Annotated in this window: 50 protein-coding genes and 1 riboswitch (2 of these 51 cut by a window edge); of the genes, 31 read left to right on the forward strand and 19 right to left on the reverse strand. The window is 74.5% G+C overall.

What is annotated here, in order from left to right:
• Positions 1 to 120 carry the final stretch of a GuaB3 family IMP dehydrogenase-related protein gene (locus tag CELGI_RS04515; protein WP_013882925.1) on the forward strand. Its footprint begins 1005 nt before the window's first position, so 120 of the gene's 1125 nt are visible here — the last part of the coding sequence; the start codon falls outside the window, past its left edge; it ends in the stop codon at positions 118 to 120.
• Positions 121 to 123: 3 nt separating this feature from the next.
• Here CELGI_RS04515 and CELGI_RS04520 read toward each other — a convergent pair whose 3' ends face one another.
• From CELGI_RS04520 to CELGI_RS04540, 5 genes are all read right to left on the reverse strand, one after another.
• A complete protein-coding gene (locus tag CELGI_RS04520; RefSeq protein ID WP_013882926.1) occupies positions 124 to 639 on the reverse strand; it encodes a PH domain-containing protein in 516 nt (171 codons plus the stop codon).
• Positions 640 to 716: 77 nt separating this feature from the next.
• Positions 717 to 1571, reverse strand: coding sequence for an ABC transporter ATP-binding protein (locus tag CELGI_RS04525; protein WP_013882927.1), 855 nt, complete (start codon positions 1569 to 1571; stop codon positions 717 to 719).
• Positions 1568 to 2617, reverse strand: a complete 1050-nt coding sequence (locus tag CELGI_RS04530) for a FecCD family ABC transporter permease (RefSeq protein ID WP_013882928.1) — start codon at positions 2615 to 2617, stop codon at positions 1568 to 1570. The genes CELGI_RS04525 and CELGI_RS04530 overlap by 4 nt, the downstream gene beginning before the upstream one ends.
• Positions 2614 to 3666: a FecCD family ABC transporter permease gene (locus tag CELGI_RS04535; RefSeq protein ID WP_013882929.1), complete on the reverse strand. Its 1053-nt coding sequence runs from the start codon at positions 3664 to 3666 to the stop codon at positions 2614 to 2616. Before CELGI_RS04535 ends, CELGI_RS04530 begins: the two co-directional genes overlap by 4 nt.
• Complete coding sequence (locus tag CELGI_RS04540; protein ID WP_013882930.1) at positions 3663 to 4757, reverse strand: iron-siderophore ABC transporter substrate-binding protein; 1095 nt, start codon at positions 4755 to 4757, stop codon at positions 3663 to 3665. The genes CELGI_RS04535 and CELGI_RS04540 overlap by 4 nt, the downstream gene beginning before the upstream one ends.
• 267 nt (positions 4758 to 5024) lie before the next feature.
• Here CELGI_RS04540 and CELGI_RS04545 point away from each other — a divergent pair, with 267 nt between their 5' ends.
• From CELGI_RS04545 to CELGI_RS04575, 7 genes are all read left to right on the forward strand, one after another.
• Positions 5025 to 5786, forward strand: a complete 762-nt coding sequence (locus CELGI_RS04545; protein ID WP_013882931.1) for a DeoR/GlpR family DNA-binding transcription regulator — start codon at positions 5025 to 5027, stop codon at positions 5784 to 5786.
• A complete protein-coding gene (gene pfkB / locus CELGI_RS04550) occupies positions 5783 to 6754 on the forward strand; it encodes a 1-phosphofructokinase (RefSeq protein ID WP_013882932.1) in 972 nt (323 codons plus the stop codon). The genes CELGI_RS04545 and pfkB overlap by 4 nt, the downstream gene beginning before the upstream one ends.
• Positions 6751 to 7206, forward strand: coding sequence for a PTS sugar transporter subunit IIA (locus CELGI_RS04555; RefSeq protein WP_013882933.1), 456 nt, complete (start codon positions 6751 to 6753; stop codon positions 7204 to 7206). The genes pfkB and CELGI_RS04555 overlap by 4 nt, the downstream gene beginning before the upstream one ends.
• A complete protein-coding gene (locus CELGI_RS04560; RefSeq protein WP_013882934.1) occupies positions 7203 to 8714 on the forward strand; it encodes a PTS fructose transporter subunit IIC in 1512 nt (503 codons plus the stop codon). Before CELGI_RS04555 ends, CELGI_RS04560 begins: the two co-directional genes overlap by 4 nt.
• Positions 8715 to 8742: 28 nt before the next feature.
• Positions 8743 to 9021, forward strand: coding sequence for an HPr family phosphocarrier protein (locus CELGI_RS04565; protein ID WP_013882935.1), 279 nt, complete (start codon positions 8743 to 8745; stop codon positions 9019 to 9021).
• Positions 9018 to 10751: a phosphoenolpyruvate--protein phosphotransferase gene (gene ptsP, locus CELGI_RS04570; RefSeq protein WP_013882936.1), complete on the forward strand. Its 1734-nt coding sequence runs from the start codon at positions 9018 to 9020 to the stop codon at positions 10749 to 10751. The genes CELGI_RS04565 and ptsP overlap by 4 nt, the downstream gene beginning before the upstream one ends.
• An 83-nt stretch (positions 10752 to 10834) precedes the next feature.
• Positions 10835 to 12469, forward strand: coding sequence for a succinic semialdehyde dehydrogenase (locus CELGI_RS04575; protein ID WP_013882937.1), 1635 nt, complete (start codon positions 10835 to 10837; stop codon positions 12467 to 12469).
• A 53-nt stretch (positions 12470 to 12522) separates the two neighbouring features.
• On the opposite strand, the gene CELGI_RS04580 is transcribed toward CELGI_RS04575, so the two are convergent.
• The 3 genes from CELGI_RS04580 to CELGI_RS04590 all read right to left on the reverse strand — a co-directional run bounded on the left by CELGI_RS04580 (position 12523) and on the right by CELGI_RS04590 (position 18396).
• Positions 12523 to 13734, reverse strand: coding sequence for an acetate/propionate family kinase (locus CELGI_RS04580; RefSeq protein WP_013882938.1), 1212 nt, complete (start codon positions 13732 to 13734; stop codon positions 12523 to 12525).
• A complete protein-coding gene (gene pta / locus CELGI_RS04585) occupies positions 13731 to 15815 on the reverse strand; it encodes a phosphate acetyltransferase (protein ID WP_013882939.1) in 2085 nt (694 codons plus the stop codon). The genes CELGI_RS04580 and pta overlap by 4 nt, the downstream gene beginning before the upstream one ends.
• A 103-nt stretch (positions 15816 to 15918) precedes the next feature.
• Positions 15919 to 18396, reverse strand: a complete 2478-nt coding sequence (locus tag CELGI_RS04590) for a phosphoketolase family protein (protein WP_013882940.1) — start codon at positions 18394 to 18396, stop codon at positions 15919 to 15921.
• A 311-nt stretch (positions 18397 to 18707) separates the two neighbouring features.
• On the opposite strand from CELGI_RS04590, the gene CELGI_RS04595 reads away from it, so the two are divergent.
• Positions 18708 to 19601, forward strand: a complete 894-nt coding sequence (locus tag CELGI_RS04595; RefSeq protein WP_245528172.1) for an SURF1 family protein — start codon at positions 18708 to 18710, stop codon at positions 19599 to 19601.
• A gap of 2 nt (positions 19602 to 19603) precedes the next feature.
• Positions 19604 to 20077 carry a hypothetical protein gene (locus CELGI_RS16305; protein ID WP_049785516.1) on the forward strand — a complete coding sequence of 158 codons (474 nt, stop codon included), beginning with the start codon at positions 19604 to 19606 and terminating at the stop codon, positions 20075 to 20077.
• Positions 20078 to 20119: 42 nt separating this feature from the next.
• Here the strand turns inward: CELGI_RS16305 and CELGI_RS04605 are convergent, their stop codons facing one another.
• Together CELGI_RS04605 and CELGI_RS04610 are read right to left on the reverse strand one after the other, a co-directional pair.
• The gene (locus CELGI_RS04605) at positions 20120 to 21856 is read right to left on the reverse strand and encodes an ABC transporter ATP-binding protein (RefSeq protein WP_013882943.1); all 1737 of its coding nucleotides are present in this window, start codon (positions 21854 to 21856) and stop codon (positions 20120 to 20122) included.
• Positions 21853 to 23700, reverse strand: coding sequence for an ABC transporter transmembrane domain-containing protein (locus CELGI_RS04610; protein ID WP_013882944.1), 1848 nt, complete (start codon positions 23698 to 23700; stop codon positions 21853 to 21855). The genes CELGI_RS04605 and CELGI_RS04610 overlap by 4 nt, the downstream gene beginning before the upstream one ends.
• A gap of 103 nt (positions 23701 to 23803) precedes the next feature.
• Between CELGI_RS04610 and guaA the strand changes: the two genes are divergently transcribed.
• The 3 genes from guaA (at position 23804) to CELGI_RS04625 (ending at position 26597) form a co-directional block, all read left to right on the forward strand.
• Positions 23804 to 25390: a glutamine-hydrolyzing GMP synthase gene (guaA, locus tag CELGI_RS04615; RefSeq protein ID WP_013882945.1), complete on the forward strand. Its 1587-nt coding sequence runs from the start codon at positions 23804 to 23806 to the stop codon at positions 25388 to 25390.
• Between the two features lie 7 nt (positions 25391 to 25397).
• Positions 25398 to 25802 (forward strand): DUF3817 domain-containing protein, encoded by a 405-nt coding sequence (locus tag CELGI_RS04620; protein ID WP_013882946.1) that lies wholly within the window; start codon positions 25398 to 25400, stop codon positions 25800 to 25802.
• Positions 25803 to 25985: 183 nt separating this feature from the next.
• Entirely contained in the window at positions 25986 to 26597 is a 612-nt protein-coding gene (locus CELGI_RS04625) for a hypothetical protein (protein ID WP_013882947.1), read from the forward strand.
• Between the two features lie 68 nt (positions 26598 to 26665).
• Here the strand turns inward: CELGI_RS04625 and CELGI_RS16310 are convergent, their stop codons facing one another.
• Together CELGI_RS16310 and CELGI_RS04635 are read right to left on the reverse strand one after the other, a co-directional pair.
• Positions 26666 to 27250, reverse strand: a complete 585-nt coding sequence (locus CELGI_RS16310) for a hypothetical protein (protein ID WP_013882948.1) — start codon at positions 27248 to 27250, stop codon at positions 26666 to 26668.
• Positions 27247 to 28944 carry a PspC domain-containing protein gene (locus CELGI_RS04635; protein ID WP_013882949.1) on the reverse strand — a complete coding sequence of 566 codons (1698 nt, stop codon included), beginning with the start codon at positions 28942 to 28944 and terminating at the stop codon, positions 27247 to 27249. Before CELGI_RS04635 ends, CELGI_RS16310 begins: the two co-directional genes overlap by 4 nt.
• A 179-nt stretch (positions 28945 to 29123) precedes the next feature.
• Between CELGI_RS04635 and CELGI_RS04640 the strand changes: the two genes are divergently transcribed.
• From CELGI_RS04640 to CELGI_RS04670, 7 genes are all read left to right on the forward strand, one after another.
• Positions 29124 to 30455 (forward strand): ATP-binding protein, encoded by a 1332-nt coding sequence (locus CELGI_RS04640; RefSeq protein WP_013882950.1) that lies wholly within the window; start codon positions 29124 to 29126, stop codon positions 30453 to 30455.
• Positions 30452 to 31132, forward strand: coding sequence for a LuxR C-terminal-related transcriptional regulator (locus tag CELGI_RS04645; protein WP_013882951.1), 681 nt, complete (start codon positions 30452 to 30454; stop codon positions 31130 to 31132). Before CELGI_RS04640 ends, CELGI_RS04645 begins: the two co-directional genes overlap by 4 nt.
• A 56-nt stretch (positions 31133 to 31188) precedes the next feature.
• Positions 31189 to 31536, forward strand: coding sequence for a hypothetical protein (locus tag CELGI_RS04650; RefSeq protein ID WP_013882952.1), 348 nt, complete (start codon positions 31189 to 31191; stop codon positions 31534 to 31536).
• A 96-nt stretch (positions 31537 to 31632) separates the two neighbouring features.
• On the forward strand, positions 31633 to 33210 hold the full coding sequence (locus CELGI_RS04655; RefSeq protein ID WP_013882953.1) for a methyl-accepting chemotaxis protein: 1578 nt from the start codon (positions 31633 to 31635) through the stop codon (positions 33208 to 33210).
• A gap of 34 nt (positions 33211 to 33244) precedes the next feature.
• Positions 33245 to 33727 (forward strand): DUF456 domain-containing protein, encoded by a 483-nt coding sequence (locus CELGI_RS04660; protein WP_013882954.1) that lies wholly within the window; start codon positions 33245 to 33247, stop codon positions 33725 to 33727.
• Positions 33728 to 33787: 60 nt separating this feature from the next.
• Positions 33788 to 36298, forward strand: coding sequence for a DNA helicase PcrA (gene pcrA, locus CELGI_RS04665; RefSeq protein ID WP_013882955.1), 2511 nt, complete (start codon positions 33788 to 33790; stop codon positions 36296 to 36298).
• A 121-nt stretch (positions 36299 to 36419) separates the two neighbouring features.
• Positions 36420 to 38423 (forward strand): acyltransferase family protein, encoded by a 2004-nt coding sequence (locus CELGI_RS04670; RefSeq protein WP_245528173.1) that lies wholly within the window; start codon positions 36420 to 36422, stop codon positions 38421 to 38423.
• Positions 38424 to 38444: 21 nt separating this feature from the next.
• Here the strand turns inward: CELGI_RS04670 and CELGI_RS04675 are convergent, their stop codons facing one another.
• The 4 genes from CELGI_RS04675 to CELGI_RS17295 are packed head-to-tail and all read right to left on the reverse strand — an operon-like array spanning position 38445 to position 40658.
• Complete coding sequence (locus CELGI_RS04675) at positions 38445 to 38843, reverse strand: hypothetical protein (RefSeq protein WP_013882957.1); 399 nt, start codon at positions 38841 to 38843, stop codon at positions 38445 to 38447.
• Positions 38840 to 39580 carry a hypothetical protein gene (locus CELGI_RS04680; protein ID WP_013882958.1) on the reverse strand — a complete coding sequence of 247 codons (741 nt, stop codon included), beginning with the start codon at positions 39578 to 39580 and terminating at the stop codon, positions 38840 to 38842. Before CELGI_RS04680 ends, CELGI_RS04675 begins: the two co-directional genes overlap by 4 nt.
• Positions 39581 to 39609: 29 nt before the next feature.
• Positions 39610 to 39909, reverse strand: coding sequence for a type VII secretion target (locus tag CELGI_RS17290; protein WP_013882959.1), 300 nt, complete (start codon positions 39907 to 39909; stop codon positions 39610 to 39612).
• Positions 39906 to 40658 carry a hypothetical protein gene (locus tag CELGI_RS17295; RefSeq protein WP_013882960.1) on the reverse strand — a complete coding sequence of 251 codons (753 nt, stop codon included), beginning with the start codon at positions 40656 to 40658 and terminating at the stop codon, positions 39906 to 39908. Before CELGI_RS17295 ends, CELGI_RS17290 begins: the two co-directional genes overlap by 4 nt.
• A gap of 213 nt (positions 40659 to 40871) precedes the next feature.
• Between CELGI_RS17295 and sucC the strand changes: the two genes are divergently transcribed.
• From sucC to CELGI_RS04705, 3 genes are all read left to right on the forward strand, one after another.
• Positions 40872 to 42047 (forward strand): ADP-forming succinate--CoA ligase subunit beta, encoded by a 1176-nt coding sequence (sucC, locus tag CELGI_RS04695; RefSeq protein WP_013882961.1) that lies wholly within the window; start codon positions 40872 to 40874, stop codon positions 42045 to 42047.
• Positions 42048 to 42068: 21 nt separating this feature from the next.
• A complete protein-coding gene (gene sucD, locus CELGI_RS04700) occupies positions 42069 to 42953 on the forward strand; it encodes a succinate--CoA ligase subunit alpha (RefSeq protein WP_013882962.1) in 885 nt (294 codons plus the stop codon).
• 80 nt (positions 42954 to 43033) lie between these two features.
• Positions 43034 to 44290 carry a cell division protein PerM gene (locus CELGI_RS04705; protein WP_150104662.1) on the forward strand — a complete coding sequence of 419 codons (1257 nt, stop codon included), beginning with the start codon at positions 43034 to 43036 and terminating at the stop codon, positions 44288 to 44290.
• Positions 44291 to 44303: 13 nt separating this feature from the next.
• Here the strand turns inward: CELGI_RS04705 and CELGI_RS04710 are convergent, their stop codons facing one another.
• On the reverse strand, positions 44304 to 44870 hold the full coding sequence (locus tag CELGI_RS04710; protein WP_041574102.1) for a hypothetical protein: 567 nt from the start codon (positions 44868 to 44870) through the stop codon (positions 44304 to 44306).
• Positions 44871 to 44958: 88 nt separating this feature from the next.
• Between CELGI_RS04710 and purN the strand changes: the two genes are divergently transcribed.
• Both purN and purH read left to right on the forward strand, forming a co-directional pair.
• Positions 44959 to 45627, forward strand: coding sequence for a phosphoribosylglycinamide formyltransferase (gene purN / locus CELGI_RS04715; protein WP_013882965.1), 669 nt, complete (start codon positions 44959 to 44961; stop codon positions 45625 to 45627).
• A 3-nt stretch (positions 45628 to 45630) separates the two neighbouring features.
• Positions 45631 to 45718: riboswitch (ZMP/ZTP riboswitch) on the forward strand.
• A 29-nt stretch (positions 45719 to 45747) separates the two neighbouring features.
• Positions 45748 to 47382 (forward strand): bifunctional phosphoribosylaminoimidazolecarboxamide formyltransferase/IMP cyclohydrolase, encoded by a 1635-nt coding sequence (gene purH / locus CELGI_RS04720; protein ID WP_013882966.1) that lies wholly within the window; start codon positions 45748 to 45750, stop codon positions 47380 to 47382.
• A gap of 41 nt (positions 47383 to 47423) precedes the next feature.
• Here the strand turns inward: purH and CELGI_RS04725 are convergent, their stop codons facing one another.
• The gene (locus CELGI_RS04725) at positions 47424 to 48650 is read right to left on the reverse strand and encodes an NAD(P)/FAD-dependent oxidoreductase (protein ID WP_013882967.1); all 1227 of its coding nucleotides are present in this window, start codon (positions 48648 to 48650) and stop codon (positions 47424 to 47426) included.
• A 51-nt stretch (positions 48651 to 48701) separates the two neighbouring features.
• Here CELGI_RS04725 and CELGI_RS04730 point away from each other — a divergent pair, with 51 nt between their 5' ends.
• The gene (locus CELGI_RS04730) at positions 48702 to 49136 is read left to right on the forward strand and encodes a DUF3017 domain-containing protein (RefSeq protein WP_013882968.1); all 435 of its coding nucleotides are present in this window, start codon (positions 48702 to 48704) and stop codon (positions 49134 to 49136) included.
• Between the two features lie 64 nt (positions 49137 to 49200).
• On the opposite strand, the gene CELGI_RS04735 is transcribed toward CELGI_RS04730, so the two are convergent.
• A complete protein-coding gene (locus CELGI_RS04735; protein ID WP_013882969.1) occupies positions 49201 to 50253 on the reverse strand; it encodes an aquaporin in 1053 nt (350 codons plus the stop codon).
• 210 nt (positions 50254 to 50463) lie between these two features.
• On the opposite strand from CELGI_RS04735, the gene CELGI_RS04740 reads away from it, so the two are divergent.
• From CELGI_RS04740 to pulA, 5 genes are all read left to right on the forward strand, one after another.
• A complete protein-coding gene (locus tag CELGI_RS04740) occupies positions 50464 to 51681 on the forward strand; it encodes an NADP-dependent isocitrate dehydrogenase (RefSeq protein ID WP_013882970.1) in 1218 nt (405 codons plus the stop codon).
• Between the two features lie 154 nt (positions 51682 to 51835).
• The gene (locus tag CELGI_RS04745) at positions 51836 to 52516 is read left to right on the forward strand and encodes a GNAT family N-acetyltransferase (RefSeq protein WP_013882971.1); all 681 of its coding nucleotides are present in this window, start codon (positions 51836 to 51838) and stop codon (positions 52514 to 52516) included.
• Between the two features lie 185 nt (positions 52517 to 52701).
• Positions 52702 to 53748, forward strand: coding sequence for a malate dehydrogenase (locus tag CELGI_RS04750; RefSeq protein WP_013882972.1), 1047 nt, complete (start codon positions 52702 to 52704; stop codon positions 53746 to 53748).
• A gap of 3 nt (positions 53749 to 53751) precedes the next feature.
• Positions 53752 to 54021, forward strand: a complete 270-nt coding sequence (locus CELGI_RS04755) for a DUF167 domain-containing protein (protein WP_013882973.1) — start codon at positions 53752 to 53754, stop codon at positions 54019 to 54021.
• Between the two features lie 159 nt (positions 54022 to 54180).
• Positions 54181 to 57671 carry the 5' portion of a pullulanase-type alpha-1,6-glucosidase gene (pulA, locus tag CELGI_RS04760; RefSeq protein ID WP_013882974.1) on the forward strand. The gene runs 2281 nt beyond the window's last position, so 3491 of the gene's 5772 nt are visible here — the first part of the coding sequence; it begins with the start codon at positions 54181 to 54183; its stop codon lies off the right edge, out of view.

Consider the following 57671-nt stretch of genomic DNA (forward strand, 5'->3'; position numbering starts at 1 on the left):
GCCGACGGGACGCTGAACCTCATCGGCGCGGTGCGTCGCGCGATGGCGACGACGGGCTACTCGGACCTCAAGGAGTTCCAGCGGGTCGAGGTCGTCGTCTCGCCGTACCAGCCGCGCTGAGCCTCAGGCGCGCGCCTCGTCGTCGCCGTCCAGGCTGTCGTCGAGGCGCGCGTACAGCAGCGCGTGCACCTTCTCCACGCCCGGGATGTCGTCGAACTCGAGCGGGTCGTCCGATGCGGACTCGATGATGAGCGTGCCCGTGCGCAGGATCCGGTCGACGAACCCGTGCCGGAACTGCACCGAGTTCACGCGCAGCAGCGGGATGTCGATCCCCGAGCGCGTGAACACGCCCTTGCGGAACATCACGCGGCGGTCGGTGATGACGAAGTGCGTGGTGCGCCACCTCACGAGCCGCGCGAGGAACCACACGAGAACCAGCAGCCACACGACGCCGGCGGCGACCGCGACGACGGGGCCCTCGGCACCGCGTGCGCCGTCCGTGCCCCACACGGCGGCCCACGCGCCCAGCGCGGTCACGACGAGCAGCAGCAGACCGGGCCCGATGAGCGCCTTGAGGTGCGGGTGGCGGTGCAGCACGACCTGCTCACCCGCGGTGAGCATCTCCTTGGGGTAGCCCACGACTTCTCCTCCTGCAGGTCAGCGACGCGTCATCGCGCAGCATCCCACGTCGCGACGCCACGCGGCACCGGGCGGGCTCACGCGAGCGTGCGGCTCGCGAGCTCGCGGCGGCGGCCGGTCACACCGTCACCCGCGTGGTGCCGGCCGATGGGCACGACGAGCGGCGCACCCGAGACCGGGTCGGGCACGACCTCGGCGCTCATCCCGAACACCTCGGCGACGAGCGCGGGCGTCACCACCTGGGCCGGGGCGCCCTGCGCCACGAGCCGCCCCTCGCGCAGCGCCACGAGGTGGTCGGTGTAGCGCGCCGCGAGGTTGAGGTCGTGCAGGACCATGACGATCGTCGTGCCCTGCGCGCGGTTGAGGTCCGTGAGCAGGTCGAGCACCTCGACCTGGTGCGCGACGTCGAGGAACGTCGTCGGCTCGTCCAGCAGGAGCACGTCGGTCTCCTGCGCGAGCGCCATCGCGATCCAGACGCGCTGCCGCTGCCCGCCCGAGAGCTCGTCGACCGGGCGGTCCGCCAGGTCGAGCGTGTCGGTCGCGCGCAGCGCGGACTCGACCGCGGCGTCGTCCTGCGGGGTCCAGCGCCGGAACCAGCCCTGGTGCGGGTAGCGGCCCCGGCCGACCAGGTCGGCGACCGCGATGCCCTCGGGGCTCACGGGCGTCTGGGGGAGCAGGCCCAGCACGGTGGCGACGTCGCGTGACGGGATCGAGTCGATGGGTGCGCCGTCGAGGAGCACCCGGCCGGCCTTGACCTTGAGCAGGCGGGCCATGGCCCGCAGCAGCGTCGACTTGCCGCACGCGTTGGCGCCGACGATCGTCGTGATCTTGCCGGCGGGGACCTCGAGCGTCATGTCGTGCACCACGACGCGGTCGTCGTAGCCGATCGTGGCCGCCTCGACCGCGAGCGTGTGCACCGCGTGCGTCGTCACAGACTTCCTCCGGAGCGGTTGGTCCTGGCCAGCAGCCAGAGCAGGTAGGGGGCGCCGAGCACGCCGGTGACGACGCCCACGGGGAAGCGGGCGGTCAGCAGGTGCTGGCCGACGAGGTCGCCCACCAGCACGAGCAGCGCACCGACCAGGCCGGCCGGCACCAGGAGCAGACCCGTGCCGCGCACCAGGCGGTGCGCGATGGGGCCGGCGAGGAACGCGACGAACGCGATCGGCCCGGTGACGGCCGTCGCCACGGCGATGAGCGCGACCGCGACCACGAGCAGCGTGAGGCGTGCGCGGTCCGGCCGCACGCCGAGCGCGGCCGCGGCGTCGTCGCCCAGCTGCAGCGCGGACAGTCGCCGCGAGAGCACCAGCAGGAGCGGGACGAGCACGGCCATCGCCGCGGCCAGCGGGCCGACGCCCGGCCAGAACGCCGAGTTGAGGCTCCCGGTCAGCCAGCGCAGGGCCTCGTTGGCGTCGTACACGCCCGCGCGCGTCATGGCGTAGCTGATCACCGAGTCGAGCATCGCACCCACGGCGATGCCGATGAGCACCAGCCGGGCGCCGTGCACGCCGCGTCGCCAGGACAGCGCGTAGATCGCGGCCGCGACGCCGATGCCGCACACCACCGCGAGCACCGACAGCGCGGGACCGGTGACGCCGAGCAGCGTGATGGCCAGGACGGCCGCCGCGCTCGAGCCCGCGCTGATGCCGATGATGTCCGGGCTCGCGAGCGGGTTGCGCAGCATCGTCTGGAACACCACGCCGCCCATGCCGAACGCGACGCCCACGAGCAGCCCCGTGAGCATGCGCGGCAGGCGCAGCGTCTCGACGGTGAACGTCGCGCCGGGGACCTGCTCGCCGAGCAGCACGCGCAGCACCTCGAGCGGGCTGTACGAGCGCTCGCCGACGCACAGGGTCACGACGACCACGACGAGCAGCAGCAGCGCGAGCCCGGTGAGCACGGCCCGGCGGCGGCGCAGCCGTGCGCGCCGGCCGGCGGCGACCGTGCCGACCGGTGCGGGACGATCGAGCGTCCTGGTCACAGCTCACGCACCTTCTGCCGGCGGATGATGGCGACGAAGACGGGTGCACCGATGATCGCGGTGACGATGCCGACCTCGATCTCCTGCGGCCGTGCGACCACGCGCCCCACGACGTCGGCGACCAGCAGGAGCGCCGCGCCGAGCGCCGCGGAGTACGGCAGCAGCCAGCGATGGCTCGGTCCCGTGAACGCGCGCGCCAGGTGCGGCATGACCAGGCCGACGAACGCGATGGGGCCCGCGACGGCCACGGCCGCGCCGCACAGCAGCACCGCGGCGAGCCCGCCGACCGCGCGCACGGTGCCGATCCGCTGCCCGAGCCCGGTGGCGACGTCGTCGCCGAGCGCGATGGCGTCCATGCCCCGTGCGCACCCGACCGCGAGCACGGCGCCGACCAGGAGGAACGGCAGCACCTGACCGATCGCGGGGAACGTCGCACGGCCGATCGACCCGACCTGCCAGAACCGGAACGTGTCGAGCACGTCGGTCCGCGTGAGCAGCACCATCGAGACCATCGAGACCAGCGCGGCGCTCGTCGCGGCCCCCGCGAGCGCGAGCTTGAGCGGCGTCGCACCCTCACGCCCCATCGAGCCGATGCCGTAGACCAGGAGCGACGCGACAGCGGCACCCAGGAACGCGACCCAGACGTACTGGGAGAGCGTCGAGAGCCCGAACCACGCGATGCCGAGCACGACGAACAGCGACGCACCCGAGCTCACGCCCAGCAGGCCCGGGTCGGCCAACGGGTTGCGCGTGAGGCCCTGCATGATCGCGCCGGCGAGCCCGAGCGCCGCGCCGACCAGCAGGCCGAGGACGGTGCGGGGCACGCGGGACTGCACCGCGGCCTGCGCGATGTCGTCGGTGTCGGGGTGCAGCACGCCCGCCACGACGTCGGCCCAGCCGACGACGCGCGAGCCGAACGCGAGGGACAGCACCACCGCGGCCGCCACGGCGGCGACGCACAGCAGCAGGCCGAGCGTGCGTCGGCGGCGCAGCGACGCCGGCCGCCCCAGGGTGGGGGCGGCCGGCGCGGCGGGAGAGGTGAGGGTCACCCGACCTTCTTGGCGGCGGCCTCGAACAGGTCGAGGTAGTCCTCGAGGACCCACGGCACCGACAGGACCGTGGGACCCGACGTCGCGGACGCGATCGGCGTGGCGTCCGGGACGACCACGACCGAGCCGCGCGCGACCGCGGGGATCTTGTTCAGCAGCGGGTCGGCCTGCAGCGTCGCGAGCGTCGTGTCGTCGCCGTAGGTGACCAGGATGTCGACGTCGGCGAGCGTGTCGGCCTGCTCGGCGGACAGGTTGACGAAGAACTGGTCGGTGTCGCCCGCGAGCTTCACCACCGAGGGCGCGTCCACCAGGCCGAGGTCGCCCGTGAGCTGCACGCGCGCGTCGAGCGGCGTGTAGATGCCGATCGTGCTCGGGTCCGCGGGGTCGATCCACGTGTACGCGATGGTCTTGCCCGCCACGTCCGGACGCTCGGCGAGCGCGGCCTCGATCTGGTCCTCCACGTCGGCGACGAGCGCCTTCGCCTCGGCCTCGAGGCCCAGCGCCGTACCGTCGATGACCGCCATGTCGCGCCAGTTCGTGCCCCACGCGAACTCGGGGTAGGACACGGTCGGAGCGATGCCCGACAGCGTCGTCCACTGCTCCTCGTCCAGGCCCGAGTAGGCCGCGAGGATCACGTCGGGCTCGGTGTTGGCGACGGCCTCGAACGGGATGCCGTCGGTCTCGTCGAACAGCACCGGCAGCGCGTCTCCCGTGGCGCCGAGCGCGGTGAGCGCCTCCGACGTCCAGGGCAGGATCCCGTCGGTGTCGTCGTCGCCGTACGTGGACTTCTGGATGCCGACGGGCACCACGCCGAGCGCGATCGGCACGTCGTGGTTGCCCCAGTTGACGGTCGCGACGTTCGTCGGCTTCTCGGGGACCGTGGTCTCGCCGAACGTGTTCTCGAGCGTGATCGGGAACTGCGCCGCGCTCTGGTCGGCCGTCGACGACGTGCCGTCGGACGGCGTGGCGCCGGGCTCGTCGGTGCCGCCAGAGCCGCAGGCGGTCAGGGCGAGCGCGGCGAGCGCGGCCACGGCGGCGAGTCGGGCGGGGCGCGCGGCGCGGCGGCGGGCGTGCGGGAGTGCGGAGCGCATGAGGGTCCTCACGACGGGGACGACGGGGAGACGACGGCAGCAGCCGTGCCGATCGGGCAGGCCCGATGAGGCAAGGCTCACCTTACCCACGAGCCACGGGTGCGCCAATGTCGTCCGGCTCACAGTCCGAACAGATGCCCATATTGCTTTGCTTGTGTCCGTATGGGTTGACATTGGTCCGACCTGATGTCACGCTCGTCACATGGGCCGGACCGCCGGCCGCGCGGCCCGCACCGGCGCCGCGGACGTCACGACACCGGAGTCGACGTGTACGCACCCGAGCGACACCAGCGCATCCTCGACATCGCCCGCGAGGCCGGGCGGGTCGACGTGGTCACGCTGGCCGCGCAGCTCGACGTCACGCCCGAGACCATCCGGCGGGACCTGACCGCGCTCGAGCGGCACGGCCTGGTCCGCCGGGTGCACGGCGGCGCGATCCCCGTGGAGCGGCTGGGCTTCGAGCCGGGCATCGCGCAGCGTGAGGGCGTCCTGGCGGGGGAGAAGGAGCGCATCGCGAAGGCCGCGCTCGACGAGCTGCCCGACGGCGGCTCGGTGATCCTGGACGCCGGGACGACGACCGTGCGCCTGGCCGAGATGCTCCCGCACGACCGCGACCTCACGGTCGTCACGCATGCGCTCCCGGTCGCCACGCTGCTCGCGGCCCGCAGCAACGTCACGCTGCACCTGGTGGGCGGCAACGTGCGCGGCCGGACGCTCGCCGCGGTCGGCCCGTGGGCGCTGCGCGAGCTCGCCGACATCCATGCGGACGTCGCGTTCGTCGGGACGAACGGGCTCAGCGTCGAGCGCGGGCTGTCCACGCCGGACGTCGCCGAGGCCGCGGTCAAGCGCGCGCTGGTCGAGGCCGCGCAGCGCACGGTCGTGCTCGCGGACCACTCCAAGCTCGGGCGCACCGACTTCGCGCACGTGGTCCCCGTGACCGCGCTCGACACGCTGATCACCGACACGGGCGCCGCCGACGAGCTGGTCGACGAGATCGAGGCGGCCGGGCTGCGGGTGGTGCGCGCATGATCGTCACGCTGACCCCCAGCCCGAGCCTCGACCGCACGCTCGAGCTCGACCACCTGGTCCGCGGCGAGGTGCTGCGCGCGAGCGCGGCCTACGTCCACGCGGGCGGCAAGGGCATCAACGTCACGCGTGCGCTGGTGCACCACGGCGTCGCGTCGTGCGCCGTCGTCCCGGTGGGCGGCGCCGAGGGAGCGCGTCTCGTCGCGCTGCTCGACGAGCGCGGCGTGCCCGTGCGGGCGGTGCCCGTGACCGGTGCGACGCGCACCAACATCACGCTCGCGGAGACCGACGGCACCACGACCAAGGTCAACGCGCCCGGCCCCGCGCTCTCGGCCGACGAGGTCGACGCGCTGCTCGCGGCGCTCGAGGCGACGCTCGGCGAGGCCGTCGCGGCGGCCCCGGACGCGCCCCACGCGCTCGTGGCGGCCGGCAGCCTGCCGCGCGGCGCGGGTGACGACCTGTTCGTCCACGTCGCCGCGATCGCCCGGCTGCACGGCGTGCCGTTCTCGCTCGACACGTCGGGAGAGCCGCTGCGCCGCGCGGTCGCCGCGGGCGGGCTGGACCTCGCCAAGCCCAACGACGACGAGCTCGCCGAGCTCGTGGGACGCGCGCTGCCCACGGTCGGCGACCTGATGGCCGCCGCACGCGAGGTGGTCGCGGCCGGCACGCGTCAGGTCCTGGTCTCGCTCGGCGCGCACGGTGCCCTGCTGGTCACCGCGCACGAGTCCTGGTGGGCCGGCGGTCCGCCGCTGGTCCCGCTGTCCACCGTCGGTGCGGGCGACACGACCCTCGCCGGCTTCCTGTCCGCTCCCGGTCCCGCACCGGAGCGCCTCCGCACGGCCGTCGCGTGGGGGCGCGCGGCCGTCCGCACCCCCGGCACCGCGGTGCCGGACCCGTCCGACATCGACACCGGCGCCGTCCGCGTCGTCGCGGAACCCGACCCCCACCTGTCCCCGAAGGAGCTGACGTGAGCACCCCGCTGATCACCCCCGGGCTCGTCGCCCTCGACCTGGTCGCCGCCGACCGGGACGAGGTCACGCGCCACCTTGCCGACCTCCTCGTGGCCGAGGGCCGCGTGACCGACGCGGCCGGCTTCCTGGACGACGTCCGGGCGCGCGAGGCCCAGATGCCGACCGGCATGCCCGGCGGCGTCGGCCTGCCGCATGCGCGCTCGGCGCACGTCACCGCCCCCAGCCTCGTCGTGGGCCGCCTCGCGCAGGGCGTCGACTGGGGTGCGCCCGACGGCCCCGCGACGCTCGTCTTCCTCATCGCGGCGCCCGCCACCGGCGACGCCGACCACCTGCAGATCCTCGCCGCGCTCGCGCGGCGCCTCGTCCACCAGTCCTTCCGCGACTCGCTCCGCGAGGCACCCGACGCGCAGACCGTCGCGGACGTCGTCACCCGAGAGGTCGTGCCCTCGTGAAGTTCGTCGCCGTCTCGTCGTGCCCCACGGGCATCGCGCACACGTACATGGCCGCCGAGGCCCTCGAGCAGGCCGGTGCGGCCGCGGGGCACCAGGTGGTCGTCGAGACCCAGGGTGCCGCGGGCTCGACCCCGATCGACCCCGCGGTCATCGCCGACGCCGACGGCGTCATCTACGCCGCCGACCTCGAGGTCAAGGACAAGGACCGGTTCGCCGGCAAGCCGTTCGTCGACGTGGGCGTCAAGAAGGCCGTGCACGACCCGAACGCCGTGGTCGCGGCGGCCGTCGCGGCCGTCGAGAGCGCGCGCGCCGCGGGCGTGCCCACCGGGCCCGTGGCGCCCGCGGCCCCCGTCACGAAGGTGGACACCAACGCCGGGGCCGGCACGCGCATCCGGCAGTGGCTCATGACGGGCGTGTCCTACATGATCCCGTTCGTCGCCGCCGGCGGCATCCTCATCGCGCTCGGATTCATGCTCGCGGGCGTCGCGTGGCCCGGTGGCGAGGGCGCCGTCGAGGTCACCAAGATCCCGCTCGCGGACCTGGTCGCGGGCTTCGACCCGCTCTCGCTGCAGCACTGGTCGGCGGTCCTGTTCCAGACCGGCGCGCTCGCATTCGGCTTCCTGGTGCCCGTGCTGTCCGGCTTCATCGCGTACGCGATCGCCGACCGACCCGGTCTGGTGCCGGGCTTCGTCGGCGGTGCGGCGTCCGTCGCCGTGGGCGCCGGGTTCCTGGGCGGCCTGGTGACGGGCTTCCTGGCCGGTGGTGTCGCGCTGTGGATCAGCCGCTGGAAGGTCGCCAAGGGAGTGCGCGGCGTGATGCCGGTCGTCGTGGTGCCGCTGCTGTCCTCGCTGGTGGTCGGCGTCGTGATGCTGGTGCTCATCGGCAAGCCGATCGCGAGCGCGATGACGTCGCTCACCGACTGGCTCACGGGCCTGTCGGGTGCCAACGCGATCCTGCTGGGCGCGCTGCTCGGCGCGATGATGGGCTTCGACCTGGGCGGTCCCGTCAACAAGGTCGCGTACACGTTCGCGGTCACCGGGCTGTCCGTGCAGGGCCTGGCGGACGACGCGACGCAGTTCAAGATCATGGCCGCGGTCATGGCCGCCGGCATGGTCGCGCCGCTCGCGATGGCGCTCGCCACCGTGGTCCGCAAGAACCTGTTCACGCACTCCGAGCAGGAGAACGGCAAGGCGGCGTGGCTGCTCGGCGCATCCTTCATCTCCGAGGGCGCCATCCCGTTCGCGGCCGCCGACCCGTGGCGCGTCATCGTGTCCTCGGTCGTGGGCTCGAGCGCCGCCGGTGCCGTCTCCATGGCGCTGGGTGCGGGCGTCCGTGCACCGCACGGCGGCATCTGGGTGCTGCCGCTCATGTCCACCTTCTGGGCGTTCGTCGTCGCGATCGTCGTCGGCACGGTCATCACGGCCGGCCTGGTGATCGCCCTCAAGAGCATGCGTCCGAGCCCCGTCGTCGCCGCCGAGCAGCGCGCCGACGCCGCGCTCGCGGCCTGATCCCACCCCGTCGAGGAGAGAGACCCTCATGGCTCAGCGCACCGTCACCATCGCCTCCCGCGTCGGCCTGCACGCGCGTCCCGCGATGCTGTTCACGCAGGCCGTCGCCGCGAGCGGCGTGCCCGTCACGATCGCCCGTCCGGGCGACGAGCCGGTGGACGCCGGCAGCATCCTGTACGTCATGGGCCTCGGTGTGGCCTCGGGCGAGCAGGTGGTGCTCGAGGCCGACGGCCCCGACGCCGAGACCGTCCTGGACGAGCTCGTCGGGCTGCTGTCGACCGACCTGGACGCGCCGGAGGCGTCGTGACCACCCCCACACCGGCCCGGCCGGGCACGGCCCGCGCGGGCGACGTCCTGCACGGGGTGGGCGTCGGGCGGCGCGGAGCCGTCGGGCCGGTGGCCCGCGTGCACGCGCTGCCGACGCTCGACCCCGAGGCGCCGCTGCTGGTCGACGGCCGGCCCGCGACGCCCGAGCAGGCGCACGCGGCGCTCGAGCGGGCGTTCGACGAGGTCGCGGCGGCCCTCACCGAGCAGGCGGAGCGGGCCACCGACACGGTGCGTGAGGTGCTCGCGGCGACGGCCCAGATGGCCGCCGACCGGGCGCTGCGCACGCAGACGCTCGCCCGCGTCGACGCGGGGGAGCCCGTGGTCCGCGCGCTCGACGCGGTCGTGGGGCAGTTCGCGACGATGTTCGTGGCCGCGGGTGGCTACCTCGCCGAACGTGTCACCGACCTGCGCTCGGTGCGGGACCGCGTGGTCGCACGCGCGCTCGGGCTGCCCGCACCGGGCGTGCCCGAGCTGCGCGAGCCGTCCGTGGTGGTCGCGGTCGACCTGGCGCCCGCGGACACCGCGGCGCTCGACCTCGACCACGTGCTGGCGATCGTCACCGAGCAGGGCGGCCCCACGGGTCACACCGCGATCATCGCGGGCCAGCTGGGGCTGCCGTGCCTGGTCCGGGTCGCGGGTGTCACGGAGCTGGCGGACGGCACCGTCGTCGCGGTGGACGCCGCGTCCGGGACGGTGGTCGTGGACCCCGACGACGACGTGCGCTCCGAGCTCGAGGCGCGCTCGCGGGCCGAGCACGCGCTCGCGGCCGACACCGCACCGGGTGCCACGCGGGACGGCCACCCCGTCGCGCTGCTCGCGAACATCGGCACCGCGGCGGACGCCGAGCGTGTCGCGCCGGGCGCCGCGCAGGGCGTCGGGCTGTTCCGCACCGAGGTGCTGTTCCTCGAGCGGTCCACCGAGCCGACCGTGGCCGAGCAGGCCCAGACGTACGGCCGGGCGCTCACCGCGCTGGGCGGCCGCAAGGTCGTCGTCCGGACGCTCGACGCGGGCGCCGACAAGCCCCTGGCGTTCGCGACCCAGCCCGACGAGGAGAACCCCGCGCTGGGCGTGCGCGGGTTCCGCCTGGTGCGCAGCAACCCCGATCTGGTCGAGCACCAGCTCGAGGCGCTGGCCCGTGCGCAGGCGGAGACCGGGGTCGAGCCGTGGGTCATGGCGCCGATGGTCGCCACGCCCGACGAGGCGCGCGACTTCGCGTCGCGCGCGCGTGCGCACGGCCTGACGACCGTGGGCGTCATGGTCGAGGTCCCCGCGGCCGCGCTGCGGGCCCGCGAGATCCTCGCGGAGGTCGACTTCGTCTCGCTCGGCACCAACGACCTCGCGCAGTACACGATGGCCACCGACCGGCTCCGCGGCGAGCTCGCGGACCTGCTGGACCCGTGGCAGCCCGCGGTGCTCGAGCTGGTCGCGGCCACCGCACGCGCGGGCACCGCGCTCGGCAAGCCCGTGGGTGTGTGCGGCGAGTCGGCGTCCGACCCGCTCATGGCGCTCGTGCTGGTCGGCCTCGGCGTCACGAGCCTGTCGATGGCGCCCTCGGCGATCCCGGCCGTGCGGTACGCCGTGCGCGCGCACACGGCCGACCAGTGCGCGGCGATCGCCGCGGCCGCGCTCGGCGCCGGCTCGGCGCAGTCCGCGCGCGCCACGGTGCTCGCGCAGCTCGACCCGGGTGTGCGCGTGACCCTGGGCGTCTGACCCCCGCGGGGCGCACCGGGCCGAGCTCCCCCCGGCTCGGTGCGCCCCGCGGGTGCGACAGGCCGTCCGCGTACGCTGACCGCATGGCGAACGACCACGGCCCGCACGCCGAGCTCTTCGACCCCGAGACCGACCCCCTGGCCACGTACGTCCTGGAACCCGAGGACGTCGCCACGCTGCTGGCGCGGGTCGTGAGCTCACCGGGCGCGGCGACGACGACCTCGCACGCCCCGTTCACGGGCGCCCCGATCGCGGCCGTGCCGCAGTCGACCGTGCAGGACGTGGCGCGCGCCGCGCGCCAGGCCCGCGCGGCGCAGCGGCTGTGGTCCGCGCAGCCCGTGCGTGAGCGCGCCGCGGTGCTCTCGCGCCTGCACGACCTGCTGCTGGAGCGGCAGTCCGACGTGCTGGACCTCATCCAGCTCGAGACCGGCAAGGCCCGCGTCTCGGCGTTCGAGGAGGTCGCGGACATCGCGCAGGTCGCGCGGCACTACGCCGTGCGTGCGCGGCGCTACCTCGCGCCGCGGCGCGTCGCGGGCCTCGTGCCCGGGCTCACGGACGTGCGCGTGCTGCGGCACCCGGTCGGCGTCGTGGGGATCGTCGCGCCCTGGAACTTCCCGCTCACGCTCACGCTGGGCGACGTGCTGCCCGCGCTCGTCGCGGGCAACGCGGTGCTGCTGCGCCCCGACCCCCAGACCGCGCTGACGTCGCTGTGGGCCGCCGAGCTGCTCGAGGACGCGGGGCTGCCCGCGGGTGTGCTGCAGGTCGTCGTGGGCGACGGTCCGACCGTCGGCGGTGCCGTGATCGAGCACAGCGACCACGTGAGCTTCACCGGGTCGACCCGGACGGGCCGTGCCGTCGCCGCAGCGGCGGGGGAGCGGCTCGTGCCCGCGACGCTCGAGCTCGGCGGCAAGAACGCGATGTACGTCGCGCCCGACGTCGACGTCGAGACCGCGGCCGAGGGCGCCGTCCGCGCGTGCTTCGTGGGCGCGGGGCAGGTGTGCGTGAGCATCGAGCGCATCTACGTGCACCGCGACGTGCTGGACGACTTCACCGAGGCGTTCGCGCGGCGCACGCGCGCGCTGCGGCTCGGCGCGGGCCTGGACTACCGGGCCGACGTCGGTTCGCTCACGTCCGCGGCCCAGCTCGCGACGGTCGTCGAGCACGTCGAGGACGCGATCGGGCACGGCGCCCGCGTCCTGGCCGGCGGCGTGCACCGCAGCGACCTGGGTCCGTGGTTCTACGAGCCGACCATCCTGCTCGACGTGCCGCCCCAGGCGCGCCTGTTCCGCGAGGAGACGTTCGGGCCCGTCGTCTCGCTGTACCCCGTGGCGTCCGACGACGAGGCCGTGGCCGCGATGAACGACACCGAGTTCGGGCTCAACGCGAGCATCTGGACCGCCGACGCGCGCCGGGGTGCCGCGCTCGCGCGCCGCGTGCACGCGGGCTCGGTCAACGTCAACGAGGGCTACGTGGCCACGTGGGCGTCCGTGGGCGCGCCGCAGGGCGGCTGGGGGTCGTCCGGCATCGGCGTCCGGCACGGACGCGAGGGTCTCTGGGAGACCACCCGCCTGCAGACCGTCGCCGTGCAGCACGGCACGCACGGTGCGCTCGGGCTGCCGCCCGCGGGCCTGCGCCGCCTGTTCGAGCTGGGCACCGACGTGTGGCCCGAGGTCTACACGCAGCTGCTGCGCGCCATGAAGGCCGCGCGCCTGCCCTGACGCACGCGTGCCCGGCACCCACGGTGGGTGCCGGGCACGCGGGGTCGAACGGATCAGGCGCCGACGACCTCGACCGACTGACGCGCGATCGCGAGCTCCTCGTTGGTCGGGAACACGACGACCGTGGTGGCCGAGCGGTCCGTCGAGACGATCGTGGGGACCTTCTTGCGGCCCGCGTTGCGCTCGGCGTCGATCTCGATGCCGAGGCGCTCGAGGCCCGCGAGCGACAGCGCGCGCACGATGTCGTCGTTCTCGCCGACGCCCGCGGTGAACGCGATGACGTCCACGCCGCCCATCACGGCCGCGTACGCGCCCACGTACTTCTTGATGCGGTGCGTGTAGACGTCCAGCGCGATCCGCGCCGCCTCGTCGCCCTCCTCGACCAGGCGGTGCACCTCGCGCAGGTCGTTCTGACCCGTCATGCCCTTGAGCCCCGAGCGGCGGTTGAGCAGGTCGTCCACCTCGTCGACGCTCATGCCCGCGTTGCGCATGAGGTGGAACGTGACGGCCGGGTCGATGTCACCGGTGCGCGTGCCCATGACCAGGCCCTCGAGCGGCGTCAGGCCCATCGAGGTGTCCATCGCGTGCCCGCCCTTGACCGCGGACGCCGACGCGCCGTTGCCCAGGTGCAGCACGATCGTGCTGGTCTCGGCGACGTCCCGACCCAGGAACGCCGCGACCTCCTGCGAGACGAACTGGTGCGACGTGCCGTGCGCGCCGTACCGCCGCACGCGGTGCTGCGCGGCGACCTCGCGGTCGATCGCGTAGTTGGCCGCCGCGGCCGGCAGGTGGTGGAAGAACGCGGTGTCGAAGACGGCGACGTGCGGCACGTCGGGCAGCAGCGCACGGGCCACCCGGATGCCGGTGAGGTTGGCCGGGTTGTGCAGCGGCGCGAGGGGGGAGAGCTCGTCGATCTGGCGCTCGACCTCGGCGTCGACCAGCACGGGGCCGTCGAACACGGGTCCGCCCTGCACCACGCGGTGGCCGACCGCGATGACGTGCGCGGCCGTCAGGTCCGGGCCCACCTCGTCGAACAGCCCCAGCACGATGCGCAGGCCCTCGCCGTGGTCCGCCACCGGGACCTCGCGGACGGTCGTTGCGTCGCCGACGACGTGCTTGACGGTGCCGATCTCCTCGCCGATGCGCTCGACGAGGCCCGACGCGATCGCGTCGCCCCCGACCGGGTCGACGAGCTGGTACTTGATCGACGACGAACCGGAGTTGACGACGAGCACGGTCCCCTGGGTGTGCGGTGCGGCGGTCATGCCTGGCCTTCCTCGCGGGCCGTCTGGGCCTGCGCCTGGATCGCGGTGATCGCGACGGTGTTGACGATGTCCTGCACGAGAGCGCCCCGTGACAGGTCGTTGACGGGCTTGCGCAGACCCTGCAGCACCGGGCCGATGGCCACGGCGCCGGCCGAGCGCTGCACGGCCTTGTAGGTGTTGTTGCCGGTGTTGAGGTCCGGGAACACGAAGACGGTCGCACGTCCCGCGACGGCCGAGTCGGGCATCTTCGTCTTCGCGACCGAGGCGTCCACGGCCGCGTCGTACTGGATGGGGCCCTCGATCGACAGGTCGGGGCGGCGCTCGCGCACCAGTGCGGTCGCGGCGCGCACCTTGTCCACGTCCGCGCCCGAGCCGGACTCGCCCGTGGAGTAGGAGAGCATCGCGATGCGCGGCTCGATGCCGAACTGCTCGGCGGTCGCGGCCGACGAGATCGCGATGTCCGCGAGCTGCTCGGCCGTCGGGTCCGGGATGACCGCGCAGTCGGCGTACACCAGCACGCGGTCCTCGAGGCACATGAGGAACGCGCTCGAGACGTTCGACGTGCCGGGAGCGGTCTTGATGATCTCGAACGACGGCTTGATGGTGTGGGCCGTGGTGTGCAGGGCCCCGGAGACCATGCCGTCGGCCAGACCCAGGTGGACCATCATCGTGCCGAAGTAGGACACCGACGGGACGATCTCGCGCGCGCGCTCGACCGTCATGCCCTTGTGCGCGCGGATCTGCGCGTACTCGGCCGCGAACCGGTCCACGTACTGCGGGTCGTGCGGGTCGATCACCTGTGCGCCCTCGATCGCCAGACCGAGCTCGGCGGCGCGTGCGCGGATGGCGGCCTCGTCGCCCAGGATCGTCAGGTCCGCGACGCCGCGCTCGAGCAGCGTGGACGCCGCGCGCAGGATGCGGTCGTCGTTGCCCTCCGGCAGCACGATGTGCCGGCGGTCCGAGCGCGCCCGGTCCAGCAGCCCGTACTCGAACATCAGCGGCGTGACCACGTCGGGCTTGGCGACGTCGAGCGCCGCGAGCAGCGCGTGCCCGTCCACGTGCCGCTCGAACAGCGACAGGGCCAGGTCCACCTTGCGCTGCGAGTCGGCCGACAGGCGCCCGCGCGTCGAGGCGACCGTGCTCGCGGTGCGGAACGTCCCCATGTCGGTCGCGATGATCGGCAGCTTGCTGCCGAGGCCGTCGACCAGGCGCTGGATGGTCTTGGCGGGCCGGAAGCCGCCGTTGAGGATGATGCCCGCGAGCGTCGGGAAGCCGTCCGCCTGGTGCGCGAGCAGCAGGCCCAGCAGGATGTCCGCACGGTCGCCCGGGGTCATGATGACCGCGCCGTCCGAGAGCCGGCCCAGCAGGTGCTCGATCTCCATGGCACCCACGAGCATGTCGAGGACCTCGCGGCCCAGCAGCTCCGGGTCGCCCGAGATGAGCGTCCCGCCCACGGCCTCGCTCAGCTGGCCCATGGTGGGTGCGCTGAGCAGCGGGCTCTCGGGCAGCGCCCATGCGGGCCGCCCGGCGCTCTGCAGCAGCCGCCGCACCACGTCGACCGACTGGGCCGAGCAGCGGTTCGCGACGACCGCGGCGACGTGCGCGTGGTTGGCGTCGAGCTCCTGCACCGAGACGTCGACGACCTGCTCGATGTCGGCGGGCGTGCGACGGTCGCCGTTCACGACGAGCACGACGGGCGCGCCCAGGTTCGCGGCGATGCGCGCGTTGTACGCGAGCTCGGTGGGCCCGGTCACGTCGGCGTAGTCGGTGCCGACGACGACGACGGCGTCGCAGCGCCGCTCGACCGCGTGGAAGCGCTGCACGATCCGGGACAGCGCGGCCTCGGCGTCGGCGTGCACCTCCTCGTAGGTCGCGCCCACGCACTCGTCGTAGGACAGGTCGACCCCGTCGTGCTCGAGCAGCAGCTCGAGCACGTAGTCGCGCTTCTCGCTGGATCGGGCCACGGGCCGGAACACCCCGACGCGCTGGACCGTGCGGGCCAGGAGGTCGAGGAGGCCGAGGGCGACGGTGGACTTGCCGGTGTCCCCCTCGGGGGAGGCGACGTAGATGCTGCGTGCCACGGTGGGCGTACTCCAGTCCTGCGAGACGTGCTGCGGGTGGGTGGTGCGGTGTGCTGCTGGACGAAGGGGGCGGGCCGTTGCCGGCCCGCCCCCTCGCGTGGTCCTACTCGTTGTCTCCGCCGGTCGTGACCGTGGCGTCGACCTGCTCGGTCGCCGCCAGGTCCTGCGCGTCCGGCCAGACCCAGTCGCGCACCTCGGGGAGGTCGTCCCCGTGTGCGCGGGTGTACTGCCGGGCCGCGAGCCGTGCGTCCACCATCTTCTGACGAAGTCCGGCCCGACGCGTGCCCAGGCTCGGCACACGGTCGATGACGTCGATCACCAGGTGGAACCGGTCGAGGTCGTTCAGCATGACCATGTCGAACGGCGTGGTGGTGGTGCCCTCCTCCTTGTAGCCGCGCACGTGGATGTTGCTGTGCCCGTTGCGGCGGTACGTGAGGCGGTGGATCAGCCACGGGTAGCCGTGGTACGCGAAGATCACCGGACGGTCCGCGGTGAACAGGCCGTCGAACTCGCGGTCGGACAGGCCGTGCGGGTGCTCCCGCTCGTCCTGCAGCCGCATGAGGTCGACGACGTTGATCACGCGCACCTTGAGCTCGGGCACCTCGCGACGCAGGATGTCCGCGGCCGCGAGCACCTCGAGCGTGGGCACGTCACCCGCGGCGGCGAGCACCACGTCGGGCTCCTCGCCGTCGACCTCGGTGCCGGCCCACTCCCAGATGCCCAGACCACGCGTGCAGTGCGCGATCGCCTGCTCCATGGTGAGGAAGTTCGGGGCGGGCTGCTTGCCCGAGACGACCACGTTCACGTACTGCCGGCTGCGCAGGCAGTGGTGGTACGTGCTGAGCAGCGTGTTGGCGTCCGGCGGCAGGTACACCCGCACGACCTCGGCCTTCTTGTTGACCACGTGGTCGATGAAGCCGGGGTCCTGGTGGCTGAAGCCGTTGTGGTCCTGGCGCCACACGTGGCTCGACAGCAGGTAGTTGAGGCTCGCGATCGGCCGGCGCCACGGGATGTCGTTGGTGACCTTGAGCCACTTCGCGTGCTGGTTGAACATCGAGTCGACGATGTGGATGAACGCCTCGTAGCTGGTGAACAGCCCGTGGCGCCCGGTCAGCAGGTAGCCCTCGAGCCAGCCCTGGCACTGGTGCTCCGAGAGCATCTCCATGACCCGGCCCGCGCGCGACATGTGCTCGTCGACGTCGGCACCGTAGAACTCGGCGTTCCACTGCTTGTCCGTGACCTCGTACACGGCCTGCAGACGGTTGGACGCCGTCTCGTCGGGCCCGAAGATCCGGAAGTTGTCGGGGTTCCGGCGCACGACCTCGGTGAGGTAGTTGCCCAGGATGCGCGGTGCCTCGGAGATCGACCCGCCCGGCTTGGGCACGTCGACCGCGAACTCGCGGAAGTCCGGCAGGCGCAGGTCCTTGAGCAGGATGCCGCCGTTGGCGTGCGGGTTGTCCGACATCCGCAGGTCGCCCTGCGGCGCCAGCGCCCGGATCTCCGGGTCCACACGGCCGGTCGCGTCGAACAGCTCGCTCGGCCCGTAGGACTGCAGCCACTGCTCGAGCACGTGCAGGTGCGCCTCGGTGTCCCGCGCGCTCGCGAGCGGCACCTGGTGCGCGCGCCACGAGCCGGTGGTCTTCTTGCCGTCGATCTCGTCCGGACCGGTCCAGCCCTTGGGGGTGCGGAACACGATCATGGGCCACATCGGCCGGCTCAGGTCGCCCTGCGCCGCGCGCGCCTTGATCTCCGCGATCTCGTCGAGCACCTCGTCGAGCAGCGTCGCGAACCGGCGGTGCACCTCGACCGCGGGCTCGTCGGCGTCGAACCCGCCGACGAACACGTGCGGCTTGTGGCCGTAGCCGACCATGAGCGCCTCGAGCTCGTCGTCGCTGATGCGCGCCAGGACGGTCGGGTTGGCGATCTTGTAGCCGTTGAGGTGCAGGATCGGCAGCACGACGCCGTCCTGCGCGGGGTTGACGAACTTGTTGGAGTGCCAGCTGGTGGCCAGCGGCCCCGTCTCCGCCTCGCCGTCGCCGATGACGGTCGCGACGAGCAGGTCGGGGTTGTCGAACGCCGCACCGTAGGCGTGCGACAGCGCGTAGCCGAGCTCACCGCCCTCGTGGATCGAGCCCGGCGTCTCGGGGGCGACGTGGCTGGGGATGCCGCCCGGGAACGAGAACTGACGGAACAGGCGCGTCAGGCCCTCCTCGTCCTCGGTGATGTCCGAGTAGGTCTCCGAGTACGTGCCGTCCAGGTACGCGCTCGCGACCAGGCCGGGACCGCCGTGACCCGGACCGGTCACGTAGATGGTCGACTGGCTGCGCTCGGCGATCGCCCGGTTGAGGTGCGCGTACAGGAAGTTCAGGCCCGGGGTGGTGCCCCAGTGGCCCAGCAGGCGGGGCTTGACGTGGTCGCGCGTCAGCGGCTCACGCAGCAGCGGGTTGTCCAGCAGGTAGATCTGACCCACGGACAGGTAGTTCGCGGCACGCCACCACCGGTCGATCCGGTCGAGGGTGTCGTCGGTCACCGGGGCGCCGCTGCCCGCCTGCCATGCGGTCGCCGTCGTCGTCGTCCTCATGCATCGCTCCTGAAGTCGTCCCGCAGCCGCGCCGCGAGCCTGGATCCAGCCAACCGTGCAGCGGGCCCGCACCGTGGGACGTCCGGCCCAACGGCGCGGTGACGCCACCTGCCATACAACACCGAACCCGCTCCCCACGCAGCCACGCCCCCGTGCTGACCGGCCTGCGGGGCGCGGGTGTGATCTTGGCGACGCAGGCCGTCGCGGGCGTGTCGGGGCGGCCTGCGGCGGCCCTGCGGCACGCCGACGGCGGGTCCGTGGCGTGGCGGTCGTCACGTCCGGCACCCGGCGGCGGCGACTACCGTGGGGCCGTGCCCCAGTCCTCGCCCGACGACGCCGCGGCCGTGCAGGACCCGTGGGCGCCGCGGGAGGGCCGCGAGCCGACCACGCTCCTGCGCGCGGCGGTCCGCCCGCGCATGCTCGCGCTGCTGGTGCTGCTGCTCGCCGCTGCCACCGTGTGCGGCCTGCTCGGCGCGTGGCAGCTGGGCCGCGCGGAGGTGCGCGGGCACGCCGCGCAGGAGCGCCACGACGCCGAGCTGGCCGCGGCCGCACCCGTGCCGCTCGGGGACGTGCTCGCGCCGCAGGAGTCGTTCCGCGGCGAGCTCGTCGCGCGCAAGGTCGCGCTGACCGGGCGGTACGAGCCGGCCGGTCAGGTGCTGGTGCCCGACCGCGTGCACGACGGCGCGGACGGCTACCTGGTGCTCACGCCGCTGCGCGTGACGGACACGGGCGGCGCGGCCGCGGGCGGGGCGGACGCGAGCGGCGCGGTGCTGCCGGTGGTGCGCGGCTGGGTCGCCGCACCGGGCGACGCGGACGTGCCGCCGGCCGGGTCCGTGGACGTCGTCGGCTACCTGCAGGCGTCCGAGCAGTCGGGTGACGGCGTGGCCGACGGGCGCGCGACCGCGATCTCGTCGGCGGAGCTCGTCGGGGCGTGGGGCGGCCCCATCTACACCGGCTACCTGGTGGTCGTGTCCTCCGCGCCGGCGCAGTCCGCGGGCCTCGCGCTGCTCGACCCGCCCCGCACGCCCGGCGAGGGCCTCAACCTGCAGAACCTCGCGTACGCCGCGCAGTGGTGGATCTTCGGCGGGTTCGCCGTCCTGCTGTGGTGGCGCATGGTCCGCGACGAGGCGCGCGGCGGGCGCGCCGAGGCCTCCCCGGAGACCGCGCCGTCGCCGGGACTGGTCGCGGGCCCCTCCGCCGGGTGACCATGAACCTGCGCGCCGGACCCGGGCCGCGCGCACCGCACGCCAAGGAGAACAGCATGCTCGCGCAGGGCACGTACGACGCCGACTACCTCGCGGGCTGCCGCGCCCAGATCGGTGCCGACATCGCCGCGTTCGACAACGCCCGGATCGACGCGCAGGGGAGCGAGGACGTCCTCGGCGACCTCGAGCTCAGCTACTTCGCGGCGCTGCTGCTCTCGCTCGAGATGCGGTTCGTGGACCGGCCGCGGGACGTCGAGGGCACGGACGGCAACCCGCTCAACGAGGTCCGGGTCATCGCGCGGTCGCTCATGACGAACGGCGGCCGGATGCTCGCCGACGCGTCGCTGCCGCTCGACCCCGCCAGGACCGTCCTCGGCCTGCGCCCGGGTGACGACATCCAGCTGCGCTACGACGACTTCGTGCGGCTGTCCGACGCGTTCTTCACCGAGCTCGAGGCGCGCTACTCGCCCGAGTGAGCCCGCGCCGCCCCCGCGGTCGCGGGGGCGGCGCCGGCCTGCTCAGGACTCGTGCTGCCACGAGCGCCACAGCGCGGCGTAGTCGCCGCCCGCGGCCACGAGCTCGTCGTGCGAGCCGATCTCCGTGATGCGGCCGCCGTCGACCACCGCGACGCGGTCCGCGTCGTGCGCGGTGTGCAGCCGGTGCGCGATCGCGACGACGGTGCGCCCCGCGAGCACGCCGTTGAGCGAACGTTCGAGGTGCCGTGCCGCGCGCGGGTCCAGCAGCGACGTCGCCTCGTCGAGCACGAGCGTGTGCGGGTCGAGCAGCACGAGCCGCGCGAGCGCGATCTGCTGCGCCTGCGCGGGCGTGAGCGGCGCCCCGCCCGAGCCGATCTCCGTGGCCAGCCCCTCGGGGAGCGCCGCGACCCAGCCCCACGCGTCGACCGCCTCGAGCGCGCGACGCTGCTCCTCGGCGTCCGAGTCGGGTGCCGCGAGCCGCAGGTTGTCCGCGACCGAGCCGACGAACACGTGGTGCTCCTGCGTGACCAGGGACACGTGCCGGTGCAGCTCGGCCAGCGGCAGGTCCACGAGCGGGACGCCGCCGACGGTCACCGTGCCGCCCGTGGGCGGGTGGATGCCCGCGAGCATCCGGCCGAGCGTCGACTTGCCCGCACCCGAGGGCCCGACGACCGCGAGCCGCTCACCCGCACGCAGGTCCAGGTCGATGCCGTGCAGCACGTCGTGGCCCTCGCGGTAGGCGTACCGCAGACCGCGTGCGGACACGTCCTCGTCGGCGGGCACGCCCGGCCGCTCCTCGCGGTCCGGCTCGACCAGCTGCACGCCCACGATCCGGGCCAGCGACGTCGCCGCGACCTGGATCTCGTCGACCCAGAAGATGAGGTCCCACACGGGACCCGCCACCTGGTACGTGTACAGCACGATCGTCGCGACGACGCCGAGCGAGACCCGGTCCTGCGAGAGCAGCCAGCCGCCCCACAGCAGGACCGACACCGGGGCCACGACGAACGCGAAGTCCACGCCGGGCAGCAGCACCGTGCGCAGGTTCAGCGTCACGCGCTCGGCGTCGAACGCCTCCGCGAGGTCCTGCTCGACGCGCGCCTCACGACGCGCGCCCATGCGCAGCGCGTCGACCGTGCGCGCGCCCTCGACGGACTCGGTGATGGTGCCGTTGAGCGTCGCGTACGCCGCGGACTCGCGCCGGTACGCGGGCGCGGCGCGGCGCAGGTACCAGCGGACCACCGCGAGCATGACCGGCACGCCGACGAACATCGCGACCGCCACCAGGGGCGACAGCAGGACGCAGGCCACGACCGTCAGCAGGATCGTGACGACCGAGACGATGACGCGCGGCACGCCGAACCGCACGGCGTTCTGCAGCTTGTTGACGTCGTTGGTCGTGCGAGCGACCAGGTCACCCGTGCCGGCACGCTCGACGGTCGACAACGGCAGCGACGTGAGCGTCTCGATGAACTCCTCGCGCAGGTCGGCGAAGACCATCTCGCCGAACAGCATCGAGCTGCGCTGCGCGAACCGGGTCAGCACCGTCTGAGCGAGCACGGCGGCGGCGCCCGTCGCGATCAGGGCGTTGACGTACCCGGTGGTGGTGCCGTCCGCGACGGCGTCCACCAGGCGCCCCAGCAGCCACGGGCCCGCGAGGCCCGCGACCGCCGCGAGGGTGTGCAGCACCGCGATGGCCGCGAGCGGCCGCCGGTGGGCGCGCAGCAGGCGTGCGGTGTAGGCGCGGACGGTCGCGCCGTCGGCGATCGGCAGCTTCACGGCCGTCCTCCTCGCGTCTCGGTCGAGCCGGACCGGCTCTCCAGCAGGGTGTCGAACGCCTCGTCGGCGATGGGGTCCTCCGGGACGCGCGGCGTGCCCGTCGGCGGTGTCTCGTCGTCCAGGTGCCGCTCGACCACGCGGCGGTAGGCCTCGCCGTGCCCGTCGCGGCGCGCGAGGAGCTCGGCGTGCGTCCCGCGCGTCACGACGCGGCCGTCGACCAGCAGCTGCACCTCGTCGACGTGGTCCAGCACCAGCGGCGAGGCCGTGACGACGAGCGTCGCGCGGCCGCGTCGCTCGTCGGCCAGCCGGGCCGCGATGCGCGCCTCGGTGTGCGCGTCCACCGCGGACGTGGGCTCCACGAGCAGCAGGATCTCCGGGTCGAGCAGCAGCGCCCGGGCCAGCGCGACGCGCTGACGCTGCCCGCCGGACAGCGAGCGTCCCTTCTCGGGCAGCTCGCCCGCCAGGCCGTCCGGGACGGAGTCCAGGACGTCGCGCGCGTCGGCCAGCTCGATCGCGCGCAGCAGCCGCTCGGCGTCGCCCGGGCCGTGCACGTCGAGCTCGGCCGCGAGCGTGCCGGAGAACAGCTGCGGGGTGGCCTCCGCGAGCACGATGCGCTCGCGGACGATCTGCTTGTCCAGGTCGGCCAGCAGCACGCCGCCCAGCCGGACGGGCGTCGCGGCCTCGGCGTCGTCGTCGAACCGCGCCATGCGCGTGGCGACCGCCGCCGAGGCGTCGGGGTCCATGCAGACCAGCGCGCTGACCAGGCCCGGGGTGACCCGCGCGCCCGAGGTCTCGTCGACCAGCGGCGAGCCGGCGGGCGGCGCGTCCGCGGTGCCGGGCCGAGCGCCCGTAGCGGGGACCACGCGCAGCACGCCCAGCACCTTGCCCGCGCCGATGTGCGCGCGCGTGGCGGACTGCACCGTGTAGGTCATCTGCTGCACCGGCCAGGACAGGAACGCCGCGAACCCGTACGCCTGCACCAGCTGGCCGGGCGTGATCTCGCCCGCGACGGCCAGATGCGCGCCGTACCAGATGAGCACCGTGACGAACACGCCCGGCAGGAGCACCTGCAGCGCGTCGAGCCACGACTGCGTCACGGCCACCGCCTCGCCCTTGTGCCGCACCAGCTGCGACTGCGCGCGGTAGCGCGCGGTGAACACGCCCTCGCCGCCGATGCCGCGCAGGATCCGCAGCCCCGAGACGGTGTCCGAGCCCAGGGTCGTGAGCCGGCCGGAGGCCTCGCGCTGCGCGGCCTGGCGGCGCTGCAGCGGCTTGACGAGCAGCGCGACGCACACCGCGACGGTCGGCAGTCCGAGCAGCACGATGAGACCGAGCGAGACCGAGGTCCGCAGCATCACGAACGCCGCGATGCCGTAGGCGGCGATCGAGCCGATGAACCGCGCCGCGGTGTGGAAGATCTCGCCGATGCGCAGCGCGTCGTTGGCGACCGCCGACACGACCTCACCGGTCGGGAGCGTCGCCGTGATGGTGTGGCCCGAGTGGGACACGCGACGGCCCACGAGCTGCGACGCGGCGAACGACGCGCGCAGCCAGTTCTCGACGTCGTAGCGGTGCCCCAGCGCGGACGCGGCGGCGGAGACCAGGCCGAGGCCGAGCAGGCCCGCCGCCGACCACCACAGGTCGCGGCCGAAGCCGTGCGTGAGGCCCGAGTCGATCGCGTGGCCGGTGAGGAAGGGCAGCGCCGCCTGGCACGAGAACATGAGCGTGCCGAGCAGCACGGCGACCGTGAGGATGCCCCACTGCCGTCGCGCCTGCCAGAGCAGGTACGCCACGGGTCCCGTCAGCGGCGGGGTCCCGGGGTCGGTCAGGGGGAGGGATCGCACGTCGAGCCACGCTACGTGCGGGTGCCGACACTCCTCGATCTGTTATTCGCCCGCCCGCCGGACGGCGCACCGGACCACGCGGTGCGCCGACTACCCTGGGCGCGTGACCCAGACGCCTGAGCAGCCGACCGCTCACCGCCCGGTCCTCGTCGTCGACTTCGGCGCCCAGTACGCGCAGCTCATCGCGCGGCGCGTGCGCGAGGCGAACGTGTACTCCGAGATCGTGCCGCACACGGCCTCGGTCGCGGACATGCTCGCGAAGGACCCGGCCGCGATCATCCTGTCCGGCGGTCCGTCGTCGGTGTACGCGACCGGCGCCCCGTTCGTCGACCCCGCGCTGTTCGAGGCGGGCGTGCCCGTGCTCGGCATCTGCTACGGCTTCCAGGCCATGGCGCAGGCGCTCGGCGGGACGGTCGCCCAGACCGGGGTGCGCGAGTACGGCGGCACGGCGGTGAGCGTGCGCGAGGCGGGCACCGTGCTCGCGGGCAGCCCGGACTCCCAGACCGTGTGGATGAGCCACGGTGACGCCGTGCACGCCGCACCCGAGGGCTTCGAGGTGCTCGCGACGAGCGAGGGGTCGCCCGTCGCCGCGTTCGAGGACCGCGCGCGCCGCCTGTACGGCGTGCAGTGGCACCCCGAGGTCAAGCACTCGCCGCTCGGCCAGCGCGCGCTCGAGAACTTCCTTTACGAGGGTGCCGGCCTGCGGCCCTACTGGAACCCCGGCAACGTCATCGCCGAGCAGGTCGAGCGCATCCGGGCCCAGGTGGGCGACGCACGCGTGGTGTGCGGGCTGTCCGGCGGCGTCGACTCCTCGGTCGCGGCGGCGCTCGTGCAGCGCGCGGTCGGGGACCAGCTGACGTGCGTGTTCGTCGACCACGGCCTGCTCCGCTCGGGCGAGGCCCAGCAGGTCGAGCAGGACTTCGTGGCGTCCACGGGCGTGCGGCTCAAGGTCGTGGACGCGCGCGAGCAGTTCCTGCACGCGCTCGCGGGCCACACCGACCCGGAGACCAAGCGCAAGATCATCGGCCGCGAGTTCATCCGCGTGTTCGAGGCGGCCGCACGTGAGGTGGTCGCCGAGGCCGGCGAGACCGGTCAGGACGTGCGGTTCCTGGTCCAGGGCACGCTGTACCCGGACGTCGTCGAGTCCGGCGGCGGCGAGGGTGCCGCGAACATCAAGAGCCACCACAACGTGGGCGGGCTGCCCGACGACCTGCAGTTCGAGCTCGTCGAGCCGTTGCGCACGCTGTTCAAGGACGAGGTGCGCGCGGTCGGCCTGGAGCTCGGTGTGCCCGAGGCGATCGTGTGGCGGCAGCCGTTCCCCGGTCCCGGCCTCGGCATCCGGATCATCGGCGAGGTGACCGCCGAGCGCCTCGACGTGCTGCGCGCTGCGGACGCGATCGCGCGCGAGGAGCTCACGCGCGCGGGCCTGGACCGCGACATCTGGCAGTGCCCCGTGGTGCTGCTCGCGGACGTGCGCTCGGTCGGCGTGCAGGGCGACGGCCGGACGTACGGCCACCCGGTGGTGCTGCGCCCGGTCTCCTCCGAGGACGCCATGACGGCCGACTGGACGCGCATGCCGTACGACGTCCTCGCGACGATCTCGACGCGCATCACCAACGAGGTGCCCGAGGTGAACCGCGTGGTGCTGGACGTGACGAGCAAGCCGCCGGGCACGATCGAGTGGGAGTGACGACGCCGTGACGGAGCAGACGACGAGCACGCCGGCGGACCGGGCCGCGCGCGAGCGGTGGGTGCGCAAGGCCCGCGGGGGCATCACCCGCTACCGCGTGATGGCCTGGGTGACCGGCACGCTCCTGCTGGTGCTGTGCGTGGAGATGCTGCTCAAGTACGCGTTCGACGCGCCCGACGGCGTGATGCGCTGGCTCGAGTGGATCCCGTTCGCTCACGGGTGGGTGTACGTGGTCTACCTGGTGACCGTGTTCGACCTGTGGGCGACGATGCGCTGGCGCCTGGGCCGGCTCGTCACCATGGCGCTCGCGGGCGTGGTCCCGGTGATGTCGTTCGTGCTCGAGCGCCGCGTGCACGCGCAGGCGCAGGCCCGTGTGGCCGCGCTCGCGGCGGAGCCCGACGCCGCCGCCTGACCACCCGTTCGCCGCGACGCCGCTGGTGGAACGCGGGGCGCGCGCCCCTCGTCGCTAGAGTCGACGTGCGGCCCGCACGTGCCACGGGTCCGCGGCGGGAGGTGGGCGCGGCATCGGGGGATGCGCGCCCGGGTCACCCTCTCGCGCTCGACTCCAGCCGGGCACCAGCGAAAGGGGTTCCACGTGGCGACCAGCACGGGCAAGTCGGGTGGGGTGAAGGGCCTCGGGCTCCTCACGATCATCCTGGGCATCATCTTCGTCGTGGCCGGAGCGGTCACCGTGGGCGCGGTCAGCACCAACCTCGCGGCCGAGAAGATCACCGTGGCCGACGACGCGAGCGCGTTCCAGGGCCAGCTGGTCGACACGCCGTGGGAGGCGTGGGTCCAGGCGGACATCATCAACCACCACGCGCTCGACGCCTCGGGGGGCAAGACGTACTCGGAGCTGGACCGTGAGGACCCGGTCCGGGAGACGATGATGAACGCGTCGTTCCTGCGGGCGTCGCTGTTCACGTCGATCGTCGCGTTCGGCGTGGGTCTGCTCGTCGTCGGCCTGGGCGTCTCGCTGCTGATCATCGGGCTCGCGCTGCGCCGCGTGGGCTCGCGCCTCGCCGCCGACGACGTCGCGGTCGCCGGTCCCGCGCGCGTCGCGCCCGCCGCGGCAGCGGCACCCGTCGTCGCGGCGCCGGCGAGCACGGCGCCCGCCGCACCTGCTGCCGCTCCCGCCACCGCGCCGCCCGCGGCGGCGCCCGTCGTGAGCCCGGAGCCGGTGCGCCGGGAGGACCCGCCCGCCTGACCGGGGTGGAGCGGTACGCGAGGGGCGACCGGTGATCCGGTCGCCCCTCGCGTCGTCCGTGCCCGGGATCAGCTCCGCTGCTGGGTGCGGCGGCTGCGGGCGCCCGAGACGATCGAGCCGACGAGCAGCGCCACACCGGCGCCCGCCACCAGCAGGATCGTGGCCAGGCCGACGTCGATGCGGTAGCCACCCGCCCACGCGAGCACCCCGAGGCCCAGCACCGCGAGCACCAGACCCCACACGACCGTGCCCACGCGGGGCGTGCTGCGCGGCGGGCGCGCCTCGTCGTCGGCGGTCGCGGCCGCGGGTGCCGCGGCCGGTTCCGGGGAGGGCGTCGAGCTCGGACGCTTGGTCAGGTCCGGCCCGGGGGTGACCGCCGGCCCGGGGACCTGGGTGCCGCCGTCGGCCGCCTCGAGGGCCTGGGTGCGGCCGTCGGTCGCCTCGAGGACCTGGGTGCGGTCGTCGGTCGCCTCGAGGACCTGCGTGCGGTCGTCGGTCGTGTCGAGGACCTGGGTCTGGTCGTCGCTCGTCCCGGGGGCCGGGGTCTCGAGGACCGTGGTCTCGACGGCCGCGACCTCGTCGGCCCTCGTCACCTCGCCGTCGTCGGTGCCCGGGTCGGTGGGGCGGGGGTCGTCGTGCGGTGCGGTGCTCATGCGTCCTCCCGGACGATCGTGATCTTGCCGACGCCGACCGACAGGTCGAGGTCGATCTGCGGCTGGCCTGCGCTCGAGGCCTCGTCGCTGAACGTGCGGCGGTCGACGCCCAGGCCGTCGACCTGCTCGTAGCTGTCGTCGATGTCCCACACGACGCTCCCGAGGCCGAGGCGCACGGTGGCCTCGACCGCGGCGTCCCGGGGCACGACGATCTCGAGCTGACCGGCGCCCACGGACACGGGCACGGTGAGCAGATCGTCCGAGAGCGGCACGCCGGTGAGGTCGAGCGTCGTGTCACCCGCGCCGACGCGCACGCCGTCCGCCGCGTCCGCCCGCGTGGTGACCACGACCGCGGAGTCGGAGAACCGCGTCGCGCCGTCGTGCTCCCACACCCACCCGGGCCGGGCGACGGCACCCGCGGGCAGCGCGACGAGGAGCGAGACGATCGCGAGGAAGCCGAGCGACCCGCTCGAGCGTCCGCGCAGGCCGGCGACGACGATGCCGAGTCCCGCGAGCACGGCGGTCACGCCGAGCGTCGTCAGGAGCACCGGTCCGTCGAACGCCCCGGTGCGGGACGTCGCGAGCAGCGCCGCGAGCGTCAGCAGCGCGAGCGCGACGACCACGCCGACGGACGTCGCGCCGGGACCGCGGCGCCGGGGCTTCGGCGGGCGGGGCGGCGGACCGGCCTGCGGGCGCGGCGCCGGATGACCGGCTGCGGCGGCCGGGCCGTAGGGGCCGGCGGGACTCGGTGTCCCGGCACCCACGGGGGCCGAGACGTACGGGCTCGACCGGTACGGCGAGGTCGCCGCGTACGAGCCCGGCTGGTGCGCGGCCGGCTGGGGCGGCGCGTACGAGGTCGGGGGGTAAGCCGTCCGGGCGTAGGGCGTCGGGGCGTACGGCGTCGGGCTGTACGGGGCGGGGGTGGACGGCGTGGTCGCGTAGGGCGTGCCGGGGCGCGCCGGGGCCGGGCCGGAGCCCGCGTGCGGCGGGGCGGGGTAGGGGCTCGTCGGACGAGGCGCGCCGGACGACGTGCGACCGCTGCGCGACGCGGCGCTCGCGATGCCGATCACCACGGCCACCACGAAGCCGAGCCACAGCACACCGGAGAACCCGTTGGCCACGTCCTGCGCCCAGCCGGGGCCGGGGCCCCAGAACGACCACCACAGGTCGCCGCCGCGCGCCGCACCGAGGACCGCGACGAGCGCGGCGCCGACGATCGCGACGTCGAACCGGCCCGCGACCATCTCCTCCAGGTGGATGCGCCCGTCGCGGCGCTCGGGCAGCAGCGCCCACGCGATGCCGTACGCGACCGCGCCGACCCCGCCGAGCAGGAGCGTCGCGGCGAGCAGGCCGCGCACGACGATCGGGTCGACACCCCAGCGCTCGGCGACACCCGCGCACACGCCGCCGATCCACCGGTCGTCGGAGCGCTGCACGCCCAGGCGCCGGACGGCACCGAACAGCCCGCCACCCTGCCCGCCGCCCGGACCGCCGGGTGCGCTGCCGGGCTGGTCGCCCGGGCCGGGTGCCGCAGGCCCCTGGGGCGGCACCTCGGTGCCGGGGGGCACCGCGCTCGTCGTGCTGTCGGGCGTGCTGTCGGGCGTGCCGGCCGGCTGGTCCTGCGCCGGGGTCGGCCCGGCCGCCGCCGGGTCGGGGCGCTGCTCGTCGGGAGTGGGTGGAACGTGCTGGTCCATACGACGATCGTGGCCGCTGCCCGGCACCGGCGACCATCGGGTGCCCCCCTGAGCGGACCCTGAATCGCCCGCCCCGACCCCTGGTCGTCACCCTGGTCCTGCCGCTCCGGGGGCGGCCGGCGGCCCGTGGCAGGCCCGCGACGTGTGACGATGCCCGTGTGGAAGCCCGAGCGGACAGCATGCTGCCCGCCGCGCGCCCGCGTCCGCCGTTGCGCCGTCCCGAGCGCGACCGCTGGTTCGCGGGGGTCGCGGCGGGGATCGCCGCGCACCTGGGGCTGCCCGTGGGGCCGGTCCGTCTCGCGTTCGTCCTGCTCGCACCGTTCGGCGGCGTCGGCGCGCTGCTGTACGCGTTCTGGTGGCTCGTGGTGCCGTCCGGCGACCCGTGGGACGCCGCGGCCGCGGCGCGCCCGAGCACGTTGTCCCGCCTCGCGCGTCGTCCGCAGGGCGGCGCGGGCGACGACGAGCCCGCGCGGCGCCTGCCGGTCACCGACATCGCGGTGGGCGTGCTGCTGGTCGCGGTCGCGGTGGTGCTCGTGGCGGTGCGGGCCGACCGGCTCGAGGCCGGCTGGCTGCTGCCGGTGCTGGTGCTGCTCACGGGTGTCGCGCTCGCGTGGAGCCAGCTCGACGAGGTCGCGCGCGGTCGGTGGCGCGGGCGGGCCGGCGGGCGGACGCCCGTCTCGGTGCTGCGGCTGCTCGGTGGCGTCGTCCTGGCCGGGGTGGGTGTGCTGCTGCTGGTCGGCGAGGCGACGGGGCCTGGCGTGGACGCCGCGACCCTGGTGCAGTCCGTCATCGCGTCGTTCGCGGTGCTCGCGGGTGTCGCGCTGGTGCTCGCGCCGTGGTGGCTGCGGCTGTGGCGCGAGCTCGGGGACGAGCGCGCGGCCCGCGCGCGCGAGTCGGAGCGCGCCGACATCGCGGCGCACCTGCACGACTCGGTGCTGCAGACGCTCGCGCTCATCCGGGCACGGTCCGACGACCCGGGCGAGGTCGCGCGCATGGCGCGTGCGCAGGAGCGTGAGCTGCGCGAGTGGCTGTACGACGACCGGCCCGCGCCGGGCACGTCGTTGGCCGCGGCGCTGCGCGACGTGGTCGCCGAGGTCGAGGACTCGCGCTCCGGGCCGGGTGGTGAGCCGGTGGCCGTGGACGCGGTCGTCGTGGGCGACCGCGTGCCCGACGAGGACACCGCGGCGCTGCTGCAGGCCACGCGCGAGGCGCTGGTCAACGCGGTGGTGCACGGGCGACCGCCCGTGTCGCTGTACCTCGAGGTGGGCCCGCGCGAGGTCGAGGTGTTCGTCAAGGACCGCGGCGACGGGTTCGACCCCGAGGCCATCAGCCCCGACCGGTTCGGCGTCCGGGAGTCGATCATGGGCCGCGTGCGCCGGCGTGGCGGCACGGCGACCGTGACCAGCCGCGCGGGTCAGGGCACCGAGGTGCACCTGGCGATGCCGCTGCGCGAGACCACCGCGGGGGCGCCGCAGGGCGTGACCGCGACGACGCCCGAGGAGGCGCTGTGACCGAGCATGACGTGAGCCCCGCGACCGGGGGAGCCGTGGACGTGGTGCTCGTCGACGACCACCACCTGTTCCGCACGGGCGTGCGCGCGTCGCTCGACGAGCGGGTCAACGTCGTGGGCGAGGCCGCGAGCGTCGACGAGGCCGTCGCCGCGGTGCACCTGCTGCACCCGCCGGTGGTCCTGCTCGACGTGCACCTGCCCGGAGGCGAGGGCGGCGGCGGCGCCGAGGTGATCCGCGCGTGCGCCGACGTGCCGGGCACGCGGTTCCTGGCGCTGTCGGTGTCCGACGCGGCCGAGGACGTCGTCGCGGTCATCCGGGCGGGCGCGCGCGGGTACGTGACCAAGGCGATCGACGGACCGGGCCTGAGCGACGCCGTGCGGCGCGTCGCCGACGGCGACGCGGTGTTCTCGCCGCGGCTCGCGGGCTTCGTGCTCGACGCGTTCGGCGCGGCCGCCGGTGACGTCGCGACGGGCGACGACGAGCTCGACCGGCTCTCGGCGCGCGAGCGTGAGGTCATGCGCCTCATCGCGCGCGGGTTCACGTACCGCGAGGTCGCGTCCGAGCTGTTCATCTCGATCAAGACGGTCGAGACGCACGTGTCCGCGGTGCTCCGCAAGCTCCAGCTCTCGAGCCGGCACGAGCTCACGCGGTGGGCGGCCGCACGCCGCCTCCTGTGATCTACGTTTCTGACGCCGTGTCATCTTGGCGCCTGCGGCTCCCGTAGGCTGGCGCCATGGAGCTGCTGAAGAACATCCTCGTCGTGCTGCACCTGATCGGCTGGGCCATCGTGCTGGGCGGCACCCTGACCCACCTGCGCACGCCCAAGATCGCCGTGGGTGTGCTGCACGGCGCGCTGACCGCGCTCGTCACGGGCATCCTCATCGTCGGCGTCGCCGAGATGTCCGACGACCTGCGCGACCCGGACATGGCGAAGATCGCGGTCAAGCTGACCGTCGCGCTCGTCGTGACCGCGCTCGTCGTCGTCGGCCAGCGGCGCCCCGAGAAGGTCACCACCGGCTACCTCGCGGGGATCGCCGGGCTGACCGCGGCCAACGTCGCGGTCGCGGTGCTCTGGCACTGACCGACCTCCGCACACGTGCGACGGCCTAGGACCTCAGTCCCAGGCCGTCGCTGCCGATGAGGGCGGGCACCAGACTCTCGGCCCCGGAGTGCGACCATGCGCCTGTCCTCGTTCTCGATCGCTCAGAAGCTCGCCGCCCTCGTGGTGCTCACCGCCGTGGGGCTCGCGCTCCTGACGGTCCTCGCGGTGGTGCGGACCGAGTCCCGCATCATGACCGAGCGGCGTGCCGCCACGCAGGCGGTGGTGGAGACGGCCATGGGTGTCGTCGAGCACTACGGAGAGCTCGCCGCGTCCGGCGAGCTCACGCAGGAGGCCGCGCAGCAGGCGGCCGTCGCCACGGTCGCCGGCATGCGGTACGACGGCGACGAGTACTTCTGGATCAACGACATGACCCCGACGATGGTCATGCACCCGATCAAGCCCGAGCTCGACGGGACCGCGCTCGACGGCCAGGTCGACCCGGACGGGACCAAGATCTTCGTCGAGTTCGTCGACGTGGTGCGCACGCAGGGTGCGGGCTTCGTCGAGTACCAGTGGCCCAAGCCGGGCGCGGACACGCCGCAGCCCAAGGTGTCCTACGTCGCGGGCTACGAGCCGTGGGGCTGGGTCCTGGGCTCGGGCGTGTACGTCGACGACGTGCGCGGCGCCGCGATGGTCGACGCGCGCGGCATCGTGCTCGCGGGCGTGCTGGTGCTCGCGGTCGTCGCGCTGCTCGGCTTCGTCGTGGCGCGCTCCGTGGTCCAGCCGGTCGTGGGCGCCACGCGTGCGCTCAGCGACGGTGACGCGGGCGCCCGTCTGCCGGTCGGCACGGGGCGCACCGAGCTGGACCGCCTGGCGATCGCGCTCAACGGCGCGCTCGACCGGTCCGCGACCGTCGCCTCCGGGGTCGACGACGCCTCGCACCAGCTCCTGGAGGCCGCGCAGCGGCTCGTCGCGGCCGGCGACGAGCTCGGCGAGGCCGCAGGTGCCGCCGCCGAGCGCACGGTCGACGCGGGCACGTCCGCGCGGTCGGTGAGCGAGGGGATCGACACCGTGGCGACGGGGACGCACCAGATGGGTGCGTCGATCGGGGAGATCGCGCGCAACGCGGCCGAGGTCGCGCGGATCGCCGCGCAGGCGGTCGACGCGGCCGAGCGCACCAACCGGACCGTGGCGACGCTCGGCGACTCCTCGGCCCAGATCGGCTCCGTGGTCAAGGTCATCACCTCGATCGCCGAGCAGACCAACCTGCTCGCGCTCAACGCGACCATCGAGGCGGCGCGCGCGGGCGAGGCCGGCAAGGGGTTCGCGGTCGTGGCGGGTGAGGTCAAGGAGCTCGCGTCGGAGACCGCGCGCGCGACCGGTGACATCGCGGCCCGCGTCGAGTCGATCCAGGACGCGGTGGCCCGCGCGGCCGACGAGATCGGCCAGATCACCCAGGTCATCGCGCAGATCAACGACTTCCAGACCACCATCGCGGGTGCCGTGGAGGAGCAGACGGCGACGACGTCGGCGATGGCCGCGGCCGTGGCCGAGGTGGCCGAGGGTGGCCGTCGCGTCGCGTCGGTGCTCGACGAGGTCGGCGCCGCGACCGCGCGCACGTCGGGCGAGATCGAGACGATCCGCACCGCAGCCCGTGAGCTCGGCGCGACGTCGCACCGCCTGCGGGAGACGGTCGGCGCGCTCGCGGTGTGACGCCTGCGGGTGCGCAGGCGGCTAGGGTCGCCGCGTGAATGGCGTGGGTGAGGTCGTCGTCGGGCTCGTGGTGATCGTCGGGCTGTTCGGTGTCGTCGTGCAGGTGCTGCCCGGTGCGCTGCTGGTGCTCGGCGCCGTGGTCGTGTGGGGCGTGGTCACGGGTGGCGTGACCGGCTGGACGGTCGTGGTCGTGTCCGTGCTCGCGACCGCGGCCGCCGCGGTGGGCAAGTACCTGCTCGCGGGCCGTCACCTCAAGCGCGGCGGCGTGCCGTCGAGCACGCTCGTGTGGGGTGGCATCGCGGGTGTGGTCGGGTTCTTCGTGATCCCCGTGGTCGGGCTGTTCGTCGGCTTCATCGGCGGCACGTACCTGGCCGAGTGGGTCCGCGTGCGCGAGCCGCGGCCGGCCTGGCGCGCGACGGTCGCGGCGCTGCAGGCCACGGGCCTGACCATCCTGGTCGAGCTCGCGGGGGCGCTCGTGTGCGTGGTCGCATGGGCGATCGGGCTCGCCGTCGCGTAGTCCACCGGGTGCCGCGCGGGTGCCTCGGGTGTCGGTGGCGGCGCCTAGGCTGGGCGGGCCATGACGTCGCTCTTCGATCACCTCGCCCTGCCCGCCTCCACCGGTACGCGTTCGCACGCCGGCGACCCGTCCGGGCTGCCGCTCGTGATGCCGCCGCGGTCCGACGACGACGCGCGGGCCGAGCACGACGCCGCGGTCCGCGAGGAGCGGGCGGCCGCACTGCTCGAGGGGCTGAACCCGCAGCAGCGCGAGGCGGTGCTGCACCACGGCGGGCCGCTGCTCATCGTGGCCGGCGCGGGATCGGGCAAGACGCGCGTGCTCACCAACCGCATCGCGCACCTGCTGGCCACGCGCCGCGCACGCGCGGGCGAGATCCTGGCCATCACGTTCACCAACAAGGCCGCCGCGGAGATGCGCGAGCGCGTCGCGGCCCAGGTCGGGCCGGCCGCGGGGCGCATGTGGGTCTCGACGTTCCACTCGGCGTGCGTGCGCATCCTGCGGCGCGAGGCGCAGACGCTCGGGCTGCGCTCGAGCTTCTCGATCTACGACGCCGCGGACTCGCAGCGCCTGCTGACGCTCGTCGCGCGCGAGCTGGACCTGGACCCGAAGAAGTACCCGGCCAAGGCGCTCGCGCACAAGATCTCGGCGCTCAAGGACGAGCTCGTCGACCCGGAGACGTTCGCCTCGACGTCCGGCGGGGGAGCGGCGAACGACTTCGACGCCGCGCTCGCGCAGGTCTACACGCGGTACCAGGCCCGGCTGCGGCAGGCGCACGCGCTCGACTTCGACGACCTCATCATGACGACCGTGCACCTGCTGCAGGCGTTCCCCGCGGTCGCCGAGCACTACCGTCGACGCTTCCGGCACGTGCTCGTCGACGAGTACCAGGACACCAACCACGCGCAGTACGTGCTGGTGCGCGAGCTCGTGGGCACGGGGACCAGCGCGTCGGGCGAGGAGCTCGCCCGCGGTGAGCTCACGGTGGTCGGTGACGCGGACCAGTCGATCTACGCGTTCCGCGGCGCCAACATCCGCAACATCCTCGAGTTCGAGGCCGACTACCCGGACGCGCGCACGATCCTGCTGGAGCAGAACTACCGGTCGACGCAGACCATCCTGTCCGCGGCCAACGCCGTCATCAGCAAGAACCCGGGGCGCAAGCCCAAGCGGCTGTGGACCGACTCGGGCGCCGGTGCGCAGATCGTCGCGTACGTCGCGGACGACGAGCGCGAGGAGGCGCGGTTCCTGGTCGAGGAGATCGACCGGCTCGGGGACACCGCGGGCGTGCGGCCCGGCGACGTCGCGGTGTTCTACCGCGCCAACGCGCAGTCCCGCGTGATCGAGGACGCGCTCGTGCGCGTCGGGCTGCCCTACAAGCTCGTCGGCGGCACGCGGTTCTACGAGCGCAAGGAGATCAAGGACGCGGTCGCCTACCTGCGCGCGATCGCCAACCCGGACGACGACGTCAACCTGCGCCGCATCCTCAACGTGCCCAAGCGCGGGCTCGGCGAGCGGTCCGAGGCGATGGTGGCCTCGTTCGCGGAGCGCGAGCGCATCTCGTTCGGGGCCGCGCTCGGGCGGCTGGACGAGGTGCCGGGGCTCGGCGGGCGGGCGATCACGGGGCTGTCGGCGTTCGCCGAGATGATGGCGGACCTGCGCACGCTCGCGGCCGCCGCGGGCCCGGCCGAGGTGCTGGGCGCGGTGCTCGACCGTTCGGGCTACCTGGCCGAGCTGCGCGCGAGCGAGGACCCGCAGGACGCCTCCCGCGTCGAGAACCTCGCCGAGCTGCACGCCGTGGCCACGGAGTTCGAGCAGAGCGACCCCGACGGCGACCTCGCGGACTTCCTCGAGCGCGTCTCGCTCGTGGCGGACTCCGACCAGATCCCGGCGGCGGACGGCGGCGACGAGCAGCCGAGCGGGCCCGAGCCGGGCGTCGTGACGCTCATGACGCTGCACACCGCGAAGGGGCTGGAGTTCCCCGTGGTGTTCCTCACGGGCATGGAGGACGGCACGTTCCCGCACATGCGGTCGCTGTCCGACCCCGACCAGCTCGCGGAGGAGCGTCGCCTCGCCTACGTGGGCCTGACCCGCGCGCGCGAGCGCCTGTACATCTCGCGTGCCGCGATCCGCACCGCGTGGGGCGTGCCCAACGAGTTCCCGCCGAGCCGGTTCCTGGGCGACCTGCCCGACGAGCTCATCGACTGGCGCCGGCGCGAGTCGTCGACCTCGCAGCTGCGCGGCGGCTGGGGATCGGGGTTCGGTTCGTCGCGCGGGGGCGGCGGGTACGGGTCCGGTGGGCGCGGCGGTGGCCAGGCCCCGTCCGGCGCTCCGCGGCGAGAGCCGCGTCCCGCCCTGCCCGCGACCGGGGCGACGTTCGGCTCGGCCACGCCCCGCCCGGACACCGCGATCCCGTCGCTCGAGGTCGGCGACCGCGTCACGCACGACGCGTACGGCCTGGGCACGGTCGTCGCGCTCGAGGGCGGCGGGCACAACGCGGTCGTCAAGGTGGACTTCGGGACCGAGGGGACCAAGCGCCTCCTGCTCCGGTTCTCGCCGGTGACCAAGCTCTGACCTCTCGCGCAGCCGCGGTGCCCGGTTCGCCGGGATCGCGGACGGCCGGAGTGTCCCTCCCGACGTCGCCCCGGGATCACCTACGGTGGCCGGAGCACTCGATCCGAGGAACGAGGTGCGCGTGACATCCACGACCCAGCAGACGACGACCGACGACCGCGCCGGACGAGCCCCCGAGCCGCCGCGCCCCGTGCGCGAGCCCGCGCGGCACCCCCGCATCCACGGCCTGGACGGGCTGCGCGCGATCGCGGTGCTCGCGGTGATCGCCTACCACCTGTGGCCCGACGCGCTGCCCGGGGGCTACCTGGGCGTCGACGTGTTCTTCGTGGTCAGCGGGTTCCTCATCACGACGCTGCTGCTGCGGGAGATGACCACCACCGGGCGGCTCGACATGCCCGCGTTCTGGGTGCGCCGTGCGCGCCGCCTGGTCCCCGCGCTCCTGGTCGTGGTGGTGGTGTCGATCGTCGCCGCGCGTCTGACCGAGCCCGACCTGCTCGTCGGGATCGGCCGGCAGGTGGTGGGTGCCGTGACGTTCTCCACCAACTGGCTCGAGATCGCCGCGGGCTCGAGCTACTTCGACGCGACCGCGCCCGAGCTGTTCCAGCCGTTCTGGTCGCTCGCGATCGAGGAGCAGTTCTACGTGCTGTGGCCCCTGCTGCTCGCCGGGCTGCTGCTCGGCGCCGCGGCGCTGCACGCGCGCGCGGGTGCGCGGCTCGTCGCGGTCGTGGTGGGTGCGGCGGCGGTCGTGTCGGCCGTGCTGATGGCGGTGCTGCACACGCCGGGTGCCGACCCCACACGCGTGTACTACGGCACGTTCACGCACGCGTTCGGCCTGCTGGCCGGTGCGGCGTTCGCGATCGCGTGGGCCGGCGGCGCCCGGCCGCTCGAGCGCGGCGGGGCGCACGCCGACACGCCGTCGTCGGCCGGCCGGCCGGCCGCGGGAGCGCCGACGAGCGCCGCCACCCGGGCGGTGCAGTGGGTCCCCGTCGGCGGGCTGGCGGTGCTCGCGGTCCTCATGGGCACGCTGCGCGCCGAGGGCACCTTCGCCTACCGCGGCGGCATCGCCCTCGCATCGGTGGCCGCGCTGGCGGCGGTGATCGGGTGCGCGTCCCGGCAGCCCCGCGGGCTCATGCGCGTGCTCGACCTGCCCGCGGTCGTCTGGGTGGGGGAGCGGTCGTACGGGCTCTACCTGTGGCACTGGCCCGTGATCCTGGTGGTCGCGGCCGTGTTCGGCGACGCGCCCGGTTCGCCGCTGTGGTGGCGCGCGCCGCTCGTGGCCCTGCTCGTGACGTTCGCGTTCGCGGCGCTCAGCCACCGGTTCGTCGAGACCCCGATCCGGCGTGACGGGTTCCGCGCGGTCGCGCGGCGCGTCCGGGACGCGGTCGCGCGGGTACCCGGTGCGCGCGTCGCCGCGGGCGCGACGGCCCTGCTGGTGCTCACCGCCGCGGCATGCGTCGCCACGGCGCCCGACCAGACCTCGACCCAGCGGGCCGTCGAGGCCGCGCAGCGCGAGATCGAGGAGCGCGGGTCCGCGCCGAGCCCGACGCACGGCACCGAGCCCACCGCCCCGACGACGTCGAAGCCCTCCGCCGGGGCGTCGGCGCCGCCGTCGGGCGCGCCCGCGGCGCCGCTCGACGGGTCGGACGTCATCGGGTTCGGGGACTCGGTGCTCTCGGCGGCCGCGCCCACGCTGTTCGACGAGCTGTCGCAGATCGCGATCGACGCCAAGCCGATCCGCAAGTGGCTCGACGCACCCGCGCTGGTGGCACGCGCCGAGAAGGAGGGCCGGCTCCGCCCCGTGGTGCTGCTGCACTTCGGCACGAACGGCGGGTTCCAGTTCGAGGGCTCCGAGAAGGCGTTCACCACGACGCTCGACCGCATCGGCCCGGACCGGCAGGTGGTGCTGTACACGGTCGTCGGCTACAGCTACTGGGTCGACGACGCGAACGCGCGCATGCGTGAGCTGGTCGCGGACCGTCCCAACGTGCACGTGGTCGACTGGAACGCTTACGTCGCCGAGCACCCGGGACTGCTGCACGCGGACAAGACCCACCCGAACATGAAGGGCGTCGTGGCGTACGCCGACCTGCTGCGCGCGACCCTCGAGGACCTGCACGGCGCGTGAGCCGGCGACGCGCCCGCGACGTCACCCGGGCGGCCGCGGGAGCCCGCGCACGACCGCCACCGCCTCGGCGAGGCTGACCCACGGCACCTGCCGGCGGACCGACCGCACCGCGGCGATCTCGCCCTGGTCGGCGAGGGCGGCCCGCACGGGCGCGAGGTCGAGGCGGGCGAGCTCGGCCGCGCGGGCCGCGTCCGTCCGGGGGGCGCGCGGACGGCCCGGCCACGCGAGCGCGCCCAGCACCGCGGTCAGGCCCGCGGCACCGACGACGGCACCGAGGGCTGCGGGCTCGGCCACCAGGGCGACCACGACACCCACCAGCACCGCCACGGCCGCCAGCGCGCCGAACGTGAGTCGCCGCACGCGCAGCTCGCGCCGCCGCGCCGCGGCGAGCGCGGCCGCGTCCGGCTGCCACGCGCTCATGCCGTGCCCCGCGGCCAGTGCCCGCCCGGGAAGCCGTTGTGGGCGCCCGAGGCGTTCGTGATGTTGACCAGGGCTGCGGCGGCCGCCCCCTGCGTGGCGACGAGCGTCGCGACCGCGGCCGTGATCATGCCGAGGTTGACCGCCGCCTCCTCCACGATGAGCAGCAGCCCGGCCCAGGAGAGCACGACCGAGCCGAGCGCCACCACGGCGGCGGTCGCGGCCGCGAGGAACTTGGCCACGATCACACCGAGCGCGACGTAGAACGCCAGGCCCGCGACCGCGCACGCGCCGAGCGACACCGTCACCGCGCTCGAGATCGACTGGACCTGCGAGGCCGCAGCCGCCTGACCCGCGACCGCCGCCTTGTAGGTGGTCGCGGCGTCTCCCGTCCACGACAGCGGCGCGCGCAGCGCGTTCGGGTGGACCGCGGACGCGACCGCAGAGGCGGGCGCCCCGACCTGCGTCGACCAGTCGTACGCGCGCAGGAAGAACCGGACCGGGGCCGCGGCGCCCTCGAGCAGCTCACCCGTGCGGGTCAGCACGGTGCGGCCGAGATCGAGCATCCGTTCGGTGCACCACGCGAGCCCGTCGGCGAGCCATCCGGGCACGCCCCAGCGGGAGACCGCCGAGTCGAGTGCGGACCGGACCTCGTGGAGCCGGTCGGAGAGCGCGGACACCGTGCCGCGCAGCTCGTCGACCGCAGCCTGGTGCAGGGTCGGTGTGAAGGTCGAGCTCACGTGCTCCTCCTGTCGTCGTGCATGCGTGGTCAGTACGCGCCGGTCACGTGCTGCGCGACATCCTCGTCGCCGCGCTCGTACGCGCCGGCGTTGGCGCGCAGGGCGCCCGCGATGTCCGCCATCGCGGGGACGCCCTCGCGGCCGCGTGCCGCCACCTGGTCGACGGCACCCTCGTACGCGTCGCGCATGAGCACGAAGATGCCCGCCTGCAGCCCGGTCAGCCGCAGCGCGTCCGCCGCGTCCGCGGCCCGGCCGATCGTCGCGGACTGCTCGTCCCAGGTCTCGGCCTCGTGCCGCAGGGCCCGCGTGACCACGTCGACCTCGTTCATGACGCCACCGTCCCGGCCGCACCGTGCGCCGCACCGAGCAGCGCGAGCGACTCCGCGAGCAGCCGGTCCGCCGCCTCGGTCCCGCGTGCGGTGGCGGCGGTGAGCGTGCGCTGCGCCTCGGCGAGGGCCTCCGTGAGCGCGCGGGAGAGCGCCGTGGCGTCGGCGCAGCGGACGCGCGGCCCGTCGAGCGTGCACGCCGTGATGCCACCCGGGCTCAGCCCGACCTCCACCTCGCCGCCGAGCGCGCGGCCCGTCACGGAGGGTGCGTCTCCGGGAGCGGCCTGGCGCGTCGCCGCGAGGAGCGTGATCGCCTCCTCCGCAAGCTCCTCGACCGGCCGCGCCGGGCCCGTCGCGGCTGCCGCGGCCCCTCCACCGGCGGCACGGCCGAGACCGGAGCCGACATCGATGCGGACGTCGCCGACCTGGTCGCCCGCCCGCACCTCCGGGCCGGCGAGGACCTCGAGCGCCCGCGCGTCGAGCGCACGCGACGCGCCCGCGCCCGCCGCGACGACCGCGCCGGCGAGCGCGCGCAGGGTCGCCCGGCGTGGCCAGTCCTCGGCGACGCGCACCGACGTGGGGACGCCCCGGCCGTCCACGGTCACCGTCACCAGCCCGTCGGGGTCCTCGCCGCACGCGCCGCCCGCGAGCCCCGCGCGCAGCTGCCGCAGCGGTTCCGCGACCGCCTCGAGCTCCTCGTGCAGCCGGCGCAGCCACGCCTCGCCGCCGATCGCACGTCCGTCCTCCGCCATGACGTCCCCCTTCGTCGATGAACCACCCGAAGTCGGACACTAGGCGCCCGTGCCGCGCCGTGACCGCACCCGGGAGCCTTGTGGACGGGCAGGTCGCGCACACCACAGTCTCTCGATGTGAAGACATCTCGCGTCGGCGGCTAGCATCGACCCGGCGCACACGGCCGCACCGAGGCCGCCGGCGCGCGGGCGACGAGAGGAACCGGGACCACAGTGGACCTGTTCGAGTACCAGGCACGGGACATCTTCGAGAAGCACGGCGTACCGGTGCTCGGCGGCATCGTCGCCACCACGCCGGACGAGGCGCGGGCCGCGGCCGCGACGCTGCTGGGTGACCAGCCGGGCGTCGTCGTCGTCAAGGCGCAGGTCAAGACGGGCGGCCGCGGCAAGGCGGGCGGCGTCAAGCTCGCGCGCTCGGTCGAGGAGGCGGGCGAGAAGGCCGCCGAGATCCTCGGCATGGACATCAAGGGCCACACCGTGCACCGCGTGATGATCGCCGCGGGGGCCCGGATCGCGCAGGAGTTCTACTTCTCGCTGCTGCTGGACCGTGCCGAGCGCCGCTACCTGGCGATGTGCTCGGTCGAGGGCGGCATGGACATCGAGCAGCTCGCGGTCGAGCGTCCCGAGGCGCTCGCCAAGGTCGCGGTGGACCCGCGCACGGGCATCGACCAGGCGAAGGCGGACGAGATCGTCGCCGCCGCGGGCTTCGACGCCGCGATCGCCGGCCAGGTGGCCGACGTGCTGCGCACGCTGTGGACCGTCTACCGCGACGAGGACGCCACGCTGGTCGAGGTCAACCCGCTCGTGCTCACCGAGGAGGGCCGGATCGTCGCGCTCGACGGCAAGGTCAGCCTCGACGCGAACGCCGACTTCCGGCACGACGACCACGCGGCCCTCGAGGACGCGAGCGCGGCGGACCCGCTCGAGGCCCGGGCCAAGGAGAAGGACCTCAACTACGTCAAGCTCGACGGCGAGGTCGGCATCATCGGCAACGGCGCGGGGCTCGTCATGAGCACGCTCGACGTCGTCGCGTACGCGGGTGAGCGCCACGGCGGCGTCAAGCCCGCCAACTTCCTGGACATCGGCGGCGGCGCGTCCGCCGAGGTCATGGCGGCCGGCCTGGACATCATCCTGACGGACCCGCAGGTCAAGTCGGTGTTCGTCAACGTGTTCGGCGGGATCACGGCGTGCGACGCCGTCGCCAACGGCATCGTCGCGGCGCTGCAGATCCTGGGGGACGAGGCGAGCAAGCCGCTCGTTGTGCGCCTGGACGGGAACAACGTGCTCGAGGGCCGCCGGATCCTCGCGGAGGCGAACCACCCGCTGGTGACGCTCGCCGACACGATGGACGGCGGGGCCGACAAGGCCGCCGAGCTGGCGAACGCCTGAGACCGAGAGAGAGCAACTGACATGGCGATCTTCCTCACCGAGGCCTCCAAGGTCATCGTCCAGGGCATGACCGGCTCCGAGGGCACCAAGCACACGACGCGCATGCTCGCGTCGGGCACGCACGTGGTCGGCGGGGTCAACCCGCGCAAGGCCGGCACGAGCGTCGAGTTCCCGGGCGGCGTGCAGGTGCCCGTGTTCGGCACGGTGGCCGACGCGGTCGCGCAGACCGGCGCGGACGTCTCGGTCATCTTCGTGCCGCCTGCCTTCACCAAGGCGGCCGTGATCGAGGCCGTGGACGCGGGCGTCCCGCTCGTCGTGATCATCACCGAGGGCGTCCCCGTGGCCGACACCGCCGAGTTCTTCGCGTACGCGCAGGACAAGGGCGTGCGGCTCGTCGGCCCCAACTGCCCGGGCCTGATCAGCCCCGGGAAGTCCAACGTCGGCATCATCCCCGCGGACATCACGGGCCCGGGCCGCATCGGCCTCGTCTCGAAGTCCGGGACGCTGACGTACCAGATGATGTACGAGCTCCGGGACCTCGGCTTCTCCTCGGCGGTCGGCATCGGCGGCGACCCGATCATCGGGACCACGCACATCGACGCGCTCGCGGCGTTCGAGGCGGACCCCGAGACGGACCTCATCGTGATGATCGGCGAGATCGGCGGCGACGCCGAGGAGCGTGCCGCCGCGTTCATCCGGGAGCACGTGACCAAGCCCGTCGTGGGTTACGTCGCGGGCTTCACGGCGCCCGAGGGCAAGACGATGGGCCACGCCGGCGCGATCGTCTCGGGCTCGTTGGGCACCGCGCAGGCCAAGAAGGAGGCCCTCGAGGCCGCGGGCGTCAAGGTCGGCAAGACGCCGTCGGAGACCGCCGCGCTCGCGCGGGAGCTGCTCACGCGCGTGTGAGCGACGCCGCGTCGGGCCGGGACCGCGACGCGCCGGGCGGCGTGCACGGATCGGTGGCCCGGTCCGGTGACGATGTCCGCGTGACCTCCACGACCGAACGACCCCGCACGCCCGCGCGTGCGGGGTCGTCGTCGTTCATCGCCGGGACGCTCGGGGGTGCGCCGCGGTGGGTCAACGGTGCGCTGACGGCGGTGCAGGGTGCGCTGCTGTCGCTGCTGGTCGTCGTGCTGCCGGCGGTTGCCGCGTACGTGGCCACGTCGGCCGATCCCGCCAACGAGGGCGTCGAGTGGTTCCGGGCGGTCGCGGTGGGGACCGCGCTGTGGCTCGCCGGGCACGGTGTGCCGCCCAGCGTGGGCGGGGTCGCGGTGACCGTGGTCCCGCTGGGTGTCACCGCGCTCACGGTGTTCACGTGCTGGGCGTCCGCGCGCCGCTCCGGGTTGCCGACGCGCTCGTCGTACGTGGCGGCGGTGGTGACCTACACCGCGGTCGTCGTGGTGCTGACCGCGCTGGTCGCGCCCGGCGTGCTCGCGATCGGCCGCGCCGCGCTCGGCGGCGCCGCGACCGGGGCGCTCGGACTGGGGCTCGGGCTGGCGGCGCGCCCCGGGGGACGCCGCGCGAGTGACGTGCTGCAGCCCTACGCGCGACGCGTCCCGACCGCCGTCGCCGCCGGCCTGCGGGCGGGCACGGCCGCCTTCTCGGCGCTCATGGTGGCCGCTGCGCTCGTCGTGGTCGGATGGACGCTCGTGGGCCGCAGCACCGTCTGGGCGATCGCCGACGGCCTGGGGGTCGACGCGCTCGGCGGCGCGGTGCTCGCGGTCGCGCAGCTCGCGTTCCTGCCGGTGCTCGTCGCGTGGGCGCTCGCGTGGGTCGCCGGGCCGGGGTTCGTCGTGGGGGAGGGCACGCACTTCGCCAACGACGCCATGACCGGCGGGACGCTGCCCGCGGTCCCGCTGCTCGGTGCGCTCCCGGGGGCCGACGTCGCCGGCGGGCCGTCGGTGCTCGCGCCGCTGCTCGTGGTCCTGGCCGGCGCCGTGGCGGGGTGGTACGTGCACCGCGCGTTCCGTGTTGCACCGCTCGCCCGGGCCTGGACGTCGGCGGCCGCGTGCGCGGTCGCGGCGGCGTGCAGCGGGGTGCTCGCGGCGCTCGTCGTGCAGGCCGCGTCCGGCGCGATCGGTCCCGGGCGGATGGCCACCACGGGTGCATCGGCGCTGACGGTGGGTGCCGTGGTCGCGGCGGAGGTGCTGCTCGGCGCGCTGCTCGTCGCGCTGCCCGCGGACCGCAGGCTGCGCGCCGCGGTCGTGCGCGGCATCCTGCGCCGTCCGGGCGCCGGGTCCTGAGCAGGGCCCTCGCTCAGCGGCCCAGGCGCTCCCGCCAGTCCGTGAGGTCCTGCTCGAACTGCGCCTCGCACGTCCGCTCCGCGGTGATCGTCAGCGCACCGGCCAGGCAACGCTGACGGTCGAGCTGTGCGGGCCACATGAGCGTCATGCCGAGCGCGACCACCACCCACATGGCCGTGATCCCGAGCCCGGCCGCGAGCATCCCGGTGAGCAGGCCGCGCTGCCGTGAGCGCAGCGCCACCAGCAGCGCACGCCCGCCGACCACGAGCGCGAGGACCCCGAACACCAGGCTCGCGGCCTGCCAGGGCACCGGGAAGGTGCCGGTGATCACGCCCGCGAGCAGGAGCGCCGCGAACACGCGGCCCAGGCGCGCGGCCCGTGCGACCAGCTCCGGATCCGGCGGCTCGGGGTGCGGCGGAGGCGGAGCGGTCGGCTGCTGTCCCGGCGGCATGCCCCACTGCGGCCCGGCCGGACCGTGCGCCGGTGGCGCCGGTGGCGCGCCGTGGGGGCCGCGCGCGTCGCCCCGGTCCTCGGGCCGACGCGGCGCCTGCTCGTCGGGCGGCGCGTACGGGTTGCTCACCCCGGCATTCTGACCCACGCGACCCACCGACGTCGGGTGCCGTCCGCGGGGCCCGTCGGACCGCCGTGCGCGGGTAGGGTCGCTGCCCGTGACGGCCGACCAGCAGCCCGCCAGCCCGCAGCACGTGACCCGCACGGCCGGACGCCTCGTCGTCCTGGTGTCGGGGACCGGGTCCAACCTCGCGGCGCTCCTGGCCGCGCACGACGACCCCGCGTTCGGCGCGCGCGTCGTCGGCGTGGTCGCCGACCGGCCGGACATCCGCGCGCTCGACCTGGCGCGGGACGCGGGCGTCCCCACCGCCGTGGTCCGGCTGGGGGACTTCCCGGACCGTGCGGCGTGGGACCGGGCCCTCACGGAGGCCGTGGGGGTGTTCTCGCCGGACCTCGTGGTGGCCGCCGGGTTCATGAAGCTCGTCGGGGCGGCGTTCCTCGCGCGGTTCGGAGGTCGGGTGATCAACACGCACCCGGCGCTGCTGCCGTCCTTCCCGGGGGCGCACGGCGTTCGGGACGCGCTCGCGTACGGCGTCCGGGTCTCCGGGTGCTCGGTGATCGTGGTCGACGAGGGCGTGGACTCGGGTCCGATCGTGGGGCAGGAGGCCGTCCCGGTCCTGCCCGACGACGACGAGGAGAGCCTGCACGAGCGCATCAAGGTGGTCGAGCGCACGCTCCTGGTCGACGTGGTGGGACGCATCGCCCGCGACGGGCTCACCGTCGAGGGCCGGCACGCGCGTCTGGGACGCGCGCGGGCCGCAGGCTAGACTGACCGCGGCCGTGACTGGCGAGGGTGGGAGCGACCACCGGGGAGCGGCCGCAGTCCCCTGCAGCGCACCGCCCGCCTGGGTGCCTGGGTCTCGAAGCGAAGCCGACCCAGGAGAGCCATGAGCGCCGTGCCGCCCGTCCCGTCGACCGACGTCGACCCCGCCTCGTCCACCACGCGCCGGCCCGTGCGCCGCGCCCTGGTGAGCGTGTACGACAAGACCGGCCTGACCGAGCTCGCGGCAGCGCTGCACGCCGCGGGCGTCGAGATCGTCTCCACGGGGTCGACCGCGGCGACCATCGCGGGCGCCGGGGTGCCGGTCGTCCGGGTCGAGGAGCTCACGGGCTTCCCGGAGTGCCTGGACGGCCGCGTCAAGACGCTGCACCCGCGCGTGCACGCCGGGATCCTCGCGGACACGCGCCGCCCCGAGCACGTCGCGCAGCTCGACGAGCTCGGCGTCGCCGCGTTCGAGCTCGTCGTCGTCAACCTCTATCCGTTCACGCAGACCGTCGCGTCGGGCGCGGCACCCGACGAGTGCGTCGAGCAGATCGACATCGGCGGGCCCTCGATGGTCCGCGCCGCCGCCAAGAACCACCCGAGCGTCGCGGTGGTCGTCGACCCGGCGCGGTACCCGCAGGTCACCGCCGCGCTCGCGGCGGGGGGCTTCACGCTCACGGAGCGGCGCGCGCTCGCGGCGCAGGCGTTCGCGCACACGGCCGCGTACGACACCGCCGTGGCGGGCTGGTTCGCGCACGCCTACGCGCCCGACGAGGTGGCGCAGGACTCCGGCTTCGGCGCGGTCGTCGGGGCGCAGTGGACGCGTGGCGAGGTGCTGCGGTACGGCGAGAACCCGCACCAGTCCGCCGCGCTGTACCTCACCGAGCAAGGCGCCGCGGGACGTGGCCTGGCCGGTGCGACGCAGCTGCACGGCAAGGCCATGAGCTACAACAACTACGTCGACGCCGACGCCGCGTGGCGTGCCGCGCACGACCACGGCGCGACCCCCACGGTCGCGATCATCAAGCACGCCAACCCGTGCGGCATCGCGGTGGGCGCCGACGTCGCGCACGCGCACGCCAAGGCGCACGCGTGCGACCCGGTCTCGGCGTTCGGCGGGGTCATCGCGACCAACCAGCGCGTCACGCTCGCGGCGGCCGAGCAGATCGCGCCGGTGTTCACCGAGGTCGTGGTCGCTCCCGGGTTCGACGACGACGCCGTCGCGCTGCTGACGCAGAAGAAGAACATCCGCCTGCTCGTGGTCGACGCGCCGCCCGCGGCCGTCGTCGAGATGCGGCCCGTCTCGGGCGGTGTGCTGGTGCAGCACGTCGACCGCCTGGACGCCCCGGGCGACGACCCGGCCGGATGGACCCTGGCCACGGGTGAGGCCGCGGACGCCGCGACGCTCGCCGACCTGGCGTTCGCGTGGCGCGCGGTGCGCGCCGTGAAGTCCAACGCGATCCTGCTCGCGTCCGACGGCGCGTCCGTGGGTGTGGGCATGGGCCAGGTCAACCGCGTCGACTCGTGCCGCCTGGCCGTCGAGCGCGCCAATGCGGGTGACGCCGAGCGCGCGCGCGGCGCGGTCGCGGCCTCCGACGCGTTCTTCCCGTTCGCGGACGGCCTGCAGGTGCTGCTCGACGCGGGTGTCCGCGCGGTGGTCCAGCCGGGTGGCTCGGTGCGCGACGAGGAGGTCGTCGCGGCGGCCCGGGCGGCCGGCGTCACGCTGTACCTGACGGGCACGCGCCACTTCGCGCACTGAGCCGTCGCGCCGGCCCGGCGGAGGACCGCCGGGCCGGCGCGTCAGCGCGTGGCGCGCAGCGGCAGCGCCGGGTCCGCCGCGCGCGAGCGGTCGAGCTCGGCCAGTGCCGGGGCCGTGAACAGGCGCCGTGCGGCGCCCACGTCCCGCGGCCGGTCCACGGTGAGCACCGCGGTGAGCGTCGACGAGCCGGCGCGGAACCACAGCGCGGTCCAGCCCTCGCCCGAGCGCGGGTCGCCGCGCAGCACCACCTCGTCGGCGGGGGAGGCGGCACCGAGCAGCGTGAGCTCGCGGCCGAGCTGCGTGGAGAACACGTAGGGCGCGCGGTCGGCGTGCGGCGCGTCTCCGGGGTGCAGGAGGTCGGCGACGAGCGTCTGCGGGTCGCGCAGCGCGCCGTCCCAGTGGCCGCCCGGCACCCAGCCGTGGCGCGCTGACCGGCGCAGGGCCACGTCCCCGACGGCACGCACGTGGCGCGGCGCACCCAGCACCGCGAACCCCTCGTCGACGCGCAGCGCGCCGTCGGGCTCGCGAGGCAGCGCGGTGCCGAGCCACGCCGTGGCGGGCCGCGCACCGACCGCCGCGAGCACCACGTCCGCGCGCACGCGCCCGCCGTCGGCCAGGCGCACGCCCTCGTCGTCCACGCGGTCCACGGGCGCCCCGGTCAGCAGACGTACGTCGTGCTCGGCGTACCAGGGCGCCGTCAGGGCACCCACGGACGCGCCCAGCGCGCCCGTCAGCGGTGCGGGCCCCGCCTCGACCACCGTCACGTCCACGCCCGCACGCGCGGCGACACCCGCGACCTCGGCGCCGATCCAGCCCGCTCCGACGACCGCGAGCCGGTCACCGGGGCGCAGCGCGGCCCGCAGCGCGTCGGCGTCCTGCGCCGTGTGCAACGTGCGCGCGGCGGGCCACCTGGCGGGCCGCACCGCGTGCGCGCCGGTCGCGACCACGACGACGTCCGCCCGGTGCGCGCCGTGCTCGGTCAGCACCGTCGCACCGTCGTCGTGCACCTGCAGCCCGCGCGCGGGCGTGGCCAGGTGCACCTCGTCGGCCAGGGCGAGCAGGTCCGTCCCGACCTCGTCGGCGAGCCATGCGGGTGTCGTGCGGTCCAGCAGGTGCTTGGACAGCGGGGGACGGTCGTAGGGCGGCAGGCCCTCGGCGCCGAGCACGACGACGCGCCCGCCGAACCCGGTCTCCCGCAGCGCGGACACGACCTGCGTGGCCGCCAGGCCCGCGCCGACGACGAGCACGGACGACGGCGGGGGGATCACGCGGCAACGGTAGTCTCACCGGTCGGGGAGGCGACACGGAGGCGGCACGGCATGGTCCCTGAGGACGGTCAGACGAGCGTGGGGCAGACGCCCGCGCGCGCGGAAGCGGGTGGCGCTGACGACCCGCTGCGCGCCGCCGGGCAGCCCGTTCCCGCCGGTTCCGGCCCGATCCCGGTGGCGGAGCAGCGGCTGGACCCGCGCGCGATCGCGCGCGCCTCGCTCCAGGCCTCGCGCAACGCGTCGTTGTGGTGGACCGCGACGGGCGTGGTGCTCACGTGCGTCGTGGCGCTCGTCGCGGGCACGGCCGCCGGGGCGGTCACGCTGGCAGCGGTGCTCGGCGGGGGTGCCGTGGTGCGTGCCGTGCGGCCGTCGCCCGGGCCCGTCGCGCTCGCGGTGCGCGCCAAGGTGATCGACGTGACCGTGCTCGCGCTGCTCGCGGTCGCGCTGGTGGTGCTCGCGCTGCTGCTGCCCACGGTCGCGGCCTGAACCGCTCCGCACCCGGACGCGGACGAGGGCCCGGACGCACGCCCGGGCCCTCGTCGGGAGCGCGTCAGGCCTGGCGCGACTCGACCACCACCACGTCCTCCTGGGTGACGTACACGTCGTCGTCCTCGAGCAGGTTGTCCTCCACGGGCGGTTCGGCCGCGAACGCGCGGTAGACCAGGCCCGCGAGCGCGGCGCCGAGCAACGGCGCGACGACGAACACCCACAGCTGCTTCCACGCCCACGACTCGGAGAAGAGCGCGGCCGCGAACGAGCGTGCGGGGTTGAGCGAGCCGTTGGTCGCGGGGATCGTCACGAGCAGCAGCACCGTGAGCGCCAGGCCGATCGCGACGGGCGCGAGCGCGCGGTGCGCACGGCGGTCGGTGGCGCCCAGGATGACGCCGACGAACACCGCGGTCGCGACGAGCTCGAGGACCAGCGCGGCGAACAGCGTGAACTCCGCGGTGCTCGCCCCGCTGGTGCCGGACGTCACGAGTGCGTTGAGCGGCGAGTGCTCGCCGTAGCCGTTCGCGACGCCGGAGAAGAGCGCGCGTACGTCGCCCTTCCCGAGCACCTCGGGCAACGACGACGGGATGGCGATGAAGACGATCGCGGCACCGAGCGCGCCGCCCATGAGCTGCGCGAGCCAGTAGGGCAGGACGTCGCGCCACGCCGTGCGTCCGGCGAGCGCCGCCCCCAGCGTGACCGCGGGGTTGAAGTGCCCGCCCGAGACGTGGCCGACGGCCGCCGCGGCGGCGAGCACCGCGATGCCGAAGGCGAGCGCGACGCCGAGGGCGCCGCCACCCACCGAGCCCAGGCTCGCGTACATCGCGACGCCGAGGCCCACCAGGACCAGCACGAACGTGCCGAAGACCTCGGCGCCGACCCGTGCGAGCAGGCTCGGCCCCTGCACCACCACCGTGCCCGCAGGAACGTCGTACGCGGCGTAGTCCGTCCCCTCGTCGCCGGACGGGTCGGTGCCGGGTGCGTCGCCCGGTCCCGTGCCGAGGCCGTCGGGCGTGGGAACCGGTGCGGTGGCCGGGCTGGGCTTCCCGAGCCCGACGGGCTCGTTCGCGGCGGGCTCCGGCGCGGGCGCGGCGGGCGTGGTGTCCTGGGACATGGCTGGTCCTGTCGTCGTCACAGTGGTTCGGTGGTCAGCATGCCAGCCGGACCCGTGCAGGCGACCAGGGAACCAGCGCGTCGCTGCGTCCCGTTCGTCCCGGTCCGTGCGTGACCGCGCCCACACGGGCCGGCCGCCGCTTCGTCGGCCGAGGTCTCTCGATGTCGAGTAATCTTGCCCCGGCCCAGAACCCACCAAGGAGTGCCCCGCATGGCGAAGATCAAGGTCGTCGGCCCCGTCGTCGAGCTCGACGGCGACGAGATGACGCGCATCATCTGGCAGTTCATCAAGGACCGCCTGATCCACCCGTACCTCGACATCGACCTGCGGTACTACGACCTGTCGATCGAGAACCGTGACGCGACCGACGACCAGGTCACGATCGACGCGGCGCACGCCATCAAGGAGCACGGCGTCGGCGTCAAGTGCGCGACGATCACGCCCGACGAGGCGCGCGTCGAGGAGTTCGGCCTGAAGAAGATGTGGGTCTCGCCCAACGGCACGATCCGCAACATCCTCGGCGGCGTGGTGTTCCGCGAGCCGATCATCATCTCGAACATCCCGCGCCTGGTGCCGGGCTGGAACAAGCCGATCATCATCGGCCGGCACGCGCACGGCGACCAGTACAAGGCGACGAACTTCAAGGTCGCGGGTGCGGGCACGCTCACGCTGACGTTCACGCCGGCCGACGGCTCCGAGCCGATCCAGCAGCAGGTGGTCACGTACCCCGATGGCGGCGGCGTCGCCATGGGGATGTACAACTTCAACGACTCGATCCGCGACTTCGCGCGCGCGTCGTTCGCCTACGGCCTGCAGCGGGGCTACCCGGTGTACCTGTCGACCAAGAACACGATCCTCAAGGCGTACGACGGCGCGTTCAAGGACATCTTCCAGGAGGTGTTCGACGCCGAGTTCAAGGCCGACTTCGACGCCGCGGGCCTGACCTACGAGCACCGCCTGATCGACGACATGGTCGCCGCCGCGATGAAGTGGGAGGGCGGCTACGTCTGGGCGTGCAAGAACTACGACGGTGACGTGCAGTCCGACACGGTCGCGCAGGGCTTCGGCTCGCTGGGCCTCATGACGTCGGTGCTCATGACGCCGGACGGCAAGACGGTCGAGGCGGAGGCCGCGCACGGCACCGTGACGCGCCACTACCGCCAGCACCAGGCGGGCAAGCCGACGTCGACCAACCCGATCGCGTCGATCTTCGCGTGGACCGGCGGGCTCAAGCACCGCGGCAAGCTGGACGCGACGCCCGAGGTCACGCAGTTCGCGCAGACGCTCGAGGACGTCGTCATCACGACGGTCGAGAGCGGCAAGATGACCAAGGACCTCGCGCAGCTCATCGGTCCGGACCAGGCGTGGCTCACCACCGAGGAGTTCCTGGCCGCGCTCGACGAGAACCTCGCGGCCCGTCTGGCCTGACGCCCGACGCCGACGCGCTCCGGACGCCGTCCGCCCTGCGGGGTGGGCGGCGTCCGGTCGCTCCGGGCGCCCGGTCGGGTGAAACCGCCCGCCCGGGTCGGACATACCGGTCGTCCGGTTTTGGTCCAGGCGGTCAGCGTCGGATAGTGGACGCATGGCACCTGGACCCGCGCACCGCCCGGCGCCCGTGGACCGGATCGAGTGGATCGCGGCCGAACGGGTCGGCGAGGCCGCCGACGTGCTCGCCGCCGCGCTCGCGGACGACCCCGGCTTCCGTCACCTGTTCCCGGACCCCCGACGACGCGGGCGCGAGCTGCGTGCGCTGTACCGCCTGACGCTCGCCGACACGCTGCGCCACGGCCACGTGCTGGCCACGGTGCAGGGCCGGGCGATCACGGGCGTCGTCGCGGTCTACCCGCCGGCTGCCTACCCGCTGACGACCGCGCGGTGGTGGCGGCTGCTCAGCCCGCTCGCCCGCCTCGCGCTGCGCACGCGCACGCACGCGCCGGGTCTGATCCGGTTCGGGGACGCGACCTCGGCCGGTGTCCCGGGGGACGCGTGGTACGTCGAGGCGCTGGGCGTGAGCCCCGAGCACCAGCGGCTGGGCCGCGGACGCCTCCTCATGGAGCAGGTCGTCGCGCTCGTCGACGCGGCCGGGGGCCTGGGGTACCTCGAGACCACCAAGCCCGAGAACGTGGCGTACTACCGCACGCTGGGCTACGAGCCCGTGCGTGAGCCGCTGCCGCTCGCGCCGCAGGGTCCGTTCGTGCACGCGATGGCGCGGGCGCGCGCCGCCGCGCCGTGCGAGGCCGCCCGGGAGCGGTTGGTCGTCTGAGGCGTCGGCCGCCGCAGGGGGGCGGCCGGGCGTGACGCGCGTGCGGCGGGAGGGCCGGCCAGGGGGCCCGGCCGTCCCGCCGCACGGTCCACCGCGAACCGTGCGCGTGCGCGCGATAGGTTGCGAGCACGTGCGTGGCGCGAGCCGCGCCACCGGTGTGAACGGTCGACCGAAGGAGCTTGCCCGTGTCCGAGAACCTCGCCGCGTCCTCGTCCGCCAGCCCGTCCGCGACCACGTCGGGCGATGCCGCGCAGGCGCCCGCCGTCGTGACGGTGACCGGAGCGGCGGGTCAGATCGGGTACGCGCTGCTGTTCCGGATCGTCTCGGGCGCGATGCTCGGGCACGGCACACCGATCCGGCTCCGGCTGCTCGAGGTGCCGCAGGCGGTCAAGGCGGCCGAGGGCACCGCCATGGAGCTCGACGACTGCGCGTTCCCGCTGCTCGCCGGGATCGACATCTTCGACGACGCCCGTGCGGCGTTCGAGGGCGCGAACGTCGCGCTGCTCGTCGGGGCGCGGCCGCGCTCGGCGGGGATGGAGCGCGGTGACCTGCTGTCCGCGAACGGTGGCATCTTCAAGCCGCAGGGCGAGGCGATCAACGCGGGCGCCGCGGACGACGTCAAGGTGCTCGTGGTGGGCAACCCGGCCAACACCAACGCGTACATCGCGGCCCAGCACGCACCCGACGTGCCGCGCGAGCGGTTCACCGCGATGACCCGGCTGGACCACAACCGTGCGCTCGCGCAGCTCGCGGCGCGCACGGGCAGCCACGTCGACGACATCCGCCACCTGACCATCTGGGGCAACCACTCGGCGACGCAGTACCCGGACCTGACGCACGCAACGGTCCGCGGCGTGCCGGCCACGTCGCTCGTCGACCCCGCGTGGGTGCAGGACACGTTCATCCCGACCGTCGCGCGGCGTGGTGCGGCGATCATCGAGGCGCGCGGCTCGTCGTCGGCGGCGTCTGCGGCGAACGCCGCGATCGACCACGTCCACACGTGGGTCAAGGGCACGCGCGACGGCGACTGGACGTCCGCCGCGATCGTGTCCGACGGCTCGTACGGCGTGCCCGAGGGACTGGTCTCGTCGTTCCCGGTCACGGCGTCGGGCGGCGAGTGGTCGATCGTGCAGGGCCTCGAGATCGACGCCGCGTCGCGCGCGCGCATCGACGCGTCGGTGTCCGAGCTGGTCGAGGAGCGCGACGCGGTGCACGCCCTCGGCCTCGTCTGAGGGGTGCGCGTCTCGATCCGGGTGCGGCCCGGAGCGTCGCGCACGCGTGTGGGCGGCGAGCACGCGGGTGCGCTCGTGGTGGCCGTCGGTGCGCGCGCGGTGGACGGCGCCGCGACCGAGGCGGCCCTCGCGGCGCTCGCGGACGCGCTCGGCGTGCGGCGTCGGCACGTACGCCTGGTGACGGGTGCGACGAGCCGCGACAAGGTCCTCGACGTCGAGGGGCTTCCGGAGGCCGACCTGGCCGACCGGGTGGCGCGGCTGCTCACGGGGTGATCCGCGACCGCCCGGCGCGGACGAACCGGGACGCACCGGTCTGACCTGTGCAATCGAACTGCAACACTGGGGAGTCTTGCTGCAAGTTGCAGCAAACCGATACGGTCTGCCGCAGCCGCTCGTGACACCGAGGTCACGGGGGTGACGAAGGAGTCCCCGATGCCGGTCAGCGACGCTCCCGTCCGCCGCCTCACCGCAGTGCTCACCACCCTCGCCGTCGGCGCCGCGAGCGCCGTCGGAGTCGTCCTGCCCACCGCGCCGGCCGCCGCGGCCGCGAGCTCCGTCGCGCTCGTGGGCGACGTGCAGGCCGCGCTCGGCTGCGCCGCCGACTGGGCGCCCGACTGCGCCGCGACCGAGCTCGCGCCCGTCGGCGACGGCACGTTCACGGCCGACCTGACGATCCCCGCGGGGTCGTGGCAGATCAAGGTCGCGCTCGACGACGCGTGGACAGCGTCCTACGGGATCGACGGCACGGCCGACAACAGCCCGCTCGTCGTCGCGGGTGACACGCCCATCCGGTTCACGTACGACGACGAGACGCACCGCACCTCGCTCACCCCGCTCGGGCTGGGCGTGGACGTCGACGACGACGCGATCGTCGCCGAACCCGTGCGCGACCCCGGGGCGGGCAAGAGCTTCTACTTCGTCATGACGGACCGGTTCGCCAACGGCGACGAGTCCAACGACACGGGCGGCCTGACGGGCGACCGCCTCACGACGGGCCTGGACCCCACGGACAAGGGCTTCTACTCGGGCGGTGACCTCGCCGGGCTGCGCGAGCGCCTGGACTACGTGGCGGGCCTGGGCACGACGGCCATCTGGCTCACGCCGTCGTTCCTGAACCGGCCCGTGCAGGGCACCGGCGCGGATGCGTCCGCGGGGTACCACGGCTACTGGATCACGGACTTCACGCAGATCGACCCGCACCTGGGCACGAACGCCGAGCTCGAGGCGCTGATCGACGACGCGCACGCGCGCGGCATCGACGTCTACTTCGACATCATCACGAACCACACCGCCGACGTCATCGACTACGCGGAGGGCGAGTACGACTACGTCGACCAGGCGACCTCGCCGTACACGGACGCCGAGGGCACCGCGTTCGACCCTGCGGACCACGCGGGCGCCGACGACTTCCCGGTGCTCGACCCGGCGACGTCCTTCCCGTACACGCCCGTGGTCGACCCTGCGGACGCGGACGTCAAGGTCCCCGCGTGGCTCAACGACGTGACCAAGTACCACAACCGCGGGAACTCGACCTACAGCGGCGAGTCCACGACGTACGGCGACTTCTCCGGCCTGGACGACCTGATGACCGAGGACCCCGAGGTGGTCGACGGCTTCGTGGACGTCTACGCCGCGTGGGTGGACCTCGGGGTGGACGGCTTCCGCATCGACACCGCCAAGCACGTGAACTTCGAGTTCTGGCAGGAGTTCACGCAGAGGGTCTCCGCGCACGCCGCGAGCGTCGGCAACGACGACTTCTTCATGTTCGGCGAGGTCTACGACGCCGACCCCGTCAAGCTGTCCCCGTACGTGCGTGACTCGGACATGAACGCGGTGCTCGACTTCACGTTCCAGTCCGCAGCGACGAGCTTCGCCAAGGGGGGCTCCGCGGCCGGTCTCAAGGCGCTGTTCGCGGGCGACGACCGCTACACGACCGCCACGACCAACGCCCAGGCCCTGCCGACGTTCCTGGGCAACCACGACATGGGACGCGTCGGGTACTTCCTGGCGGGCACCACGCAGGCCGAGCGGCGTTCGGCGCTCGCGCACGACCTGATGTACCTGACGCGCGGCCAGCCGGTGGTCTACTACGGCGACGAGCAGGGCTTCGCCGGCGCGGGCGGGGACAAGGACGCACGGCAGTCGCTGTTCGCCACGCAGGTCGACGCGTACGCCGACCAGCCGCTGCTCGACGGCACGACGCTGGGCCGCCAGGACCGCTACGACACCGACTCGGTGCTGTACCGGCACATCGCGGCCCTGGCCGACCTGCGGGCCGCGCACCCCGCGCTCACGACGGGTGCCCAGGTCGAGCGGTACTCCTCGGGATCGGTGTACGCGTTCTCCCGGGTGGACCCCGACGAGCGGGTCGAGCACCTGGTCGCCGTGAACAGCGCCGCGGCGCCGGCCACCGTGACGGTGGACTCGCTGACCCCGGGTGCCACGTTCACGGGCGCGTACGGCACCGATGCGGTGCTCACCGCCGGCGCCGACGGTGCCGTCGAGATCACCGTGCCCGCGCTCGGGTCGGTGGTGCTCGTGGCGGACCGCGAGGTCGTCGCACCCGCGGCGGCCGGCCCGATCGGCGTGACCGCGCCGGCCGCGGGTGCGGGCCTGGCCGGCCAGGTGGCCGTCACGGCCGACGTCGCACGCGACGTGTGGAGCCAGACGTCGTTCGCCTACCGCGTGGTGGGTGACGACGAGTGGACCGCGCTGGGCACGGCCGAGACCACCAGCCCGCGCGTCTACCTGGACACGGCCGGGCTCGCGGACGGTGCGCTGCTCGAGCTGCGCGCCGTGAGCGTGGACGCCGCGGGTCACCGGTCCGCGGCCTCGACCTTCGCCGCGGTCGGGCGCGCGGTGGACGGCGTCGTCCCCGAGGACCCGCACGAGGGTGACCTGCTGGTGACCCTGCCCGGCACGCACCAGGTCGAGATGGGCTGCGCGGGGACCTGGCAGCCCGAGTGCGAGGCCTCCGCGCTGACCAGGCGCGCGGACGGCGTGTACTCCGGGTCCTGGACCCTCGCGCCGGGCGCCTACGAGTACAAGGTCGCGATCGGGGGCTCGTGGACCGAGAACTACGGCACGGGCGGCGTCCGGGACGGTGCCAACGCGACCTACACGCTCACCGAGGAGACCCGGGTCACGTTCTACTACGACCCGGTCACCCACTGGTTCATGTCGAGCGTCGACGGTCCGGTGGTGACCGTGCCGGGCAGCTTCCAGCAGGAGGCCGGCTGCGCGGGGGACTGGGCGCCGGACTGCATGGCGACCTGGTTGCAGGACCCCGACGGTGACGGCACCTACACGCTCACGGTGCCCGACCTGCCCGAGGGGGCGTACGAGGCGAAGGTCGCGCACGGGCTGGGCTGGGCGGAGAACTACGGCGTCGACGGCGTCCCGGGCGGCGCGAACTACGCGTTCGTCGCACCCGGCGGCAAGCCCGTGACGTTCACGTACGTGCTGGCCACGCACGTCCTGACGATCGAGGTGACCGACCCGCCGCTGACCGGGCTGAACCAGGCGTACGGGCACTTCGTCGACGCGACGACGATCGCGGTGCCCGCGTCGTGGGTGCCGCAGACCGCCGCCGCGGGCGACTTCACGTGGCGGTTGCACCACGCCCGGACCGCCGCGCTCGAGGTCGCCGACGGCGCCGTGGTCGGCGCCGACCGGAGCGTGGCCCTCCCGGTGGTGCCGCGCGGCCTGACCGCGGCCCAGCTCGCCCGGTTCCCCGCGCTGCGCGGCTACGTCGCGCTGCGGGTGCCGGACGGCACCCCGGTCAAGGCGCTGCTCAAGGGCGAGCTGCTGGTGACCCAGGAGGACGCCGAGGGCGTGCTGCTGGCGGGCTCCGGCCTGCAGGTGTCCGGCGTGCTCGACGCGCTGTACGCCGCGGCACTGAAGCCCGCGTACCTGGGCCTGGC

The organism is Cellulomonas gilvus ATCC 13127 (genome assembly GCF_000218545.1).
GTDB classification, from domain to species: Bacteria; Actinomycetota; Actinomycetes; order Actinomycetales; family Cellulomonadaceae; genus Cellulomonas; species Cellulomonas gilvus.

What these genes read in the sequence shown, in the direction of transcription:
- CELGI_RS04540 (WP_013882930.1), bottom strand. Translation starts at nt 4,757, where the DNA reads ATGCGCTCCGCACTCCCGCACGCCCGCCGCCGCGCCGCGCGCCCCGCC.
- pfkB (WP_013882932.1), top strand. Translation starts at nt 5,783, where the DNA reads ATGATCGTCACGCTGACCCCCAGCCCGAGCCTCGACCGCACGCTCGAG.
- CELGI_RS04565 (WP_013882935.1), top strand. Translation starts at nt 8,743, where the DNA reads ATGGCTCAGCGCACCGTCACCATCGCCTCCCGCGTCGGCCTGCACGCG.
- CELGI_RS04575 (WP_013882937.1), top strand. Translation starts at nt 10,835, where the DNA reads ATGGCGAACGACCACGGCCCGCACGCCGAGCTCTTCGACCCCGAGACC.
- CELGI_RS04580 (WP_013882938.1), bottom strand. Translation starts at nt 13,734, where the DNA reads ATGACCGCCGCACCGCACACCCAGGGGACCGTGCTCGTCGTCAACTCC.
- CELGI_RS04590 (WP_013882940.1), bottom strand. Translation starts at nt 18,396, where the DNA reads ATGAGGACGACGACGACGGCGACCGCATGGCAGGCGGGCAGCGGCGCC.
- CELGI_RS16305 (WP_049785516.1), top strand. Translation starts at nt 19,604, where the DNA reads ATGAACCTGCGCGCCGGACCCGGGCCGCGCGCACCGCACGCCAAGGAG.
- CELGI_RS16310 (WP_013882948.1), bottom strand. Translation starts at nt 27,250, where the DNA reads ATGAGCACCGCACCGCACGACGACCCCCGCCCCACCGACCCGGGCACC.
- CELGI_RS04635 (WP_013882949.1), bottom strand. Translation starts at nt 28,944, where the DNA reads ATGGACCAGCACGTTCCACCCACTCCCGACGAGCAGCGCCCCGACCCG.
- CELGI_RS04640 (WP_013882950.1), top strand. Translation starts at nt 29,124, where the DNA reads ATGCTGCCCGCCGCGCGCCCGCGTCCGCCGTTGCGCCGTCCCGAGCGC.
- CELGI_RS04650 (WP_013882952.1), top strand. Translation starts at nt 31,189, where the DNA reads ATGGAGCTGCTGAAGAACATCCTCGTCGTGCTGCACCTGATCGGCTGG.
- CELGI_RS04655 (WP_013882953.1), top strand. Translation starts at nt 31,633, where the DNA reads ATGCGCCTGTCCTCGTTCTCGATCGCTCAGAAGCTCGCCGCCCTCGTG.
- pcrA (WP_013882955.1), top strand. Translation starts at nt 33,788, where the DNA reads ATGACGTCGCTCTTCGATCACCTCGCCCTGCCCGCCTCCACCGGTACG.
- CELGI_RS04675 (WP_013882957.1), bottom strand. Translation starts at nt 38,843, where the DNA reads ATGAGCGCGTGGCAGCCGGACGCGGCCGCGCTCGCCGCGGCGCGGCGG.
- CELGI_RS17290 (WP_013882959.1), bottom strand. Translation starts at nt 39,909, where the DNA reads ATGAACGAGGTCGACGTGGTCACGCGGGCCCTGCGGCACGAGGCCGAG.
- CELGI_RS17295 (WP_013882960.1), bottom strand. Translation starts at nt 40,658, where the DNA reads ATGGCGGAGGACGGACGTGCGATCGGCGGCGAGGCGTGGCTGCGCCGG.
- sucD (WP_013882962.1), top strand. Translation starts at nt 42,069, where the DNA reads ATGGCGATCTTCCTCACCGAGGCCTCCAAGGTCATCGTCCAGGGCATG.
- purH (WP_013882966.1), top strand. Translation starts at nt 45,748, where the DNA reads ATGAGCGCCGTGCCGCCCGTCCCGTCGACCGACGTCGACCCCGCCTCG.
- CELGI_RS04730 (WP_013882968.1), top strand. Translation starts at nt 48,702, where the DNA reads ATGGTCCCTGAGGACGGTCAGACGAGCGTGGGGCAGACGCCCGCGCGC.
- CELGI_RS04735 (WP_013882969.1), bottom strand. Translation starts at nt 50,253, where the DNA reads ATGTCCCAGGACACCACGCCCGCCGCGCCCGCGCCGGAGCCCGCCGCG.
- CELGI_RS04740 (WP_013882970.1), top strand. Translation starts at nt 50,464, where the DNA reads ATGGCGAAGATCAAGGTCGTCGGCCCCGTCGTCGAGCTCGACGGCGAC.
- CELGI_RS04745 (WP_013882971.1), top strand. Translation starts at nt 51,836, where the DNA reads ATGGCACCTGGACCCGCGCACCGCCCGGCGCCCGTGGACCGGATCGAG.